This is a genomic window from Lujinxingia vulgaris, from assembly GCF_007997005.1.
GTDB lineage: Bacteria > Myxococcota_A > Bradymonadia > Bradymonadales > Bradymonadaceae > Lujinxingia.
In genome coordinates, this window is the sequence record NZ_VOSL01000019.1 from 57,672 (window position 1) to 98,592 (window position 40,921).

General features: G+C 65.8%; 27 protein-coding genes. 14 read left to right on the top strand and 13 right to left on the bottom strand.

Features of this window, described 5'->3' with window-relative positions:
• Window positions 1–77 precede the first annotated feature (77 nt).
• Together FRC96_RS04095 and FRC96_RS04100 are read left to right on the top strand one after the other, a co-directional pair.
• Complete coding sequence (locus FRC96_RS04095) at window positions 78–1,319, top strand: hypothetical protein (protein WP_146972997.1); 1,242 nt, start codon at window positions 78–80, stop codon at window positions 1,317–1,319.
• Window positions 1,316–2,194, top strand: a complete 879-nt coding sequence (locus FRC96_RS04100) for an ATP-grasp domain-containing protein (protein WP_146972999.1) — start codon at window positions 1,316–1,318, stop codon at window positions 2,192–2,194. The genes FRC96_RS04095 and FRC96_RS04100 overlap by 4 nt, the downstream gene beginning before the upstream one ends.
• Before the next feature lie 414 nt (window positions 2,195–2,608).
• Here FRC96_RS04100 and FRC96_RS04105 read toward each other — a convergent pair whose 3' ends face one another.
• From FRC96_RS04105 to FRC96_RS04115, 3 genes are all read right to left on the bottom strand, one after another.
• Window positions 2,609–3,304 carry a family 16 glycoside hydrolase gene (locus FRC96_RS04105; protein ID WP_146973002.1) on the bottom strand — a complete coding sequence of 232 codons (696 nt, stop codon included), beginning with the start codon at window positions 3,302–3,304 and terminating at the stop codon, window positions 2,609–2,611.
• A gap of 123 nt (window positions 3,305–3,427) precedes the next feature.
• Complete coding sequence (locus FRC96_RS04110; protein WP_146973005.1) at window positions 3,428–6,004, bottom strand: hybrid sensor histidine kinase/response regulator; 2,577 nt, start codon at window positions 6,002–6,004, stop codon at window positions 3,428–3,430.
• A 105-nt stretch (window positions 6,005–6,109) separates the two neighbouring features.
• On the bottom strand, window positions 6,110–8,677 hold the full coding sequence (locus tag FRC96_RS04115; protein WP_146973008.1) for a response regulator: 2,568 nt from the start codon (window positions 8,675–8,677) through the stop codon (window positions 6,110–6,112).
• 488 nt (window positions 8,678–9,165) lie between these two features.
• Here FRC96_RS04115 and FRC96_RS04120 point away from each other — a divergent pair, with 488 nt between their 5' ends.
• Window positions 9,166–9,456, top strand: a complete 291-nt coding sequence (locus tag FRC96_RS04120) for a hypothetical protein (protein ID WP_146973011.1) — start codon at window positions 9,166–9,168, stop codon at window positions 9,454–9,456.
• A gap of 310 nt (window positions 9,457–9,766) precedes the next feature.
• On the opposite strand, the gene asnB is transcribed toward FRC96_RS04120, so the two are convergent.
• The 6 genes from asnB to FRC96_RS04150 all read right to left on the bottom strand — a co-directional run bounded on the left by asnB (window position 9,767) and on the right by FRC96_RS04150 (window position 20,832).
• Complete coding sequence (gene asnB, locus FRC96_RS04125; RefSeq protein ID WP_146973014.1) at window positions 9,767–11,707, bottom strand: asparagine synthase (glutamine-hydrolyzing); 1,941 nt, start codon at window positions 11,705–11,707, stop codon at window positions 9,767–9,769.
• A 136-nt stretch (window positions 11,708–11,843) separates the two neighbouring features.
• Complete coding sequence (locus FRC96_RS04130) at window positions 11,844–12,983, bottom strand: glycosyltransferase (protein WP_146973016.1); 1,140 nt, start codon at window positions 12,981–12,983, stop codon at window positions 11,844–11,846.
• Window positions 12,984–12,985: 2 nt separating this feature from the next.
• Window positions 12,986–14,638, bottom strand: coding sequence for an FkbM family methyltransferase (locus FRC96_RS04135; RefSeq protein ID WP_146973019.1), 1,653 nt, complete (start codon window positions 14,636–14,638; stop codon window positions 12,986–12,988).
• Window positions 14,635–16,212 (bottom strand): hypothetical protein, encoded by a 1,578-nt coding sequence (locus FRC96_RS04140; RefSeq protein WP_146973020.1) that lies wholly within the window; start codon window positions 16,210–16,212, stop codon window positions 14,635–14,637. Before FRC96_RS04140 ends, FRC96_RS04135 begins: the two co-directional genes overlap by 4 nt.
• Window positions 16,213–16,236: 24 nt before the next feature.
• Complete coding sequence (locus FRC96_RS04145; protein WP_146973023.1) at window positions 16,237–19,566, bottom strand: formylglycine-generating enzyme family protein; 3,330 nt, start codon at window positions 19,564–19,566, stop codon at window positions 16,237–16,239.
• A gap of 3 nt (window positions 19,567–19,569) precedes the next feature.
• Window positions 19,570–20,832: a formylglycine-generating enzyme family protein gene (locus FRC96_RS04150; RefSeq protein WP_146973026.1), complete on the bottom strand. Its 1,263-nt coding sequence runs from the start codon at window positions 20,830–20,832 to the stop codon at window positions 19,570–19,572.
• 299 nt (window positions 20,833–21,131) lie between these two features.
• Here FRC96_RS04150 and FRC96_RS04155 point away from each other — a divergent pair, with 299 nt between their 5' ends.
• The 4 genes from FRC96_RS04155 (at window position 21,132) to FRC96_RS04170 (ending at window position 25,702) form a co-directional block, all read left to right on the top strand.
• Window positions 21,132–22,244, top strand: a complete 1,113-nt coding sequence (locus tag FRC96_RS04155) for a glycosyltransferase (RefSeq protein ID WP_230469862.1) — start codon at window positions 21,132–21,134, stop codon at window positions 22,242–22,244.
• Between the two features lie 105 nt (window positions 22,245–22,349).
• Window positions 22,350–23,375 (top strand): thiamine pyrophosphate-dependent dehydrogenase E1 component subunit alpha, encoded by a 1,026-nt coding sequence (locus FRC96_RS04160; RefSeq protein WP_146973028.1) that lies wholly within the window; start codon window positions 22,350–22,352, stop codon window positions 23,373–23,375.
• Window positions 23,375–24,391 carry an alpha-ketoacid dehydrogenase subunit beta gene (locus FRC96_RS04165; RefSeq protein WP_146973031.1) on the top strand — a complete coding sequence of 339 codons (1,017 nt, stop codon included), beginning with the start codon at window positions 23,375–23,377 and terminating at the stop codon, window positions 24,389–24,391. The genes FRC96_RS04160 and FRC96_RS04165 overlap by 1 nt, the downstream gene beginning before the upstream one ends.
• Before the next feature lie 192 nt (window positions 24,392–24,583).
• Window positions 24,584–25,702: a NeuD/PglB/VioB family sugar acetyltransferase gene (locus tag FRC96_RS04170; RefSeq protein ID WP_146973034.1), complete on the top strand. Its 1,119-nt coding sequence runs from the start codon at window positions 24,584–24,586 to the stop codon at window positions 25,700–25,702.
• Here FRC96_RS04170 and FRC96_RS04175 read toward each other — a convergent pair.
• A complete protein-coding gene (locus FRC96_RS04175) occupies window positions 25,656–27,008 on the bottom strand; it encodes a hypothetical protein (RefSeq protein WP_146973037.1) in 1,353 nt (450 codons plus the stop codon). The genes FRC96_RS04170 and FRC96_RS04175 overlap by 47 nt on opposite strands.
• A gap of 115 nt (window positions 27,009–27,123) precedes the next feature.
• On the opposite strand from FRC96_RS04175, the gene FRC96_RS04180 reads away from it, so the two are divergent.
• A complete protein-coding gene (locus tag FRC96_RS04180; protein WP_146973040.1) occupies window positions 27,124–28,413 on the top strand; it encodes a glycosyltransferase family 4 protein in 1,290 nt (429 codons plus the stop codon).
• A 32-nt stretch (window positions 28,414–28,445) separates the two neighbouring features.
• On the opposite strand, the gene FRC96_RS04185 is transcribed toward FRC96_RS04180, so the two are convergent.
• Window positions 28,446–30,374 carry a polysaccharide biosynthesis protein gene (locus tag FRC96_RS04185; protein WP_146973042.1) on the bottom strand — a complete coding sequence of 643 codons (1,929 nt, stop codon included), beginning with the start codon at window positions 30,372–30,374 and terminating at the stop codon, window positions 28,446–28,448.
• A 182-nt stretch (window positions 30,375–30,556) separates the two neighbouring features.
• Window positions 30,557–31,006: a DUF5684 domain-containing protein gene (locus FRC96_RS04190; RefSeq protein WP_230469863.1), complete on the bottom strand. Its 450-nt coding sequence runs from the start codon at window positions 31,004–31,006 to the stop codon at window positions 30,557–30,559.
• 269 nt (window positions 31,007–31,275) lie between these two features.
• On the opposite strand from FRC96_RS04190, the gene FRC96_RS04195 reads away from it, so the two are divergent.
• From FRC96_RS04195 to FRC96_RS04210, 4 genes are all read left to right on the top strand, one after another.
• The gene (locus FRC96_RS04195; protein ID WP_146973045.1) at window positions 31,276–32,640 is read left to right on the top strand and encodes a hypothetical protein; all 1,365 of its coding nucleotides are present in this window, start codon (window positions 31,276–31,278) and stop codon (window positions 32,638–32,640) included.
• Window positions 32,641–32,861: 221 nt separating this feature from the next.
• Window positions 32,862–35,453, top strand: a complete 2,592-nt coding sequence (locus FRC96_RS04200; protein WP_146973048.1) for an MYXO-CTERM sorting domain-containing protein — start codon at window positions 32,862–32,864, stop codon at window positions 35,451–35,453.
• A 251-nt stretch (window positions 35,454–35,704) separates the two neighbouring features.
• Window positions 35,705–36,811, top strand: coding sequence for an AAA family ATPase (locus tag FRC96_RS04205; RefSeq protein ID WP_146973051.1), 1,107 nt, complete (start codon window positions 35,705–35,707; stop codon window positions 36,809–36,811).
• On the top strand, window positions 36,811–37,494 hold the full coding sequence (locus FRC96_RS04210) for a DUF4276 family protein (protein WP_146973054.1): 684 nt from the start codon (window positions 36,811–36,813) through the stop codon (window positions 37,492–37,494). Before FRC96_RS04205 ends, FRC96_RS04210 begins: the two co-directional genes overlap by 1 nt.
• A gap of 89 nt (window positions 37,495–37,583) precedes the next feature.
• Here the strand turns inward: FRC96_RS04210 and FRC96_RS04215 are convergent, their stop codons facing one another.
• Complete coding sequence (locus FRC96_RS04215; RefSeq protein WP_146973056.1) at window positions 37,584–38,891, bottom strand: patatin-like phospholipase family protein; 1,308 nt, start codon at window positions 38,889–38,891, stop codon at window positions 37,584–37,586.
• Between the two features lie 388 nt (window positions 38,892–39,279).
• On the opposite strand from FRC96_RS04215, the gene FRC96_RS04220 reads away from it, so the two are divergent.
• Both FRC96_RS04220 and FRC96_RS04225 read left to right on the top strand, forming a co-directional pair.
• The gene (locus FRC96_RS04220) at window positions 39,280–39,624 is read left to right on the top strand and encodes a tRNA-binding protein (protein WP_146973059.1); all 345 of its coding nucleotides are present in this window, start codon (window positions 39,280–39,282) and stop codon (window positions 39,622–39,624) included.
• A gap of 38 nt (window positions 39,625–39,662) precedes the next feature.
• Window positions 39,663–40,921: CASTOR/POLLUX-related putative ion channel (locus tag FRC96_RS04225; protein ID WP_230469864.1), on the top strand; the 1,259-nt coding region annotated here is incomplete at its 3' end.

A 40,921-nucleotide genomic window follows, 5' to 3' on the forward strand; every position in this document is an offset into this window, starting at 1 on the left:
CGATGAGGGCGACGTGCCATCGAAGGTTGGTGGCTTCGCTGAAGTGAAACGCAGGTTTTGTGAGATCAGGAGTGCATGTGCGAGTTGCAGGATGGAGAGATCTGACCCTTCTGGGGGCGGCGTCGATGATGCTGGCTGCGGGGTGTGGCGAGGGGAGCCAGGCCGAATGTGAGAGTTTTGCGGACTGCGGCGGTGAGACGCCCTGGTGTGCGCCGGAGCAGACCTGTGAGGCGTTGCCGCCCGGCCATCAGATCGGGGTGGGCGATGGGTCGCCGGGGACGGTGAGCCTGGAGGAGATCTACGCCACGGAGCGCTCGATGGAGCTCACCGATCTGGCGTTCAATCCGGCCGAGGAGCATGAGCTGTGGATCGTGCGTCGGGAGCATGAGAGCACGGAGCCCTGTGAAGAAGGTAACGCCACCGCCGCGGGCTGTGCGGCGCTGGAGGGATCGACGACGATCATTCAGAACCTGGGGACGGCCGAGGAGAACGTGATCGTGAAGGTCGATCCCAACGCCTGGCACTTTATGCGTCGGCCGCCGGCGATGGCCTTTGGCGATAACGGCTTCTGGGCTACGGTCGGTGAGGAGCGCACGGCGAACTACCTGGACGGCCAGGCGGACTTTATGGGTCCGGTGCTCTGGTCGGCCGACCTGAGTCTATTTGGCGAGGAGCCGCCTCCCGGCCTCAACGGATCGCACTTCGATATGTTGCATCACGCGCCCTACGGGATGGGGATCGCCCATGAGGTGGACAACGTCTACTGGGTGTTCAACGGGATGCATGGCTCGCTGGATCGCACCGACTTCAATGACGATCACGGTATGGGTTATGACGATCATACCGATGGCGAGGTGCTGCGTTATGTCAATGGCGAGCTGAGCCGGGTGGAAGGTGTGCCCAGCCATATGGAGCTCGATAAAGAGACGCGTCTTCTTTATGTGGCCGATACCGGAAACAGCCGCATCGTGCGCCTGAACATTGACTCCGGGGAGATGGGCGACTCGATCACGCTCCCGAACTACGACGGGATCTCGGTCTACGATCATATGGAGGGCGCGGAGCTCGAAGAGATCGTGGCGCCGGGGACCCTGGAGCAGCCCAGCGGGCTCGCGCTGCATGATGGCGTGATGTTTGTCAGCGACCAGGCCACCGGCAAGCTGCACGCGTTTACGCTTGAGGGTGAGCATTTGCGGGAGCTGGACACGGGCCTGGGCGCCGGCGCGCTGGCGGGCATCGCGATCAGCCCGGTCGATGACAGCCTGTATCTGGTGCATCAGAGTGAAGGGAAGCTCTACCGCGTGGACATCATCCTGTGATCGATAACCGACGCGGGGCGGGGCTTCGGGAGTGGGATGTGCAGGTGGTGACCTGCGCCGAGCTCCCGGAGCCCGACGCCGATATGGCGCCCTTGATGGCGGCGCTGGAGGTGGCGGGTCTGCGGGCTCGTCAGGTGGTCTGGGATGACGCGACGGTGGATTGGGGGGAGAGCAGCCTGACGGTGATTCGCTCGACCTGGGACTATCATCGTCGACGCGACGCCTTTGTGGCCTGGGCACAGGCCGTCGGGGAGCGAAGTCAGCTGCTCAACCCGGCACAGGTCGTTTTGTGGAACACCCATAAGCGCTACCTGCTTACGCTGGCCTTGCGGGGGGTGGCGGCGGTGCCCACGGCGATGATCGAGCGGGGCTCGTGTTTAAAAGCCGGGGAGATCTGTGAGGATCAGGGCTGGCGTAAGATCGTGGTCAAGCCGGCGGTCTCGGCCGGCTCGTACCAGACGCATGTGATGGAGGCCGGGGCGATCGACGAGGAGGTGGTCGGGGCGCTGGTGGCCGCCGAAGATGTGCTGGTGCAGCCCTATATTGAGAGTGTGGATACCTACGGGGAGCGCTCGCTGATCTTCATCGACGGGGAGCTTACGCATAGCGTGCGCAAGTCGCCGCGTTTTGCCGGCGAAGATGAATCGGTGAGCGGGCCGCATCCGATCGATGCGGCGGAGCGGGAGGTTGGCGAGCGGGCGCTCAAGGCGGTGGGGGGCGAAGGGCTGCTCTACGCCAGGGTGGATCTGGTGCGGGGTGCAGACGGAGCGCCGATGGTCGCGGAGCTGGAGCTTGTGGAGCCGTCGCTCTTTTTCAACCTCTGTCCGGAGGCGTTGGAGCGGTATGTGGCGGGGGTGAAGAGGAGGTTGGGTTAGAAGGTTTGGGGGGACGCGATGTGGGGGGGCGTGTGTGGGGGCTGGTGGTGCGCTTTTTGTGGTTAGGTGGTTGGGTGGTTGTGTGGTTGAGGGGCCTGGGGGGTACACGACGTTGGGTGATTCGTGAGGGCGTTCGGTGGTGCGCGGTTTGTGGTTGTGGGGTTAGGTGGTTGCGGGGCGCCGAACGCATCAGGACGACGCTGGCTGCGTCGCTGCGGACTCGCGGTGGCGCTGCCACGGCTTCGTCCTTGCTCCTTGCCAATCGCCGCCCTGAGTGCGCTCGGGTGGGCGCCGAGCGCACTCAGGACGACGCTGGCTGCGTCGCTGCGGACTCGCGGTGGCGCTGCCACAGCTTCGTCCTTGCTCCTTGCCAATCGCCGCCCTGAGTGCGCTCGGGTGTGGTTGGCGGTGTGGTTACTCCGCGCCCAGATCGTAGACTTCGAGGTTGTCGAAGGTGGCCGGGGCCTGCCAGTTGTTGAAGGCAAAATGGCGGTGGTCGTCGCCTTTGAGGGGATCTTCGTCGGCGTAGGTGAGGAAGGGTTTGCCGTCGACGAACCAGCGCAGGCGGTTGTCGGTGCGCACGATGGCGAAGGTGTAGGTGCGCTCGGGCTCGACCTTCTGGCCGGAGGCGCCGACGAGGCGGTCGTCGCCGTGCTCGTCGAGTCGGGCGATGATGTTGAGGCTGTTGTTCCAGCCGCCGAAGATGCCGATGTAGCCGCTCTCGTGGGTCTGGCCGTCGCCGAGGATCTCGAACTTAAGATCGCCCACCTCCGAGAGCGCTGTGGCTTCAAAGCTCACGCGAAAATGTTCGGGAAGGGGCGTTTGCAGCCAGAGGGCGTCGTTTTTGGCGCCGGCGATGTGCAGCTTTCCGTCCTCGATCTGCCAGCCGGCGTAGCCGCTCTGCCACTCTTCGCCGAGGGCCGGGCCGTCGAAGGTGGTCTTGTAGACGAGCTGGCCGCCTTCAAGCCCGGTGGTGTCGTTGGCACCGGCGGCGGTGGCCGCCGGGGCGGGGCCGGTCTGCGGGGTGTCGGGGGCCTGGTCGCAGGCGATGGCGAGCGAGAGGGCCGAGAGCAGCGCGATGGCGAGCCGGGGGGAGGGCGTCGTGGGCATGGGGATGTCCTCAAAGTAAAAAGCCGACGAAGTCAGGGGACGTTCGTCGGCTTCTATAGCAGATCGGCCGGTCGGCAAAAACTGCAGCGCGGCGGCCCCGGCGCGGGTGTGCCGCGTGGGTGATCAGGTGTGTTCGTGGACCTTGCGCACCAGCTCGCGGATCTGCTCGAGCAGGAGCTCGCCATCGTCGCCGCCTTTGGGCAGGACCTCGCGGGCGCCGCGGGAGAGCTCGTCGCGATCGGCGTCGCTGAGCTCTTTGGCGGTGATGACGACCACCGGGATCTGGCAGTGGGCCTCATCGCGGCGCACCCGGCGCAAGAACTCAAAGCCGTCCATTTTGGGCATCATCAGGTCGAGGAGGATGAGCGCCGGCGGAGCGCCGGAGAGGGCTTCCAGACCTTCCAGGCCGTTGGTGGCCTCGTCGACCTGCCAGCCTTCTTTCTCAAGCACGCGGCGGATGAGCGAGCGGGTGGGCTCGTCGTCTTCTACCACGAGCACGCGGCCGCCTTCGGGGGCCGATGCGCCTTGCTCCTCGTCGCTGCGGTAGCGCTGAAGGATGCTCAAGAGGGCGTCGCGATCGATGGGTTTCATCAGGTAGTGGTCGGCGCCGAGCGCGTAGCCGCGGGAGGTCTCCGAGACCATGGTGACCATGATGACGGGGATCTCTGCGAGTTTCGGATCGGATTTGAGCCTGGCGAGCGTGGACCAGCCGTCGAGCTGGGGCATCATCACATCGAGGGTGATGGCGGCAGGCTGCAGCTCGGCGGCCAGGTGCAGGCCCTCGGTGCCGCTGGCGGCGCAGACGACCTCAAAGCCTTCGCGCTCGAGCATGCGACGCAGAAGATCGCGTACGGTGGGGTCGTCGTCGATCACCAGCACCACGTCGCCCGAGGCGCAGCTGAGCCCGGCGTCGGTCAGGGCGTCGGCGGTCTGGCCGGAGGTGGAGAGGGTGCGGGTGCGGGGGCGCTCGGCGTCGTCTTCAACGTCGTCGCGGGGGATCTCGTTGGCGCGAAGATCGGCGGAGAGGCGCACGGTGAAGGTTGTGCCCTGATCTTTGTGGCTCTCGACCTCGATCGTGCCGCCGAGCAGACTGGCGAAGTGGCGAGTGATGGTCAGGCCCAGGCCTGTGCCGCCGAACTCACGGGTGGTGGAGGTGTCGGCCTGGGTGAACGCCTCAAAGATCTGCTTGAGCTCCTCGGGGGTCATGCCGATGCCGGTGTCGGTGACGCTGATAACGATCTGGTCGGCCTCGGTGTCGCGGCGGGCGTCGACTTTGACCTGGCCCTGGCGGGTGAATTTGCAGGCGTTGGACAGAAGGTTGAACGCGATCTGACGCACCTTGGTGGGGTCGGAGCGCATGTAGCGCAGGTCGGGATCGAGGGTCATCGTCAGGGTGTTGAAGTTCTGTCGGGCCAGGGGGGCGACGGTGGCGGCGATATCATCGAGGAGCTCGCTGATGTCAAAGAGCTCGATGTGGGTGGTCATCTTGCCGGCCTCAATCTTGGAGAGATCGAGGATGTCGTTGATGAGCGCGAGCAGGTGTTGTCCGGCCGAGCGGATCCGCTGGAGGTCGGGTCGAAAGGGCTCGACGATAGGGGTTGCCTCGTTTTGCTCTTCGACGATGACGTCGATCTCCTCCAGCACGATCTCGGCGTAGCCAATGACGGCGTTGAGCGGGGTGCGCAGCTCATGGCTCATATTGGCCAGGAAGGCGCTCTTGGCACGGTTGGCCTCCAGGGCCTCATCCCGGGCCAGCTCCAGGGCCTGGCGGGCAGCGTGGCGTTCGGTGACGTCGCGCAAGATCAAAACAAAGCGCACATTCGTCGAGTCGTAGAGCGTGCCCAGTGCCACCTCGATCGGAAAGAGCTCCCCGTGGCGCATGCCTTCGAGCTCGGTGGCCGAGCGCAACGTGCCCTTGAGCGCCGATTCGCGAAGCCTGCCCGCGGTCAGCGCCGGGACCAACGCCTCGATCGGAGTCTGAATGAGCGCGTCTTCGGAGAGGCCAAAGATCCGGGCGCTGGCCGGGTTTCCGCTCTCGATACGTCCATCGGCGTTGATTGTCAGGATGGGGTCGGGGGCCGTCTCCACCACCGCCCGGGTTTCGGCCTCACGGGTTTTGACCCGGTCGATAAGCCACTCCTGGAGGCGGTCTTTTAAGACGAACATCGAGAACATCACGCTGGTCATGCCCACCATCTCGATGAGTCGGGTCGATTCGGGGCTGTTTGCGCCGATGATCTGCGCGAAGGCCACGCCGTTGATGTCGGCGATAAAAATGGCCACCCAGGTTGTTAACGTCAGCGCCAGCCACCCCAGGGCGGGGCGAGTGCCCAGGAAGAGCAGCGCAAACATGGGCACCAGCCCCATCCAGCTGAGCGATTCGGAGTCCATGCCGTTGGCCGCCAGCGCCATGCCCAGAAAGAGGATGTAAAAGGGAATCAGGATGAGATTTCCCGCCAGCGGCATGCTCCCGGTGCGCTTGAGCGCAAAGGGGGCCGAGCCCACGCAAATCGTCGCCGCGATCACCGCCAGCGTGATCGACACCGAGTGCTGGGTTACCCAGATAAAGGTCGCGGCGATGGGGCCCCAGATCACCAGAAAGAAGACGGTTTGAATGGCCAGTTCGGCGCGTTTTCGCTCAATGTCGCGCCCCTGGCCATAGTCCCCGGGAATAAAATAATCGACGGCGTTTTGAAGCATGATTCGGGCCTTAGGCCAATGAGCTCAACGACGAGAGCTTTGTGGATAGAAGGAGTTCGGGGGGCGTGCATAAGAATCGCTGCGTGAGCGCGGGAAGTATCACTCTCAGAGGAGCGTGTCGACGACCGGCCGCGGGGTGTGGCGGCGCACCATCTTGCGGAGCTCATCGAGGAGGTGATCGCGCTCGTTTCCGCCCTTGTCGATGATGGCGTTGACGCCCTGGCGAAGCCGGGTGCGATCGTCGTCGGTGAGCTCTTTGGCGGTGACCACCACGACGGGGATGTGGCGATGCGCCTCATCCTGACGCAGCTTATGGAGAAACTCAAAGCCGTCCATCTTCGGCATCATCAGGTCGAGGAGGATGAGCCGGGGGCGGTGGTCTTCGAGGCGCTCCAGGCCCTCCAGGCCGTTTGTGGCTTCAATGACCTGCCAGCCCTCGTTGTGGAGGACCCGGCGCATCAGGGCGCGGGTGGGCTCGTCGTCTTCAACAATAAGGATGGGCTCTTCGCCGGGAAGGTCGGCGTCGCGGTAGGTGTGCAGGATCTCCAGCAGGGCGTCGCGCTCCACCGGTTTCATCAGGTAGTGGTCGGCGCCGAGCGCGTAGCCGCGGGCGGCCTCGGAGACCATCGTGATCATGATGACGGGGATCTGGCTGAGCTCGGGGTGGGCTTTAAGCCGGGAGAGCGCGGTCCAGCCGTCCATCTGGGGCATCATCACATCCAGGGTGATGGCGTCGGGGCGAAGCTGCTCCGCGAGCAGCAGGGCCTCGGTGCCGCTGGCGGCGCAGACGACCTCGTAGCCGTCGCGCTCTAAGATGCGGCGGAAGAGGTCGCGCACCGTCGGGTCGTCGTCGACCACCAGCACCAGGCCCGACTCACCGATGGCCGGGAGGTTGGAGAGGGTGTGCCCGCTGCCGGTGAAGGTGGCGTGGGTGACCGGGGAGGTGTCGACCAGGGTCGAGTAGGGGGTCTCGGCTTCGTCGTCACTGCCCAGATCCATGGCCAGGCGCACGGTGAAGGTGGTGCCCTGGCCGACCTGGCTCTCCACCTCGATGGTGCCGCCGAGCAGGCTCGCGAAGTGGCGGGTGATGGTCAGGCCTAAGCCGGTGCCGCCGAACTCGCGGGTGGTGGAGCTGTCGGCCTGGGTGAAGGCCTCAAAGATGCTGGCGAGCTGCTCGGGGGTCATGCCCATGCCGGTGTCGCGCACGGCCATGACGATGTGTTTGTTCTCCTCGTCGGGGCGCACATCCACGGTGACGGTGCCGGAGTGGGTGAATTTGCAGGCGTTGGACAAAAGGTTGAACGCGATCTGGCGCACCTTGGTGGGGTCGGTGCGCACAAAACGAATGGCGTCCTCGTCCATGTCGAGGGTGACCTGGTTGCCGTTTTTCTGGGCCAGGGGGAGCACCGTGGCGGTCACGTCGCGCAGGAGCGCGGCCAGATCAAAGAGCTCCAGGTGCGTGGTCATCTTGCCAGCCTCGATTTTTGAGAGATCGAGGATGTCGTTGATGACAGCGAGCAGGTGCTTGCCGGCGCCGCGGATGTGGTTGAGGTCGGGCACAAAGGGCGCGACGACCTCGCGCATCGCCGGGTTTTCGTCGCCGGTGAGCTCGATTTCTTCGAGAATCATCTCGGAGTAGCCGATCACGGCGTTGAGCGGGGTGCGCAGCTCGTGGCTCATGTTGGCCAGAAACGCGCTCTTGGCGCGGCTGGCGTCCAGGGCTTCGTCGCGGGCGGCTTGAAGGGCCTGCTGGGCGGCCATGCGATCGGTGATGTCGCGCAGGACGAGCACGTGGTGCAGGGCGCCCTCCTCTTCGAAGCTGCCGAGCGCGAGCTCCAGGGGAAACTCCTGGCCGCGGCGCAGAGCGGTGTGCTCGTGGTTGGCGTTGTCGTCGGCCTGGCGGTGGCTGGCGAGGCTTTTTTCGTCGAGGGAGGGGATGAGCGCGCTGACGGGCTGACCCTGCAGAGCGGTCTCGGAGGCGCCGAAGATGCGCGCGGCCGCGGCGTTGGCGTCGAGCACCAGGCCGCGGGCATCCAACGTCAGAATGGCGTCGGGCGCCGTCTCCACCACCGCGCGGGTGCGGGCCTGCTGGCGGTTGAGCGCGCTGACCAGCCAGTCCTGGAGGCGATCTTTGAACATAAAGATGCCAAAGACCATCGAGCCCACCCCAATCAGCTCCAGCGCGCGGTTGCCCAGCGGGCTGCCGCCGGCGATCGAGGGCCCAAAGCCCGGCCCAAAGCCCTCGTGCGCCAGAAAAGCCACCCAGATCGCCATGACCACGCCCATCCAGACGTAGGCGTGGCGTTTGGTTTGAAGCACCAGCGAGAGCAGCGGGACGATGATCAGCCAGGTCAGCGCGGTGGCCATCGGTCCCCCGGTGAAGGTGGCCACCGCGATAATCAGGAGCATGCAGGGCATCAGCACAAAATAGCCCGTCAACGCCAACCTGCCCGTGCGTTTGAGCACCCAGGCCCCGGAGAAGGTCATCGACGAGCCCCCCACGATCAGCGCCAGCATCGTCAGGTTGTCCATCACGATGTAGGCGAAGAGCGCGGTGAGCACGCCCCAGAAGGCCATAAAGAGAATGATGGAGATCGCCGCCTCGGCGCGTCGGCGCTCAACGCCGTCTTCGAGGAGGTGGGCGGGGATGAAATAGTGGATGAGTTTTTTCATAGGTTTTTCGGCTAGGGATCCGCCCCAGGTTGTTTTGTTTACGGGGTTTGCGTGTGGATCGGGTGGGGTGCGCGTGTGGTTAGGTGGTTGTGTGGTTGGGTGGTTGTGGGGCGCGCGTGTGGTTATGGGGTTATGGGGTTATGTGGTTGTGTGGTTGTGTGGTTGTGGGGCCTGGGGGGTTCGCGGTGTGGGTCGATTCGTGAGTGCCGAGCGCCTCAGGACGACGCTGGCTGCGTCGACTGGGATTCGCGGTGGCGCTGCCACAGCTTCATCCCAGCCTCCTTGCCAGCGCCGCCCTGAATGCGCTCGGGTTGGGGGCGTCTGTTCGAGAGTACGTCGGTTATCGCCTCCGGGGAGGGGGACGTCAAAAAAAGTAACGGGTTTTCAGGGGGATGGCATTACCTGGATGGGGGGATGCGGGCGTTGGGAGAGTGCGGGTTGGGGTTGGGTGGTTGTGGGACGTCGAGGTCTGCGATGTCGGTCGATTCGTGCGTGCCGTAGGGGTTCACGAGCCCGAGATCGAGCCCGAGATCGAGATCGAGCCCGAGATCGAGCCCGAGATCGAGATCGAGCCCGAGATCGAGCCCGAGATCGAGATCGAGCCCGAGATCGAGCCCGAGATCGAGATCGAGATCGAGATCGAGATCGAGCCCGAGATCGAGCCCGAGATCGAGATCGAGATCGAGTACGAGTACCAGTACCAGCCCGAGCCCCTGTCCCCGAACGGCCCGACCGTGGGTGCGACCCCACCCTGTTCCGTCCCCGAACGCCCCATCTGAGCAACCGCCACGAACCGACCGTGACCGCGAACGGCCCGACCGTGGGTGTGACCCCACCCGGTGCCGTCCCGGGACGCCTCATCTGACCAACCGCCATGAACGGACCGTGACCCCGAACGGGCCACCCGGGGGTCGGACCCCGTCGTTTCCGTCTGCGGACGGCGAGGGAGAGGGTTCAACCCCCAAAGGTGGTATGCGTTGACGGCGTTCAGCTGGCCAACGCCGCGTTCACGAGCGCCAGGTAGCGCTGCAGGATGGCGGGGCGGTCGAACTCGGCGGCGCGGGCGCGCAGGGTGATGGCACCGGGGCTTTAGCGATCGGGGTGGGTGGCGGCCAACCAGCTCTGGAAGATCAGCGCAGGCCAGAGGCGAGCGGACCAGTCGTGGTGGCCGCTGCGGTGCTCGCGCCAGCGTTCGGAGAGCAGCGTGGGGTCGAAGAAGTTCTGCCGTTTCAAGCGGTCGTGAGCGAGGAGGTCGTCGGCCCAGGCGCGCAGGCCGGTGCGCAACCACTCGCCCAGGGGAACGGCGAATCCCTGTTTGGGGCGTTCAAACAGCGCTCGGGGCACATGACGGGCGAGCACCTCGCGCAGCAGGGCCTTGCCGGGGCCGGCGTCGCGGCTGAAGTGCAGGGGTAAGGTGGCGGCGAACGCGATGACGCGGTGATCGAGCAGGGGAATGCGCGTCTCCAGGCTGTGGGCCATCGCCGCGCGGTCGACTTTAGTGAGGATGTCGTCGGGCAGGTAGCGGAGGGTGTCGTCAAGCATCGCCAGGCGACGGGGGGTCAAGCCGGAGGGCTCGGGCCAGGGGGCGCGGGGGTGTGGGGAGGCTCCCAGGGTGGGGTTCTGGGCGTCGGGCCAGAGGTCGAGCAGTCGGCGGTAGGCATCGGCTTCGGTGGGGTAGTCTGCGATCCACTCGCCAAGTCGGTTCAGGCGCTCGCCAACTCGGCGAGTGCCGAGATCCGGGCTGAGGCGGTTTAGAAAATCATCGAGGGGAGGGCCGGGAATGCCTTTGAGCAGGCGTCCTGCTGTGTTGAAGAGCGGGCCGGGCACAGCCCGTCGTGTGTGGGCAAAGGTCTCGAAGAGACGGTAACGGTGGTAGCCGCCGAAGAGCTCGTCGCCGCCGTCGCCGGAGAGGCTGACGGTGACATGGCTGCGGGCCAGCTCGGAGACGAGGACGGTGGGGATCTGGGAGGAGTCGGCGAAGGGCTCATCATAGATCTGCGGCAGGTCTTCGATGACGTCGAGTCCCCGGGTGTCGTCGACGTAGAGCTCGGTGTGCTGGCAGCCCAGGTGTTCGGCGACCTTTCGGGCGTATTCGGCCTCGTTATGGCTGCGTTGTGAGAAGCCGATCGAGAAGGTGCGCACGGGCTGCGAGCTGATCGTCTGCATCAGCGCCACGATGGTGGAGGAGTCGATGCCCCCGGAGAGAAAGGCGCCGACGGGGACATCGGAGACCATACAGGCGCCGACGGCGTCTTTGAGGTGCGTCTCCAAAAGGTCGGCGGCCTCGGCGCGGCTGCCGGTAAATGGGGAGCGCCGCCCGGCGGCGAAGACCTCGCTCGCTGACCAGTAGGGCCGGGGTTCTCCGGTCTGAAGCGTGGTGGCATCGACCTTGACGAAGCAGCCCGGAGGCAGCTTGTGGATGTTCTCGTAGATGGCGTGGGGAGCGGGCACGTTGCGTACCCGCATCAAGGAGGCCAGGGATCGGCGGTCGATGGGGGCGTTGAACTCCGGAGCGGCGCGCAGAGCTTTGAGCTCCGAGCCGAAGAGAAAAGCCTGGCCCTGGCGGCCGTAATAAAGAGGCTTTTGCCCGGTGCGGTCGCGCGCCAGCCAGAGGACGCGCTCGTCGCGATCCCAGAGCGCGAACGCGAACATGCCGTTGACCCGTTGCAGGGCGTCGTTGACACCGTAGCGGGCCAGAAGGGCCAGGAGGACCTCGGTGTCGGAGTCGCCCACAAAGCGGTCTCCCCGGGCCTCAAGCTCCTCCCGTAGCTCGGCGAAGTTATAGATCTCGCCATTGTAGGTGAGCACGTAGCGTTTGCAGACCGAGTGCATGGGCTGGCGGCCGGCCTCGCTAAGATCGATGATCGCCAGGCGACGGTGGCCCAGGGCGACGCCGGCGTTTACATCGCACCAGACGTCGCCGCTGTCGGGGCCGCGGTGGCGGAGCGCGGCGCTCATCGCTTCGATGCGGGCGCGAAGATCGTCGGTAGGCAGGGGGAGGGATGAGAGGTAGCCGGCGATGCCACACATAGGGAGCCTGGAGGGGGGGCGACGACCTGAGGACGACACAGGCGGCGTCGCTTCGAGTTCGCGGCAGCGTGCTACAGCGTCATCCGTGCTCCTTGCCTGGCATCGCCCTGAGGGCGGTCGGTTTTTTAAGTCATGTTCAGCGGGACAGTGCTTGCTCGAAGATGGTCATGTAACGCTTCAAGATGGCGGGGCGATCAAACTCGGCGGCGCGGGCGCGCAGAGTGTCCGGGTCGGCGGGGTGGTCGAGGACCTCGGCGATGGCGTCGGCCAGGGCCTCGGGGTCGCCCACGGGGGCGAGCGGGCCGAGGCGGCCGTGCTCAAGGAGCTCGGCCGGGCCGCAGGGGCAGTCGGTGGAGATGACGGGGGTGCCGAGCGCCATCGCTTCGATGAGCACATTGCCAAGGCCCTCCCAGGCCGAGGAGAGCACGAAGGCGTCGGCGTGGGCCATGTAGGGGAAGGGGTTGGGGGTAAAGCCCATCAGGGCGACGCGATCTTCAAGGCCCAGCTCGGCGATGAGCCGCTGGAGGGCGCGCTCGTCGGGGCCCTGACCGAAGATCATCAGGCGGGCCTGGCGGGACTGGTTGAGGTGGTGAAGGGCGCGGATGAGCGTGGGGTGGTCTTTTTGCCTGGCGAGGCGTCCGGCGGTCATCAAGAGGGGGAGATCGTCGTTTAGCCAGGGGTGATCGATCGTTTCGTTGGCCTGAGCCGTGATGTGATCGATCTCCACCGGGTTGTAGATCACCTCGACGAGCTCGGAGGGCAGATCGAGGAGCGCGATCAGGTCGTCGGCCGAGCCGCGGCTGACCACGATGATCCGGGAGGCGCGGGGGTAGAGGCGGCGCATCAGCTTAAGGTCGACCAGGTTTCGCACCCGGCCGCGGGGGGAGTCTTCGACCAGCGCCATCTCTTGCGTGGTGGTGTTGTCGACGATGAGGACGCGGGCGGCGCGGCTTCGGGCCAGCCGGCTTGCGAGCATCATCAGGAGGTTTGCGCGGTAGGGGCGGCTGACGATGAGGTCGGGCTGAAGGCGGCGGATCGCTTTTGCCAGGGCGGGGATCACCCTGTGGATGCGGCGCACGCCCATGGTGTGCACGCGGACCTCGGGGGGGAGCTCGGCTGAGTAGTCGCTCTCGGCCATGGAGACGACCAGATCGACGTGGGCGCCGGCCTCGATGAGGCCGCGGGCCAGGTTGATCATGGAGCGCTCCGCGCCGCCGCCGCGCAACGAGGGGATGTAGAGCAGGATGCGGGCGTTGGCGATGGTCCTCCGGGTCACGCTCACGCCTCCTCCGCGCGCGCCGGGCGCACACAGACGATGTTCTGAAAGGATTTGAGGCGCCGGCGATCGAGGGCTTTGAGCGCGAAGGTCTGCCCGTCGGCGGCGATCTCAAAGAAGGTGTAGCCGTAGCTGGCGAGCAGATCGAGAAGATCATCCATGGTGTAGCCGGCGCTTTTGCAGGTGCCCTGATTCAACTCCAGGATGATGTTGGGGCGAAATCCGGTGAGCACCTCGTCGGCGCCTTTAAGCGCGGCGAGCTCGGCGCCCTCGATGTCGATCTTGATGAGGTCGACGCGCTTTAGACCGGCGTCTTTAACAAAGGTATCCAGGGTGGTGAGCTCGATCTCCTGGACGACCTGACCGCGGCGCTCGGTGGGGTAGAGGGTGGCAAGGCCTAAGTGGGTGGTGCCGTCGTCAAAACGCTCGGCGGCCTGGTAGATGCGCGCCACGCCGGGCTCATCGCTAAGCCCTGAGGTGGAGAGGGTGACGTTCTCAAAGCCGTTGGACTCGATGTTGAAGCGCAGGCGGCGGTGAATGGCCTCGTTGGGCTCAAAGGCCACGACGCGGCCGCGGGGAACCTGGCGAGCGGCGACCACGGAGAACTCGCCATGGTTGGCGCCGATGTCGATAAAGACGTGGTCGGGCTCCAGGAGGTGGCGAAGGAGCGCGATCTGGGGGCCGGAGTAGAAGCCGCGCCAGAAGATCTGGCTTCCCATATGCTCGTTGAGATCGAGGCGAAAATGCAGGTCGCCGTCGAAGTCGTCGAGGTCGACCTGCAGGGGGAAGCGCGCGGCCAGGCGGCGGGCGGCGTCGCTTAAGCGGGCCAGCCCGCGCTGCTGGTAGAGTTGGTTTGAGGCGCGCCGGAGCTTTCGGATCAGGAGGGATTTCATAGACACGTCATCGGCAGGGCGGGGGTCGGGGCTGTTTTGGAGAAAGGCGCGAATGTGGCCAAGGGCCTGGTCGGCGATGATCTCGGGGTCGGGGCAAGCGTCCAGGGTGACGCAGCGCACGCCGCAGCGTGAGAGGGCGAGGGTAAGCGCCTCAAAGTTTCGGTGACCGCGGTCATAGTCGTGGGAGGTCGGGGGCGATGGCAAGCCGAAGTTAACCGAGTGTCCGCCGGTGCGCGCGCGCTCCTCAGAGCGGTGCAGAGCCTCGGCGGGGGGCAGGTTGAGAAAGAGGACGATGTCGGGGAGATAGGGGCTCAGGCTCTGCACGAGCGCGTCGAGCGGGCGCGTGTCGGGGAGCTCGCGCAGGTTGAGCACGCTCCAGATCTCCTGGGCGATGTCCTGGTCGAAGATCGTCAGCGCGGGGTCGGCGGACGCGCGTTTTAAGGAGGGGCGGGAGAGCGTGGTGTTATGGGATTTGCGACTTAAGTCGTAGAGGCGGCGCAGGCCCAGGGCGTGGGGAGGTCCCATGGCTGTTGTGAGGCGCAGCCCGAGGAGCCAGGGGGTGGGACGTAAGGCCAGGTGCGAGAGCAGACCCAGCGCGCGGGCGGCGGTGGGGGTCTGGCGATGCTGTGCGCTGATGCGCTCGCGGGCCTCCTGGCGGTCGCGCACCGCGATGCCTTCGGCGCGAAGCGCCTCGATGACGTGCGCCACGCAGGTGGACTTGCCGGCGCCGGGCAGACCGATGAACTCGATAGCGATGCTCAAAGGGCCTCCCAGATGGCGGCTTTTGCCTGGTTGAGCAGCACCTCGGGGGGGAGGGTGGCGTCGAGGTCGATCAGCGTGGCCGAGCCGGGGTCGATGGACTGAAGGGCCAGGGCTTTGGAGGCGATGTCGACGATGTCGTGGTCGGGTTTTCGACGCCAGGCGATCTCGGGAGAAATGTTGAGGCGCAGGATCAGATCGGGGGGGGTGTTCTGCAGGCTCTTAAAGAGGGCGTCTTCGGCCAGGGCAAAGACACGGCGGTTCAGAGGTTGTTCGGGGTCGGAAGGGATGGAGGGGCCGCTGGCCAGGTGGCTGGCCTGGAAGGGGAAGCGGTCGGCCACGACCAGGGCGCCGCGGGTGGCGGCGAAGGCGGCGCGGCGCGTGTTGAAAAGATGACGTCCGGCCAGCGAGACCCAGGCCATGTCGCGCATAAGCTGTCGGCCTGCAGAGCGCTCCGGGGGCGGGGTGTAACGCAGCACCTGGTCGGGGTCGAGATCGGGGAGCTCAGGCGTATCAAGCTCGCCGCCTGGCGAGGGTGCGGGCACCTCGGGGGCCGGGGGGCGTTGACGATGTGTGAAGGTCTCCAGCGCCCACCATTTCGCCCGGGCCAGGCTCTGCCAGGCGGCGCTGACCGGGTCGCCTTTGCCCAGGTAGAGCTGGCGGGTATCGATAAGCTGACTGAGCCAGGCGTTAAGCGCCTCGGTGAGGGTGGATTTGCCGGCGCCGTCGGGGCCGATGACGGCGATGATCAGGCCCTTGTGGGGGAGGCGCAGGCCGCGGCGGCGCGGGGGGAGGGGCAGCGGGGTTTTGCGGGCGGCGGCGCCGGCTAAAAGTTTGAGCTGGCGGGTGCGGCGGCGGGCCTGCGCTCCGGCCGGGTGAAAACGCCGGTAGGGCTTGAGGGCGTTAAGCACGAGGGGGCGCAGGCGCATAAGCTCATGGATGGCCGGGGTGCCCGAGAGGCTGGGGTCGAGCCAGGAGGCCATCCCCCTTGCAAAGGGCTCACCGAGCAGGGCGCCGGCCAGGGTGAGGACCTCGTCTCGGCTGGCGAGCGCGCGAAGCTCCAGCAGACGCGCAACGCTCTGGGCGGTGGGGGCCCAGGGTGAGGTGTCGTGGCGCGCGAACTTTTGCTCGACGCAGGTGCGCAGCAGCAGAATCAGCAGGTTGAGGGCGTCGCTGAGCACCCAGACCTGGTGGTCGGGGTGAAGGCGGCGGTGCTCCAGCAGCGCGTCGGCCCAGGGCAGCGCATAGTCGCGCAGCGCGTCTTTGCCGGTGGGCAAAAGGGCGTGGAGGTGGAGGTGGTGGAGCGCGCCGGTCTCTGTGTCGAAGCCCAGCCAGTCGGAGGTGGCGGGCACAGGCGGCACCGCGAAGCTGTGTGCTTGCTTGAGGCCGCCGTCGCGCAAGATGGCCTCAGCGCGGGCGCGAGAGGCCGGGGCGACGAGCAGATCGTAGTCTTTGGGGCCGCCCTGGAGCGCCTGGCCCAGCCCGGCCGGATCTTTAAAGTAGGCGTGGGGAATGCCGGCCTCATCAAGCGCGCGCAGCGCGCGGCGCAGGGAGGCCGACGAGTTCGATGGGGTCATAGAGGTACGTCGGGTTAAGAGAGCTCAGTCCAGGGTGCGCACCACGCGAAAGCCCATGTCGATGGCCGAGGTGATCCAGCGGGTGTTTCCGCGGTCGGCAGCGCGCAGGCGCGCCATATGCCCGCAGAAACCGGCGCCCCGGACCACCGCGGCGGTGCCGTCGTGCGCGGCGCCGGTGGGGTCGGTGGCCTGCTCGGGGTAGGGGCCAAAGCCATCCCATACCAGCTCAGCGACGTTTCCGGCCATGTCAAAGATGCCCCAGGGGTTGGGGGTGCGCTGGCCGACAGGTTTGGGGCCGCAGTTGGTGAGCATATGGGGGCGGGCGCCGTCGTCGCTGCAGTCGTAGGCGCCCTCGTATTCAACCTCGCAGTTGCCGCAATAATTGGCGGTGTCGTCGAGCAGGGGCTGCTCGCAGAGGGCGTTGGTGTCGCTCTGCCCGGTGTAATACATCGAGGAGGTTCCGGCGCGGTAGGCATACTCCCATTCGGCCTCGGTGGGCAGGCGCCAGCCTCTGCAGTCCGGGTCGTAGGAGCCGGTTTGAAGCGAGCAGCTTAAGCGATCGCCCGGGGCGCCGGTGCACCCGGAGAGGTCGTAGCAGGTGGGAAGCCCCTGAGACTCGGAGAGAGCGTTGGCGTAGGCCAGGGCGTCAAGCCAGGTGACCGACTCCACCGGGCAGTTATCACCGCAGAGGCGGAAGGTCGAAGGGTTGTTGCCAAAGAGGCGTCGCCACTCCGCCTGCGAGACCTCGGTGGACTGGATGAGGAAGGGGCGCGAGATGGTCACCGGGTGTTGCGCCTCGCTGGCCTCGCGGGCGGGCTCGCCAGCCGGAGAGCCCATCATAAACTCGCCCTCGGGCACGTAGGTGAAGCCGGGGGGGGCGCAGTGGCCGTTGGAGCAGTTGGAGCTGGCGCACTCGCTGTCGGAGCTGCAGACCTGCCCGGGGTTGCAGGTGGTCGAGCCGTTGCAGACGGTGGCGTTTTCGCCCTCACAGACAAAACGGTCGACCCCGCAGGGCCCGCAGGGGGTTCCGGGAGGTTGATTTAGAGGCATGCAACCGCCGCAGCCGTTGTTGCAGAAGGTGTCGACATCAAACTCCTCTTCGGTGGCCTTTCGCCAGGTGCGCACCAGGCGAAAACCGGAGAATGGGAAGGAGCGGTTCCAGGAGGTGAATTTGCGGTCGGCGGCGCGCAGGCGAGCCTGGTGGCCGCAGAAGTTGGAGCCACGCACGCCCACGCTGCCGGAGGGCTCCGGGCCGGTGGGGTCAACGGCCCAGGCCGGGTAGCTGTCGGGGCCGTCCCAGACGAACTCATCGACGTTGCCAGACATATCAAAAAGGCCCCAGGGGTTGGGCTCGAAGCTGGCGACCGGACGCGTGCCGCAGTCGGTGGGCAGGTGGGGTCGCTGGCCGTCGTCGGAGCAGTCGAAGGTCTGGCTGTAATCGACCGAGCAGTTGCCGCAGTAATTGGCGATCGCGTCGAGCAGAGGCTGCTCGCAGGCAAGGCGGTCGGTGGGGTCGCCGTTGTAATAGGCGGTGGAGGTGGTGGCGCGGTAGGCGTACTCCCACTCGGCCTCGGTGGGCAGCCGGTAGCCCTTGCAGTCGAGGTCGATCTCAATGCTCTCGGTAGGGCAATCGAAGCGATCGCCCGGGGTGCGCTCGCATTGGGAGAGGTCGTAGCAGGGCGGGAGGTTCTGGGAGCGAGAGAGGGCGTTTGCGAAGGCCAGAGTCTCAAGCCAGGTGACGCTCTCCACCGGGCAGTTCTCACCGCAGTCGGAGAAGAATGAGGGGTTATAGTCCATCAGCTCTCGCCATTTTGCCTGGGACACCTCGGTGGTCTGCATCAGCAGGTGGCGGCTGAGCGCGACGGGGTGGAGGGCCTCGCCATCGATGCGGCCCAGTTCATTAGGAGGAGAGCCCATGGTGAAGCCGCCGGCGGGCACAAATGCCAGGTCTTCAGGAGCGCAGCGCCCGGCGTTGCAGACAAAGCCCTCGCAATCGGCGTCGCTCTCGCAGCGCTCACCAATGTTGCAGTCGGTGGAGCCGCTGCAGGTTACGCTGTCGGTGCCATCGCAGACGTAGGTGTCCAGGCCGCAGGGGCCGCAGGGCGAGCCCGGTGCCGGGGAGATGGGCTCCAGGCCGCCGCAGCCGTTGTTTCGAAAGCTGTCCAGCGAGAACTCATCCTCGTCGGCCTTGCGCACCGTACGCACAAGACGCAGCCCGGTGACCGGGGCGGGGCGAGTGGGGGTGGTGAATTTGCGGTCAGCGGCGCGCAGGCGGGCCATATGGCCGCAGAAGTTCGAGCCCCGGATGCCGACCTGACCGTTGGGGGGCGGGCCGGTGGGGTCGACGGCAAACTCGGGGTAGGGCCCTCTGGCATCCCAGACCAGCTCGTTGACGTTGCCGGCCATGTCGAAGAGGCCCCAGGGGTTGGGCTGCAGTGAGGCGACCGGGGCCGGGCCGCAGGCCGCGGGCATTTGCGGGCGGTCGCCATCGCTGGAGCAGTCGTAGGAGGGGGATTGATCAACCAGGCAGTTGCCGCAGTAGCGGGCGGTGTCGTCGAGCACAGGCTGCTCGCACGAGAGGCCGGAGGTGGGCTCGCCGGTGTAGTAAGCGGAGGTGGTGCCGGCGCGATACGCGTACTCCCATTCGGCCTCGGTGGGCAGACGGTAGCCCGTGCAGTCCAGGTCGATGATTAAGGAGTCAAACTCGCAGCTGAAGCGGTTTCCGGGCTGGCCGGTGCAGCTGGAGAGGTCGTAGCAGGTCTCCAACCCCTCGTCGCGGGAGCGGGCGTTGGCAAAGGCCAGGGCGTCAAGCCAGGTGATGTTTTCCACCGGGCATGGGTCGCCGCACCACGTAAAGAAGGAGGGGTTGTAGCCCATCAGCGCTTGCCACTCGGCCTGGGTGACCTCGGTGGTGTCGATGAGGAAGTGGCGGGTCAGGGCGACATCGTGCAGAGTCTCACCATCGATGCGGCCGCGCTCGGCTGCGGGGGCGCCCATCTCGAATGCGCCGGCGGGTATAAAGCTCATATTCTCCGGAGCGCAGCGCCCGGCGGTGCAGGTGAAGTCGCCGCACTCATTGTCGGACTCACAGAACTCGCCAATCTCACAGCGGGTCTCCCCGTCGCAGATCAGCTCGCCGTCATCGGAGCAAACGAGGGTATCGAGCCCGCAGGGGCCGCAGCCCTGTCCGGGCTCCCCGGCCACCGAGCCCTGGCCGCCGCAGGGGTGGTTGCCGGCCTCGGAGGGGGAGCAGGCGCCGGAGGTCAGCGCCACAAGTACCAGACACGCGCCGAAGAGCAGCGCGCGGGGCGAAACCCGTGTGCGAGGTGAGGTACGTCGATCCGAAGGGATCATCCATCAGTCCTGAGCAGGGGGAACGGTGCGAACCAGGCGAAAGCCGATAAAGGCCAGTCGCGAGGTCTCGCCAATGCTGGTGCGGTAGGCCACACGCAGGTATTGGCCGACGCTGTCGAAGGTGCCGCCGCGCATCCGCCGCGCCGAGCCGGTCTCCGGGCCGGTGGGGTCGGTGACGGTGGTGCCCGGCTCGGGGTGGTCGCCAGCCCAGTCCCAGACCATCTCCCAGACGTTGCCGGTGATGTCATAGAGGCCAAAAGCGTTGGGCGCCTTCTGGGCGACAGGGCGAGTGCCGCAGGGGATGGAGACCTCCGGGTCGTTGGAGCAGTCGTAGTTGGAGGTGTAGCCGGGATCGTCGGAGTTGCCGCGGTACCAGGCGATCTGGTCCATCTCGGCGTCGAGCGGGGTCATGCCCCAGTGCGCCAGATCGCCAGATGCGGTCAAAAAGGCGGTGGAGGTGCCTCCGCGCGCAGCGTACTCCCACTCGGCCTCGGTGGGCAGGCGGTAGCCGTTGCAGTCGAGATCGAGCGGCGCCAGCAGAGCGCTCATGCAGTAATAGCCGCGGCAGCTCTGGCCACCGTCGCGATCCGACTCCAGACATCCCGTGCCCAGGTCACGGCCGGCGCAATCTTCCAGGTTGTAGCAAGCGTCGAGGCCTTCGGCCTCCGAGAGAGCGTTGGCATAGGCCAGGGCCTCCCACCAGCTCACGCGCTCCACAGGGCAGTCGGCGCCGCAGGCGGAAAAGTAGGAGGGGTTGGAGCCGCCGATCACCGCCAGCCATTCGCCCTGGGTGACGGGGGTGGCTTTGACAAAGATGCCGCGCGTGAGCACGGCGGTGTGTTGGCCGTTTTCGCGGTCTTCGTGAAAGCCGCGCTCGGTGGGCGGGGCGCCGCGGGTGTAGGTGGCCGGCGGGAGGTACTCGTAGCCCTCCGGAGCGCAGACCCCATTGGAGCAATGGCCCTCGGTGCAGTCGAGGTCGTCGGTGCAGGTGATGAGTGCCGGGAGGTCGCCGGCGTCGGTCTCGGGCGCGTCAGCGTCGGCGTCGGGTACTTCAGCGTCAGCGTCGGGTACTTCGGCGTCGGCGTCGGGCGCGTCAGCGTCTGCGTCCGAGGGTTCCCGGGCGTCGGCGTCTGAGAGGTGAGCGTCATCCGCTGCGTCGACCAGGGTGTCGGGAGACGGCGCAGGCTCTGAGGAGCATCCGAGGGCCAGACCGAAGGCTGCAAGAAGGATCGCGATCGCGTGGCGATGGGATTTGGCGTGAGACATAACGTGGGGTTCGTCTGGGCGGGGAGAACGGCAGCTAAAAACGATACTTCGACGACAACAAAGCGCAGGGGGCACGGGGGGACAGAGACAAAACCAGCCCCGAACTCGCCACCTCATCCTATGGGATGATGCTGAGGCAATCAAAAGATTGTAGCACGGATGAGCTCGCGGAAGTGTGAAGATGCGTGAGGTAGCAAGGCCAAAAGGCATGCGCTATGAGTGGCGCTCTTCTGAAGCCGAAGTTCAGGCCAAAACAACACATGGTGGATTTCAACGCCGGGGTCGGTGCAATGACGAGCATGGGTGAGAATAGCCGACATATCGCGCTTTTTATGCCATCGCTGGGCGGGGGAGGCGCCGAGCGGGTGATGTTGACCCTGGCCGGGGCTTTTGCCCGGGGGGGCGATCGTGTCGACCTGATCGTGGCTCAGGGGGGCGGGGCGTATCGCAACACGATCCCGGCGGGAGTGCGCCTGATCGATTTGCAGGTGGGGCGAGTGCTGCGGGCATTTGTGCCCCTGACGCGCTACCTGCGCAGGGAGCGGCCTGACGGGCTCTTGAGCACGCTGGCGCATGCCAACGTGGTGGCGGCGCTGGCGAGGGATGCGGCGCGGGTCGACACCTCGGTGGTGGTGCGCGAAGCGAGCACCGTGTCGCATAGCGTGGGGCTGGGGCCTAAGGGACGCCTGATTCGCGGGGCGATGCGGGTCGGCTACCGGCGAGCCGACGGCGTGATCGCCGTCTCCCAGGGGGTTGGACAGGCGCTGGTGGAGGCCGGGATTGTGCCCTCCTCGGCGATCGCCACCATTTATAGCCCGCTGGATATCGACGCGATCGAGGAGGCCGCGAAGAGCGCGCCGGAGCACCCCTGGCTAAAAGGTGAGCCCGGCCAGCGCGACACCCCGCTCCTGCTGGCGGTGGGCCGGCTCACCGAGGCCAAAGATTACCCCAACCTGCTTCACGCGATGGCGCTGCTGATCAACGCGCGGCCCGCGCGCCTTTTGATCCTGGGCGAAGGTGGCAAACGCGCCGAGCTTGAGGCGTTGATCAAACAACTCGGGTTGGACGAGGTCGTGCAGATGCCGGGCTTTGTCGACAACCCCTACGCGTATATGGCCCGCGCCGATCTATACGTGATGTCATCGCGCTGGGAGGGGCTCCCCACCGCGCCGGTGCAGGCGCTGGCGGTGGGCGCGAAGATGGTGCTCACCGACTGCCCCAGCGGCCCGCGCGAGATCCTGGAGGGAGGCCGCTGGGGCAGGCTTGTGCCCGTCAACGACGCCGAGGCGCTGGCCCGCGCTTTGAGTGAGGCGCTCGACGATGAGGATGCCCCCGATGTGCGGCCGCGCGCGCGGGCCTTTGACCATCTGGCCATCGCCAAGCAGTATCGCCGGGTGATGTTTGGCGCTTGATGCATGTATGGTACGCCGGGCGCGCGTTGCTGCCCCGGAGAGATGACGTCGACATGGCCGATGGGCCATCGAACCCACGCACCCCACTCCCGATGAGAAGGGTCTATGAGTCAGCCAGCAGATCGAGGCGATATCGCCAACCCCCGCGCGCGTTTTGAGCGCGACGGGCGGCCGCTTCGCACCAAACTTTTTGAGCAGATGATGCTCATCCGCCGCTTTGAAGAGCGCCTTCTGGAGCTCTTTGGCGAGGGGGAGCTCTTTGGCACCACGCACTGCTACATCGGTCAGGAGGCCGACGCGGTGGGGGTGATCAACCATCTTCAGGATGGCGATATCATCTTCAGCAACCACCGCTGCCACGGTCATTTTCTGGTCTACGGTGACCGCCCCGAGCTTTTGATGGCCGAGCTGATGGGCCGGGTCACCGGCGTGGTCGGCGGGCGCGGGGGAAGCCAGCACATCTGCTTTGAGAACTTTTATACCAATGGCATCCAGGGCGGCTTCATGCCCACGGTCACCGGCATGGCCCTGGCCGAGAAGATGAAGGGCAGCGGCAACATCGCCGTGGCTTTTATCGGCGACGGCACGCTCGGCCAGGGCGTGCTCTACGAGGCGCTGAATATGGCCAGCCTCTGGAGCGTGCCTCTCCTCGTCGTCGTTGAAAACAACCGTTGGGCGCAGTCCACCCCGGTGGAGCGAGAGCTGGCGGGCGATATGGTCACCCGCGGCCGCGCCTTTGGCATCGACGCCGGTGAGATCGACTCGACCGACGCCGAGGCGCTCTACGGACATTTTGGCGAGATCATCGCGAAGGTGCGCAACGAGCAGCGCCCGCATTTCGAGGTGATTCACACCTACCGCCTCTGCCATCACTCCAAGAGCGATGATATGCGGCCCGAAGATGAGATCGAGCGCTTTCGCAAAAACGAGCCCCTGATCGGCGCGCGCGCCTGGCTCACCGACGACGAGGCCCGCGCCATCGAGGCCCGCGTTGAAGCGCGGGTAGAGGCGGCGGTGCGCTGGAGTCGGGAGCAGCCCTTCCCCACCCCGCGCCATCTCGATGAGCGGGTGGCGCGCCCGGCGCCCATGGCTTTTGAGGCGTCGGCGACCGACGCCGGGGAGGACGCATAATGAGCTCAACACCAGCAACGACCACGGTGCTCAAATCGTTGAACGGCGCGATGCACTCGATGATGGAGGCCGACGAGCGGGTGCTGCTCATCGGCGAAGATCTCCTCGACCCCTACGGCGGGGCCTTCAAGGTGGCCCGCGGGCTCTCGGAGCGTTTTCCCGAGCGCGTGCTCACCACGCCGATCAGCGAGGCGGGCTTTGTGGGCGTGGCCGCCGGGATGGCGATGCGCGGGATGCGCCCCATCGTTGAGATCATGTTCGGCGACTTCCTCATGCTCGCCGCCGACCAGCTCCTCAACCACATCAGCAAGTACCGCTGGATGTACAACGACCAGGTTCACGTCCCCATGGTGATCCGCGCCCCGATGGGCGCGCGCCGCGGCTACGGGCCCACCCACAGCCAGAGTGTCGAGAAGCATATTCTGGGCATGCCCGGCCTGCACGTGGTCGCCCCGAGCGTGCTGCACGACGCCGGCGCCCTTTTGCGCGCCGCGCTCCTCGACGATCTTAGCCCGGTGGTCTTTGTCGAAAACAAGCTGATGTACGCCCGCCGCCAGCTGAGCGCCGAGGGCGGTCGCATCGGCGAGCTGTACGCACGCTCAAGCTCCGATCGTTACCCCACCACCACCGTGAGCTGGGAGCCCTTCGACCACGCCGACGTCACGCTGGTGGCCTATGGCGGCATGGTGGAGATCGCCATGGAGGCCGCCGAGACCCTCTTCTTTGACGAGGAGCTCGTGGTGGAGGTCGTCGCGCCGTCCAGCCTGCAACCCCTCGACCTTCAGCCTGTCCTCGACTCGCTCCAACGCAGCGGCAAGCTCGTGGTCTGCGAAGAAGGCACCGCCGGCGCGGGCTTTGGCGCCGAGGTGATCTCCCGGGTGAGCGCCGAGGGTTTTTCGCTCTTAAAGGCCGCGCCGAAGCGTGTGGCGGCACGGGATTATCCGATCGCCAATACCCGATCGCTCGAAGATATGATCTTGCCGCAGGTTGCGGATCTGGTGAGGGCGTGTCGGTGAGCCGAGCACATCAGGACGACGCTGGCTGTGTCGTCAGGGATTCGCAGTAGCGCTGCTACAGCTTCATCCCTGCCTCCTTGCCAGGCGCCGCCCTGAGTGCGCTCGGGTTCGGGGACGTGCGGGGAAGACCGACATTATCATGCACGATCGGCATACATCACTGTGATCGAAACCACTGAACGAGGAACCCCCATGGAAATTGTGCGAGTCCCCCTGCTCAACGCCAACGAAAATGAGCTGGAGCTGGTCGAGGTGATGGTCGCCGTGGGCGATGAGGTCCAGAAGGGCGATGTGCTCTGCACGGTGGAGTCCACCAAGGCGACCTTTGATGTGGAAGCGCCGGCGGCCGGCGTGGTGCGCGAGTGGCCGGCCAGAGAAGGGAGCCGGGTGGAGGTCGGCGCGCTGCTCTGCGTGCTCACCGCCACCGCCGATGAGGCCTATGAGCTCGGGGCTGAAGATGCCGCAAAAGCCGCCGAGAGCGGAGAGTTTCGGGCCACGCGCAAAGCAAAAGAGCTGGCCGAGGCGCACGGCCTTAATTTGAGTGAGGCCGGGCTCACCGGCGTGGTGCGCGAGCGCGATGTGCGGGCGCTCTTAGGTCAGCCGAAGGCAGAAGGCGCGCAAACTTCCGACGAAGGTGCGGCCGGAGCGCGGCGAGTGAGGTTGGGGGATCTGAAGGTGCGCAAAAACGCCGAGCAGATGGTGATGTACGGCGCGGGCGGCCACGCCCGGGTGCTCATCGACATGATCCGTCAGGGCCGCCCGGACTGGGAGATTTTGGCCGCGCTCGACGATGGCCGCACCCCGCCGATGGACGTGCTGGGCGTGCCAATTGTGGGAAGCAGCGCCGAGCTCACCGCCCTGCGTCAGGCCGGCGTGCGCCTGGCCGCGCTCGGCATCGGCGCCGTCACCGACAACGCTCGTCGCAGCGGCCTGTACCAGAAGCTCGTGGATGCGGGCTTTCATGTGCCCAACCTCATTCACCCCGACGCCAGCGTCTCGGCGTCGGTCACGATGGGCCTGGGCAACCAGATCTTTGCCGGGGCTGTGGTCAGCGCCACGGTGCGACTGGGCGATAACACGATCATCAACAGCGGGGCGGTCGTCTCCCACGACTGTGAGATCGGCTCTCACGCGCATATTACCCCGGGCGCCATCCTGGCCGGTAACGTCAAGGTGGGCGCCGGCGCGGTGGTGGGCATGGGCGTCACCGTCTACCTGGGCGTCACCATTGGCGAGGGCGCGATGATCGCCAACGGCGTGCACATCATGAGCGATGTGGCGCCTGGCGAGGTGATTCGGGCCTCGCGTTGAGGCGCTGACGCCTGAGCCGCACCGGCCGGCGCGGCGCGCGCGCCGGCAAGAGCGCAAAGAGCAGCATCATATAAAAAGGCATCATCGGGATGCGGTAGCGCGAGAGCGTCCCCATGTTGGTGGTCGTCAGCCCCACACCCAGCGCAAAGAGCAGCACGAAGATCAGCGCAAAGATCAGCGGTGGCGAGCGCATGATCACCTGCCAGCTCTCGCGCCCCCCCCGGCGGTAGAGCGCCAGGAGCAAGAGCCCCAGCACAAAGCTCATCTCCAGGGCGCTGACCAGGGCCATGATGTTGTTGGCCTCAAAGATAAAGGGGCGCGCCAGCGCGGTCAGGAGCGCCAGCGGCGCCATCGCGAGCTGTCCGGCGGCGCTGGTCGGCGCGCTATCGGAGAGCGCGTAGCTGGAGTCGCCGGTGACGCGCTGACCGACCTCCTGAAGCCGGCTGGCCTCATCGACCAGGTTATCGAGCGCATAGCGCGGGAAGATCTGCCCGATGCCGATCACCACCCCCATCGCCAGGGCCATGGCGACCACAAAATGAAAGGGGCGCAGCGTGAGTGCCTTTCCGCCGCTTAAGCGCAGCCCGCGCTGCCAGTAGTACCAGGCGCCCGCCGCGATGGCGAAAGGCCCCAGAATGTAGGTCTTTACAAGGCCCATGATCACCGCGCCCACTCCCAGCACGATAATCGCATTGAGCCTGGATTTTGAGGGGTCGGTCAGCCGCACCAGCCCGTAGGTGGCCGCCCCCAGCCCGATCATCGCGATGCTCTCTTTGAGGATGCCGCTGGACCAGAACACCGTGGAGGGCATCCACATCATGCCCACGATCAGCCGCCGGTGCAGGCGCTCGGGAAAGAGGGGACGAAAGGCGCGAAACATCGCCAGCTTTCCGAAGAACGAGCCGATCGCCACCAGCAGGCACGCCGCGTAGAGCGAGCCCTGGGTGAGGTAATTGAGCCAGGAGCCGATGCCGTACATCGTGGCGGTGGCCGGGCTGGACTCATCAAGCCAGCCGAAATGCGCGGTCTGCTGCTGAAAGAGCAGCGCGACCGCGTCGGGGGCAAAGGCCCAGAAGTCCTCGCGCATGCCGTCGGCGACCACCCCGCCGTGACGGAAAAACGTGAGCATGTCGCCGTAGCCGTAATAGTCGCGCGTGATGAAGACCTGGGCCAGCGCGGCGAAGAGGTGCAGCGCGAACGCGCCGATGATCAGCCCCTGCTCGCGACGCACATACCCTCGGAGCGCAAGCCCCAGGGCTCCCACCCCGAAGAGGATCGTGACGAAGCTGGGGATTAGTTCTAACATCCTGGCGAGTTCTCCGGGGCGGCTGCTGACCCACGTCATCGGGCGACGCGGGGAGTAACATCGAGGCGCGGCGTTTTTATCCGCGCTCCTTTTTTTCGACACGCAGGAAGCGCGCATGGACGCCACGCAATCAAGCTCTCCTTCGACCTCGACTTCGACGGCGGGGCGACCGGTCAAGGTATGCCACATCATCACCGGGCTGGGAACCGGGGGGGCCGAGGCGATGCTGACCAAACTGATCGAGGGAGGTGATGGCACGCGTTTTCCATCGACGGTTATCAGCCTGATGGATCGAGGCACGATGGCCCAGCGTCTGGAGAGCGCCGGCGCTCCGGTTGAGACGCTGAACTTGAGTCGCGGCCGCCCCACTCCGGCCGCCCTCTTTCGACTGCGCCGGCTGGTCGAGCACCATAACCCGGATGTGATTCACGCCTGGATGTACCACGCCAACCTCGGGCTGATGGCCGGTCTGGGCCGACCTTTTGCCTGGAACATCCGCCACTGCATCTACGACCTGGCCGACGAGAGCCGCGGCACCCAGGCCGTCATTCGCCTGGGCGCCCTCTTGAGCCCGCAGGCCGACGCGATCATCTACAACTCCCGGCTCAGCCGCGCCCAGCACCGCACGCTGGGGTATAGTGAGCTGCGCGACCAGGTGATCCCCAACGGCTTCGACACCGCGACCTTTCGGCCCTCCGAGGAAGACTACCGCGAGGTGCGCCGCGAGCTGGGGCTTCCCACCGCGACGCCACTCATCGGCATGGTGGGGCGCCTGCATCCCATCAAAGACCATCCCAACCTCCTCGCCGCCATGAAGCGCGTGGCCGCCGAGCATCCCCAGGCTCGCCTGGTGCTCGTGGGGCGCGGGCTCACCGAGGATAACGCCGCGTTTATGGAGGAGCTGCGCGCCCTCGATCTCCACGAGCGGGTGATCCTGCTCGGGGAGCGTCGCGACATCCCGCGCCTCACCGCCGCCCTGGATGTGGCGGTGCTCAGCTCGAAGAGCGAGGGGTTCCCCAACGTGGTCGGTGAGGCGATGGCCTGCGGGGTGCCCATGGCGGTCACCGATGTGGGCGATGCGGCCTGGCTTTTGGGTGGGGCCGGGCGTGTGGTGCCGCCGCAGGACAGCGTGCAGCTGGCGCAGGGGATCTCCGAGCTTTTGGCGATGGACGAGGTGGCGAGGCGGCAGCTGGGGCAAAAAGCGCGGCGCCGCATCGTTGAGAACTTCTCGCTGGGAGCCATCGTGGCGCGCTACCATGCCCTCTACGCCCGTCTGGCTGGCGTCCCCTTCGAGGCGCCGTCCCTCGCCACACCTTCGGCCACGGAGCCCCACGCGGCCGATTCCAACGCGATCCCGACCCCTCAAACGCAAAACGCCCCCGAGTCGGCCGACGCCGAGCCCTGAGGCGTTTTGAAACCTGCGCATGTTATATGCGATCAGACCTTGTTCAGCGCCTTATGCCGCCCGCTCTCGATGCGGATCACCTTGGACGAGGGCATGCTCGGCCGGTAGGTCGGAATCAGCGCTTCGAGCCCCGCGCGCACGCTCTGATCGTCGCCGGCCTGGCCCGCGCTCATCAGCGCGTCGAAGGTATCCTCCATCTCCACGAGCAGGTCGGCGGGCTCTTTGCCCATAAAGATCTTGGCGTGGGCCGTGGTGTCGACCTCTTCGCGATCGAGGGTGAGCTCCTCAAAGAGCTTCTCGCCAGGGCGCACCCCGCAGAAGTCGATGGGGATCTCCGCCTCGCTAAACCCGCTGAGCCGGATCATATCGCGGGCCAGATCCACAATCTTAACCGGCTCGCCCATATCCAGAATGAAAAGATCGCCCTGCTTGAAGGTCGCCGCCTGCAACACCAGCTGGGTGGCCTCGGGGATCGTCATGAAGTAGCGGGTCATCTCCGGGTGGGTCACCGTGACCGGGCCGCCGCGGGCGATCTGCTGGCGGAAGATCGGGATCACGCTGCCGTTGGAGCCCAGCACGTTGCCAAAGCGCACGACGCTAAAGCGCGTGGTGGGGCGGGTGTGGTTGAGGTGACGCACCAGCAGCTCGGCCACCCGCTTGGTCGCCCCCATCACGCTGGTGGGGTTGACGGCCTTGTCGGTGGAGATGAGCACAAAACGCGCGACCTCAAACTCGGCGGCCAGGTTCGCCACGATCTCGGTGCCGCCGATGTTGTTCTGCACGGCCAGCGCCGGGTGGGCTTCCATCAGCGGCACGTGCTTATAAGCCGCGGCGTGCAACACCACGTCCGGGCGGTGCTGCTCGAAGACCTGGCGCATGCGCTCGGCGTCGGTGACGTTGCCGATGGCCGCGACGAGCTTGTCATCATGCTCCTGACTGAGCTCGCGATGAATGAAAAAGAGGGGGGTCTCGGCGCAGTCGAGCAAAATCAGGCGATCGGGGTTAAAGCGCGCCACCTGCCGGCAGATCTCCGAGCCGATCGATCCCCCGGCACCGGTGACCAGCACGCGTTTTCCCTCCAGCGAGCGGCCGATGGCGTAGGTGTCCAGCTCCACCGGCGCGCGCCCTAAGAGGTCGGTGATGGCCACGTCGCGCAGCGCGTTGACCGAGACCTTGCCTTCGACCACCGCCTCAAAGGCCGGCACGATGCGGGTTTTGACGCCGGCGCGCTGCGCCTGCTCCACCACCCGGCGGATCTCGTCGCGGCTGGCCGAGGGCATGGCGATGATGAGCTCTTCGACGCCGTGTTTTTCGACGATCTTCGCCAGAAGATCGATCGGACCGAGCACCGGCACCCCGTGCATGCGCAGGCCGTGCTTGTAGGGATCATCGTCCACAAAGCCCACCGGCTGGTACACAATCTGGCGATTCTTAGCGATCTCCCGCACCAGCGTCTCGCCGGTGTCGCCCGCCCCGGCGATGAGCACGGGTACCGCCGGGCGGTCATCGCCCCAGGTGGCCAGCTTCTCGCGCAGCAGCCGCAGGCTGCCGCGGGCGCCGCCCAGCAGAATCAGCGAGAGCGCAAAATCAAGCAGGTAAATCGAGCGCGGAAAGTCTTGAGGCGTGAGCACCAGCACGTTGAGCGCCAGATACGCCAGCGAGGCCAGCGCAAGCGCGCGCGCCAGAGCGAGCACGTCGTAGAGACTTACGTACTTCCACCACCCCTGGAACATGCGCAGCGCCCCGAAGACCACCGCCTTGGTGGCCAGAATGGGCAGAAGTCCCGTCCACATCGCCGCCTGATACTGAGGCGGGATCGCGTAATCGAAACGGATCAGGAAGGCGAGCAGGTAGGCCAGCGCAAAAAAGCCCAGATGCAGCGAGGCGATGATCCCTAAGCGCGCCCAGCGCGGAAGCCTCGGCAAGCGCCCCAGCCACGAGGAGAGCGATGATGATGTCATAACGACCACGTCTTTGATGAGGCTACGACAGGGCCTCAAAACCCCCGGGGACCCGGATGACGCCTTAAAAGCGTCGCGGTCCACCGCCGACACCGATGATCGGAGGCCAAGATCTACCGGACTCCACCCCGGAGTTCAACGTGGCCGGCGTAGCGCTTCGTAGCGCGGCGAAGACCTCTCGCTCAGTACGCTCCGGCAGGCATCGCGCGCCGACCTTGATACTGCGCGTTGCCGAAGGCCAGCATCGGGTAAAAAACGATCGGCAGAAGGATCAGGCCCAGCCCCCAGACCGTGTCTTTGCCAAACGCTTCGGCAAGCGCCAGCGAGAGGATGATCATGGCCACCAGGTTCGCGAAGGGCACAATGAGCAAAATCCCCCACCAGGGCTCCTTACCGCAGATCTTGGCCAGGACGATGCCGTTATACACCGGGACGATCGCCGCCCAGCCCGGCTCGCCGGCCTTGGTGAAGATCTTCCACATGCTCGCGATCATCACCAGCGTCAGACCCAGCGAGATCGCCAGCGAAATCAGCATGATGACCAGCGCCAACCCGCCGCCAAGGAGGTCTTCGATGGGGAGCTCCGGTTGGGCCTGGGCGAGTAGAGAGAGGGTGGTAAGCGCGTTAAGCATGGACGACTCCTGCATGCATAAGGGTGGGTGGGCGATAGGAGATGTGTGGCACGCCCCGGTTTCTGACAGAGAACGCGCACAGGCTAGAGCGCACCTGCGCACACTTCAAGTCCGCGGCATAACCCGGGGGGCATCGCGAACTCCCATCGCAGCGTTGATTCTTGGGCCGGAGTGCGTCAGCCTGCAGAGGTTCGCTTCTGGCAAAGACCGGGATGCTGAGCCCCCGCGCGAGAGGGACTCATGCACCCGAGCACACTCTGGATATGCGCATGTCGAAGTTCCCTGTGTTTCGAGGCGTTGTCGCTCTTCTGGCGCTCCTGCTGGCCAACGCTGGCTGCATTCAAAACAAACAATGCACCTCGGCGGCCGATTGTTTTGTTGGCGAGTTTTGCCAGGCCGGCGTGTGCATCGAGCGTGATGATTCGGACGATCCCGACGCCGACGCTCCAGATGCCGATGCGTCCGACACCGACGCTCCCGATACAGAGCATCCCGACACCGACGCTCCTGATGCCGAAGAGCCCGACGCCGAAGAGCCGGACGCCGAAGAGCCGGACGCCGAAGAGCCGGACGAGGACGTGATCTACGAGGGCTCCCTGATCCTGGAGAACGCCGCCGATGTGCAGGCCGCGCTCCCCTACACCGAGATCACCGGGGGGCTCACCTTCCAGGTCAACACCGACAATGTGAGCTCGATTGAACTTCCCGCCCTGCGTCGGGTTCGCGGCACGGTGATGATCAACAGCCTCTCCACCACCGAGTCGATCTCGATGCCGGCGCTCACGAGCATCGGACAGGGCTTTATGGGCTCGGGCAACGCCGCGTTGCGCTCCATTAATCTGCCGGTGCTCGAGAGCATCGGCGGGGGCATGACGATCTCCAACACCGAGGCCAGCTCCCTCTATTTTCCAGAACTTCGGCAGGTGGGCGGCGCGGTGTTTTTCTCCAACAACACCACGATCACCTCGGTGAGTTTGCCCCTTCTGGAGACGGTGACGGGCGATTTTTCCCTGCTCAACCTCTCGATGCTTAACGACCTCACCCTGGGGTCGCTGCGCACGGTAGGAGGCACCTTGATGCTCGGCGCGTTGCAGGTCGACCGCGTCGTGCTAGGGAGCCTGGAGCAGATCGGCCAGAGCGTCTCGATCTATGGCAATGAGAATCTGGAGATCCTCTCCATGCCCCGGCTTCAGGAGCAGGGCGCCCAGGGGTCGGGAAGCTCCAACCTGACCTTCAGCATCTCCACCTCCCCGCTGCTCGACACCCTGGAGATCGATGCACTTCAACAGGCCCACGGGATCTTCAGCATTACCGGGGTCACCGCCGAGCTGGTCGTGGAGTCCGAGGCCTTGCAGGCCGTCGGCCAAAACCTGTCGTTGACTCAGAACCCGGGGATGACCGCCGTGGATCTGCCGGCGTTGGTCTCGGTCGGAAACAACCTGAGCATCGGGATCAACGACGCGCTCATCGGCCTGAACCTCGCTTCGCTGGCGAATGTGCAGGGCAATGTCTCGATCGGCTCCAACCCGCAGCTTTCCCACTGTCAGGTGCTCGCGATTCAGGAGCAGCTGGAAAGCGGGGGCTGGGAGGGGGAGTTTGCCTCCAACGGCAACCTTGCCGAGAACTGCGACTGAAGCTCGGCGCTGGCATCGTGTTGAAAACAGGGGGGATCACGCTTTTGGGGGGCATCGCTTTAATCGCGCGCTTTGTTGTGTCAAGCGCCGGAGCGCGCTAAGCTCATGCCTACCACGATTTTGTAACATTTTGATTCAACGCGGGTTTGAGACTGGCGAGCTTTTGAGGTGCGCGCAAGTGCCCCAGACGGCGTCGAAGAAACCCCACGGCGGAGAGAGCGATGAGCAACAGATACCAGCAGTACCGAGGTTGGCTGGGCGCCGGGTGTGTGGCGGCGGTGACGATGATCGGAGCGCCGGCGTTTGCGGCGACCTTAAGCGGCGCGACCTTCTCGGCCGAGGAGGGCACCGCCGTCTCCGGCATGGAGGTGCGCCTGTGGCAGCAAGGCCCCAAGGGCTACGCCATCGTCGAGACCACCACCAGCGGGGCCGGCGGCGCCTACCAGTTCACCGAGGTGGCCACGGGCACCTACAAGATTGACTCGCGCATGGGCGATGGCGTCACCGGCCACTACGGCGACACCTGGTTCGATGAGGCCGAGCCGATGAGCGAGGGCCTCTTCTTCTCGGACGCCGATGTGCTGGAGGTCACCGAGGGCGACACCCTGCCCGATCTTAACGTCTACCTGCCGCAGACCGGCGGCTTCGATGGTCGCATCACCTCCCCGGCCGGCGTGGGCCTGCAGGGCATCGGCGTGCGCGCCGAGAGCCTGGTCGACCACCGCTACCACCACAATCACTTTACGAAGATGCAGGGCCCGGTCAGCGGCGCGTTTTCGATGCGCGGTTTGATCTCCACCGGCGACGGCCACAGCTACCGCCTGCTCGTCTACGATCCCCTGGGGCGCTATGAGACCCAGGTCGTCGAGGGCCCCTTCTCGGTCACCGAAGGCTCGGCCGGCGCGCTGGGCAACTTTCCGCTGGTCGATATGGGCGCCGACGCCAACGAGCCCAACAACGAGGCGGCCGCCGGCGTGGCCATCGACGCCCTGCCCTACAGCAGTGAGGGGGCGATCATCGCCCCGCGCGGCTCCGATGTGGACTTTTACTGCGTGGAGGTCGACCCCGGCGATCGCCTCATCGCCCGCGCCCGCGCGCTCATCGAGGTCGACGGCCAGACCCGCGAGCACCCCTGGGTCGACCCCATCCTCTCGGTCTGGAACCCGGCCGGCCCCACGCTTCTGGGCTCCAACGACGACGATCCCAACGGCGGCACCCTCTCCAGCCTCCTGGACACCGGGGAGCTTGAGGGCGGCCGCCACTGCTTTGTGGTCAGCACCTTCGGCGACGCCGACTGGACCGGCGCCGGCCAGCAGTCCGCCGGCCGCTACGTCTTCGATGTGGAGATGGGCAACCGCCGCCCCTTCATCGAGGTCAGCTTTGAGGACGCCCCGCTCCCGGCCGAGATCACCGTCTCGGAGGGCGATCTCGTCGAGTTCTCCATGATCTACGGCGACATCGACGGCGACGTGCTCGACGTGAGCGTGGTGCACCTCGACGCCCACGGCGAAGAGGTCACCGGCACGCTCGCCCCCGGCGACCAGGGCGACGTCTACACCTGGGACGTCGCCCAGACCGCCGCGCCCGACGGGCCTTTTGAGCTCACCTTCATCGTCAGCGATGGCGAATACACCGCCGAGGCCACCGTCGTGGTCACCGTCGATCAGGTCAACGTCGCCCCGGGCCTCCCCGTGCTGCTCAGCCCCATCGCTGGCGAGCGCGTGAGCATCAACGCCGTGCCCTTGAGCTGGGAGAACGCCATCGACGTCGACGAGGATCTGCTCACCTACGACGTCATGGTGCGCGAGAACTCCACCGAAGCCACCGTCGGCCAGGATATGACCGTCGACGAAGGGGAGGGCGGCCAGACCGAGTGGCGCACCGAAGCCCTCACCGAAAACGCGCTCGTCTACTGGCGCGTGCGCGCCTTCGACGGCGACGCCGCCACCGGCTACGGCATGTGGACCGACTGGGAGACCTTCCGCGTCGACACCACCAACGAGCCCCCGGCCGTCCCCGAGATTCGCAAGCCTGTCTCGGGTGAGCTCGTGCTCTCCCTGACCCCGCGCATCTCCACGACCAAACCGGCCGACCCCGAAGATGATCCGGTCGCCATCCTCATCGAGATCGCCGGGGAGAGCGGCTTTGAGGAGGTGCTCGTCGCCAGCGGCGAAGTCCCCGCCGAAGACACCGCCCAGGCCGTGGAGTGGACCCTCACCGAAGAGCTGACGGGCGGCCAGGAGTACTACGTGCGCGCCCGCGCCACCGACGACCGAGGCGCCCAGAGCGAGTGGTCCGACCCGCTGCGCTTCCGCGTGCGCGCCCCCGACTCGCTCACCGCCCCGGTGATCGACGGAGAGATGGGCGCGCGCTGCTCCGGCGACTTCATGATGAGCGAAGAGGGCCTGCTCGAATCGCTGACCGTCGACAACATCGACGCCAACGGCGACGCCCTGAGCTTTGAGCTGGAGATCAGCCGCGACGACGAGGTCGTCTTCAGCAGGCAGACCCCGCAGAGCGAGGGCGCCCAGACCACCATCGCCATCGACGAGGGCACCTTCAGCGAGCCCGGCACCTACCTCTTGCGCGTGCGCGCCATCGGCGGCGACGAAGAGGGCCCCTGGAGCGAGTGCACCCCCCGCATCGTCGCCGACGAGGAGCAGCCCGAAGAGCCCGACGGCCCCCGGGTCACCATCACCGACCAGGAAGACGGCTGCGGCTGCACCTCCACCTCCGGCTCCGGTCAGGGCTCCGCCCTGGCGCTCCTGTTGGGCTGGCTGCTGATCACCCGTCGCCGTAAGCGCGACGCTTAAGTCGCTCGCTAAGCTCCACCGACGACAACATCAAAAACCCCCGGCGCATCGTGAATGCGCCGGGGGTTTTTTGATCAGGCATAAGGCCGCCCACCGGCAACCCGGGAGGCCACGCGAGGTGCCGCAGCGGTGCTGAGCCCTTGCGCTCTAAAGATCCCACGCTCTATGCTCCACGGCCTTGATGGTTAACATCTCAGTCTGTGCCCTGCCTGTAAGGGTGGCGCAGACGCCGAGCCAACAGAAGAGATGTCATGCGCGACGGACTCCAGAACATCCACATCACAGGTTTTGGCTCACTGGCCGACGTACAGCTGCAACCGGGGCGTCTCACGGTGCTTATCGGCGCGAACGGCTCGGGAAAATCAAATATATTACGTGCTCTTCGTATGATTCCGTTGATTCGGACTGGATCGCTCCAACGCTTCGTCGCAGAAGCTGGAGGCGCCTCGGCATTACTTCACTACGGTCCGAAACACACCCCGGTCATCACAATAAAACTGGAGTTTTCGCAAAACGAGCGATGCAACACCTATGAGGCCAGACTGGGCTTTGCCGCAGGCGACAAACTGATGTTTTTGGACGAGCAGGTCGGCTACCAGCCCACCCCCGACGCAGAAGTACATCTTACGTCGCTGGGGGCCGGGCATTGGGAGTCGGAACTTCGGGGGGCGAAAGACGCCGATACGACCGCGCGCACGGTCAATCACTGGCTCTCTCAGCTCACCTTTTTTCACGTTCATGATACCTCGATGACCTCAGCCCTGCGTACCAACGCCCGCGCGGAAGATGATCGGTATCTTCGCTCCGACGGCAGCAACCTCGCCGCCTACCTCTTTCGACTTCAACAAAGTGAAGACGACGCAGACCGCAAAGCCTGGCGACGCATCAATCGCTTCGTCAGCCGTATTGTCCCGGCTGTAAAAGAGCTTGCGCCCACTCAGGTTAACGCGACGACGCTTCGGCTCGACTGGATCGACGATCAGGATGAGCGCTTTGGTGCCCATCAGCTCTCCGATGGAACGCTGCGTGCCATTGCGCTCATCACCGCGCTGGCGCAGCCGACCGCACATCTTCCGAAGTTTATCAGCATCGATGAGCCCGAACTCGGATTGCATCCGGCCGCCATCCGTACGCTCGCCGAGCTCGCGCGCTCGGTGTCGCGTCACACCCAGATACTTTTCGCAACGCAGTCCACGGCCTTTCTCGATCATTTCGACCCCGCCGAGGTGGTGGTCGTCGAGCGCCAAAACGGTGCCAGCACCTTGCATCGTCTGGATGAGGCTCAACTGGCCTTATGGCTGGAGGACTACAGCCTCTCCGAGATCTTTGACAAAGGCGTCATCGGAGGGCGGCCTTAATGCGTCTGATCATTGTCGTCGAAGGCCCAACCGAGGAAGACTTTGTGAAGGAGTCACTGGTCGGCCACCTCGCAAATTATGGTGTCTTTGCCTCCGCCACAGTTGTGGGTAAGGAGATGGCATATCGGAGAGGGCACCAGCGTCCGGGCGCGCGGGGAGGCGGACTGTTTCGGCATTGGAAACGCGATATCGACAGGATTCTTCGCCACGATTCCAGTGACGATCTGCGTGTCACCACCCTCTGGGACCTCTATGGCCTGCCCGAAGACTTCCCGGGCCTGGACAAGCACGGCGCTGACCCTGATACCCGAAGACGCTGCGACGCGCTCGAACGCTCCCTGGCCAACATCATCAACGATCGACGCTTCATGCCCTACATTCAGCGCCATGAGTTCGAGGCCCTCGTACTCGCCTCTCTTCCCTCCCTCGCCGAGCTTCTTGACGCTGAAGATGACCTCGCCAGCCTTGCCGCGCTTGAGGCTGAGATTGAAGGCATAAACCCCGAGGATATCAACGACGGGAAAGAGACGGCGCCCTCAAAGCGCCTCCTCACTCACATCCCCGGCTTTCGAAAGACGCTTCATGGCCCTATCGCCACCGGCGACACGGGGCTTGTAAGTCTGCGTCAACAATGCCCGCGCTTTGATGCATGGTTGAGCGCGCTGGAAGCGCTCGCGACCTGAGCACTTTTAGGCCCCCTTTTGAGTAAAAGCGGTCGAGATCTCTCGATTGAGTCACCGGCAAGGGTTCCGTGTTTCGAGGAATGAATCTCTCACCCCTCACCCTCGCTGAAAAACCCCACCAACTCCTCATGCCGCGCTGCTGCGTCCTCATACCCCATATCAATGAGCTCGCCGGTGTACTGCCCGTCGAAGAGCACGTAGCTCAAGAGATCGCTCTCGCGACCGCCCTGCGACTCGGTGGCCCGCTGGCCGATCCGCCGCAGCGGCGCCGAGCCCCAGAAGTCGTCGGGGAGCGTCTTCGCCAGACTCGCCGCGAGCTCGCCGAGATCGCGGCTGGGCCGCAATAATAAAGGCTCAACGACCCGATAGCCCTGCCCGCGGTGGCTCTGGATCACCTCGTTGAAGGTCGGCAAGAAACGCTCCTCGCCGAAAGCCTCTTCGCCGTAGCGCAGCATCGCGTTGACGCGGTTGAGCACGCTCAAATCGTAGTCCAGCGGGTCGAGCAGGAGCGCGTCGAGCACCTTGCCCAACACGTACGAGAGATCGGGGTGCTCCACCCTGCGCAAATGCTCCGGCACCGGGGTCAAATGCCGACCCCGGGTATGGGTGGGCTCGGACTTTAAAGAGATCACCAGCAGCCGGTCCGCCCCCAGACGCAGCGCCGGGGAGATCGGCGTGTTCTGGCGCAGCGCCCCGTCGCAGTACCAGCGCCCGTGCACCTGCACCGAGGGAAAGAGCATCGGGATCGCCGCGCTCGCCAGGACCTTTTTGGGCGTGATCGGCCCGGCCCGGGCAATCCGCCGGCGGTCGCGTGTCCAGGGCGGCAGCGGCTGATGCGACTGCACAAAGACCGTGGTCTGCCCCGAGACGATGTCGGTGGCCGTCACCGACGCCGCCTGCAGATGCCCGCTGGCCAGGTTCTGCTCAATGCGCCGAAAGGGGATCTCGTGGCGCACGAGCCGATCGAAAAAGCCCGTGTGCAAAAATCCTCCCGGCCGGCTCGTATCGCTGAGCGCGAGCTGCGCGCGGCGCAGCGGCCCCGGCAGCTTCGACTCCACCAGGTAGTGGTAGAGCAGCCGGCCGACCTCGGGGTAGGAGAAGCGGATCACCTCCCGAAAGTTCAGCGCGCGCCAGAGGTGCTCCAGACGCGCCGCGCAGTAGTGGGGCTCATCGAGGGTGGCCGCCACCCAGGCGGCGTTGATGGCCCCGACGCTCGTGCCGCTGATGATGTCAAAACGCGGCGAGTGCCCCAGCTCCGCTGGCAGCGCGTGCATGATGTAGCGCAGCACCCCCACCTCATACGCCCCCCGCGCCCCGCCCCCGGAGAGCACCAGCGCGCGCCGCGGCCCGTGTTTTGACGATGTGCTCGATGAGGTCTTTTGTAGAGGTGTGTTCAAAACAACAACATCGTCAGTAGGTTAGCGTGACCGTGGGTCGGTTGCGCGTGATCTCGTCCGGCCCGAAGCCGGGGCAGGGTAGGGTGTTCCTACGGGCTTAAGGCGCCCGATCGCCGCCCAGCCTAACACGTCGTGAGCAGATGTTGATGTCGCTGGATGCGAAATCGAGAACGACGCAGGCAAGGCGCAAATCACAGACGATGCTTTAGCATCGTCGAGGCTTTGCAACGCGGCATGCGTTGTTCTCGATGCAGCAGACGCGGCAGCAACGATAGCTTACGACGTTACAACATGTGGCTTATGCGCCGGCGTAGCCACGATGCGTCCCTTATGCGAGGTTAAGAGCCCTTAGGAATCGGTGGATGATGAGCATGACAAGGAGCCAACCATGAGCAGCGAGACCACGATCACCTGGCAGGATTTTGAAAAGGTGCACCTGCGCGCCGGCACCATCGTGCGCGCCGAGCCCTTCCCCGAGGCGCGCCGCCCCGCCTACAAGGTCTGGGTGCGTTTTGGCGAGGACGACGTGCGCAAATCCAGCGCCCAGATCACCGAGCGCTACGCGCCAGAAGAGCTCGTGGGCACGCGCGTGATCTGCGTGACCAACTTCCCGCCCAAACAGATCGGCCCCATCCGCTCCGAGGTGCTCATCTGCGGCTTTGAAGACGACGCGGGCGCCATCGTGCTGGCCAGGCCCGATGGCGAGGTGCCCGACGGGGCGCGGCTCAAGTAGATGTGCAAGGTCGAAACGGATGATGCTGAGGTTGCGGTATGAAGTTTAGCTTTGGACTCCTCGATCGCCTGCGTTTCTGGGTGGAGCGCGCACTGATCCGCGGCCCCCACATCCAGCTCCTGGTGGTGGCGGCCGTGGTGGCGCTGGTGGCGCTGGTGGGCGGCCTGGCCGTGCTCCCTCCCGGCGCCAATGGCGAGGGGCTGGAGCAGTCGGTGTGGTGGGCGTTTCTGCGCCTGACCGACCCCGGGTACCTGGGCGATGACCAGGGCGCCTGGCGCCGCGTGGTGGCCACCGCCCTGACCCTGGCGGGTTACGTGCTCTTTATGGGTACGCTGGTCGCGATCATGACCGGCTGGCTCCTGCGCTCGATGCGCACCTTAGAGCGGGGGCTCACCCCGGTGGTCATGGAGGATCATTTTGTGGTCCTGGGCTGGACCGACCGCACCGTGCCGCTTCTGCAGGAGCTGCTCCTCTCCACCTTCCGCGTGCGCCACTTTCTGGCCGGGCTCGGCGGCGGGCCTGGCGGAGGCCGGCGCGCCCGCATCGTCACGCTGGTCGAAGAGCTCGACGACGAGATCTTAGAAGAGATCCGCCAGGATCACGTCGTCGGCCCCCGCGCCTCCGAGGTGGTGCTGCGCTCGGGCTCAGCCATCAACGCCGACCACCTGCGCCGGGTGGCCGCGGTGCACGCCGCCGCCGTGATCGTGCCCTCACCCCAGGAGCAAGAACCCGGGGAGGTCAGCGCCGATGTGGAGGTCATCAAGATCCTCCTCTCCCTCGACGGCCAGGTCCAGGCCGCCGGCGAGCCGCACCCCTATGTGGTGATCGAGCTTCAGGAGCCGCGCCATGAAGAGGTCGCGCGCCGCGCCTACGGCGGCCCGCTGGAGGTGGTCAGCAGCAGCCAGCTCATCGGCCGTTTGATGGCCCAGAACATGCGCCACCCCGGGCTCTCGCGGGTCTACAACGAGCTCTTAAGCCCCGAGATCGGCAGTGAGATCTTCATCCGCCACCACGACACGCTCGCCGGCAAAACCTTCGCCGAGGCCGCGCGTCGCTTTGAGCGCGCCATCCTCTGCGGGGTGGTGCGCAGCAGCGAGGGCCGCTTTAGCAACCACCTGGCCCCCGGCCCCGAGTTTAAGCTGGCCGCCGGCGACGCGCTCGTGCTCATCGCCCGCACCTTTCGCGACGCCGCCCCGGCCGAGGAGCCCTGGCGCGGGGCCGGGCGCCCGCTCAAACGTCTGGCCGCCGAGCCCCTGCGCGAGCTTGAGCACCGCGGACGCCGCGTGCTCGTGCTCGG

Coding starts and splice junctions, on each gene's coding strand:
- FRC96_RS04105 (WP_146973002.1), bottom strand. CDS start 3,304: ATGCCCACGACGCCCTCCCCCCGGCTCGCCATCGCGCTGCTCTCGGCC.
- FRC96_RS04110 (WP_146973005.1), bottom strand. CDS start 6,004: ATGCTTCAAAACGCCGTCGATTATTTTATTCCCGGGGACTATGGCCAG.
- FRC96_RS04115 (WP_146973008.1), bottom strand. CDS start 8,677: ATGAAAAAACTCATCCACTATTTCATCCCCGCCCACCTCCTCGAAGAC.
- asnB (WP_146973014.1), bottom strand. CDS start 11,707: ATGTGTGGCATCGCCGGCTACCTCTCATCCCTCCCCCTGCCTACCGAC.
- FRC96_RS04140 (WP_146973020.1), bottom strand. CDS start 16,212: ATGACCCCATCGAACTCGTCGGCCTCCCTGCGCCGCGCGCTGCGCGCG.
- FRC96_RS04145 (WP_146973023.1), bottom strand. CDS start 19,566: ATGATCCCTTCGGATCGACGTACCTCACCTCGCACACGGGTTTCGCCC.
- FRC96_RS04150 (WP_146973026.1), bottom strand. CDS start 20,832: ATGTCTCACGCCAAATCCCATCGCCACGCGATCGCGATCCTTCTTGCA.
- FRC96_RS04155 (WP_230469862.1), top strand. CDS start 21,132: ATGGGTGAGAATAGCCGACATATCGCGCTTTTTATGCCATCGCTGGGC.
- FRC96_RS04160 (WP_146973028.1), top strand. CDS start 22,350: ATGAGTCAGCCAGCAGATCGAGGCGATATCGCCAACCCCCGCGCGCGT.
- FRC96_RS04165 (WP_146973031.1), top strand. CDS start 23,375: ATGAGCTCAACACCAGCAACGACCACGGTGCTCAAATCGTTGAACGGC.
- FRC96_RS04170 (WP_146973034.1), top strand. CDS start 24,584: ATGGAAATTGTGCGAGTCCCCCTGCTCAACGCCAACGAAAATGAGCTG.
- FRC96_RS04175 (WP_146973037.1), bottom strand. CDS start 27,008: ATGTTAGAACTAATCCCCAGCTTCGTCACGATCCTCTTCGGGGTGGGA.
- FRC96_RS04180 (WP_146973040.1), top strand. CDS start 27,124: ATGGACGCCACGCAATCAAGCTCTCCTTCGACCTCGACTTCGACGGCG.
- FRC96_RS04185 (WP_146973042.1), bottom strand. CDS start 30,374: ATGACATCATCATCGCTCTCCTCGTGGCTGGGGCGCTTGCCGAGGCTT.
- FRC96_RS04190 (WP_230469863.1), bottom strand. CDS start 31,006: ATGCTTAACGCGCTTACCACCCTCTCTCTACTCGCCCAGGCCCAACCG.
- FRC96_RS04195 (WP_146973045.1), top strand. CDS start 31,276: ATGTCGAAGTTCCCTGTGTTTCGAGGCGTTGTCGCTCTTCTGGCGCTC.
- FRC96_RS04200 (WP_146973048.1), top strand. CDS start 32,862: ATGAGCAACAGATACCAGCAGTACCGAGGTTGGCTGGGCGCCGGGTGT.
- FRC96_RS04205 (WP_146973051.1), top strand. CDS start 35,705: ATGCGCGACGGACTCCAGAACATCCACATCACAGGTTTTGGCTCACTG.
- FRC96_RS04210 (WP_146973054.1), top strand. CDS start 36,811: ATGCGTCTGATCATTGTCGTCGAAGGCCCAACCGAGGAAGACTTTGTG.
- FRC96_RS04220 (WP_146973059.1), top strand. CDS start 39,280: ATGAGCAGCGAGACCACGATCACCTGGCAGGATTTTGAAAAGGTGCAC.